Below are 57,671 nucleotides of genomic sequence, written 5' to 3'. Positions count from 1 at the left end.
GCCGCTCCACTAGTGCCAAGGAGCCGCGTGACGCGCATGGCATCGGAGCGTGCAATATTCGCGGTCCATTGCGCTTCATTAAGCACACGCTCGCGGGTCGTGCGATCAAGCTTGTTCCAATGAACTGCGCCAAAACGGATTCGCCAATAGGCGGAGTCACGCAGATACGGTGCGCTTTTGAGACTGGCCGCATAGGCATTTAGCGTGGCCGGATCATTGGGCCCATATTCAAGAAACAGGATATATGTCTTTACAACCCAAGCTTCCCCCCATGCTGGACGCGCATTGATGGCCCTCTCCACCAAAGCATTGGCAAGAGCCAGATGCGCGCGACGCGATGGATAATCCTGCTCCATCGTGGCCGCTTTCGCTTTGCTCAATGCAAGAACCAGACATAGGCGTGGCGACGCGGTCGCGAGCTTTGGCAAGGTGCCGAGTGTATCGGTACGCCACTGGCTACCCACCTGCCGCTCTACTGACGCCAGTTGGCCCTCCTGACGGGCAAGCTGAACGGCGACCAGTAATGCAATACCCATCAGTCCCAGCAGACAGAGGCGTACGCCAACGGTGAGTGCTGAATTGAGGGACATTGCCAGCGTATCTAGTCTTTCTGATAATAAGCAGAGTAGCGGTTTGAATAATACAGAGCGCCATTCACCTCAGCATTGGGATCAACCATTGTATAAATTGCTCCAACGGTTTTGGCGTGATCCTGTTCAAGAATGTCCCGCACGGCAACCACTGCAGATTTCGGCGTCTTGTCCCAGCGTACTGCAACTATGACCGCATCGGCGATCGCGGCTACCGCGCGCGCATCCGCGACGCCAAGAAGGGGCGGGGTGTCGAATATAATGCAGTCATAGCTGCTGCGAAGGGCAGTCAATAGGTCCCGCATGGGATCGCTGGTAAACAAGTCGTCAGGTACGAAAGACGGGGCTGAGACGGGCAAAATATCGAGTTTCTCTACCACATCGGGCTGGATGGCGCTCGTAAAGGGAATACCGTCTCGCAAGACCTCAACAAGCCCGGAGCTGCCTCCCATGTTCACGACCGCGCTCAAGCCGGCCCGCCGTGTATCCAAATCCACAACGACGGTTCGCTCACCCGACATGGCCATCATGCGCGCTAGCGAAAGCGAAGTTGTCGTTTTTCCTTCGCCTGGCATCGAAGAAACAAGCGCGATGACCTTGAGGGGCTTTTCGCTGCTTATCGTGAGCGTGCTCCTGATGGAGCGGAATGCTTCGGCATAGGCTGTAAAGGGGGCATCGACCAGCGCATCGGCGGGCGATCGCCTCGTGGCAACGGCTTTGCTCGCGAGCGGGATCGATGCGATCAGCGGCAACCCGATGGATTCCAGATCCTTTCGCGTCCGCAGCCCTGCCGACAGCAACTCTTGGATCGCTACAGTGCCCGTCCCCAGGAGCAGGGCAAATGCAAAGCTGGCGGCCAGCAGCATTTTCTTGTTTGGAGCCGAGGGTTCCGCCGGGATCGATGCCGATTCAATAATCTGTGCCTGAGCCATAGGGCTCGCCGCAATCTGATTGGTCTTTTGAACCAGTTCGGACGCCTGATTGTAGGCCGTTCTCGATGATTCTGCTGCCCGTTTATAGGTATCGGCTGTAGCCGAATATTGTGTCTCGGCAGCCTGGGCACCCTTTAGCTGGTTCAGATCCGATCGCAAGCTTGCCGCACGTGCCGTCGCAGCGCCGGCTTCGCTTTGCAAACTGCCGATGACACGGTTGGCTTCTTCCTGAATTTGCTGATCGATTGCCTGGAGTTGTTCCTTGATCCGGATACTCTCGGGATGGCGAGGCCCATAGCGTGTGACGATTTCGCTCGATTGTGTGACCAACGCCGCACGCTGCGCACGCAGGTTGGAAATTACCGTCGATCCCAGGACTGCTGATACTGCCGTGATGCCGCCCGAGCCGATCTGCGAACGCGCCGCCGCGAGCTTCGAGCGGGCAGCTGCCGCCTCTGACTCGGCAGTTGCAACCTGGCTGGCCAAAGGGCTTATCTGTTGATCGGTAACGGAAACAGATCCCTCGCCGACGATGCCGGTGGCGGCCCGATACTGGCCAAGGCGTGCTTCGGCCGACTGAGCCGATTGGCCAAGTTGCGCAAGGCGTTTTTCAAGCATGGCGGCCTGCCGGGCGGCTGTGCCCGTGCGCCGACTTACGCTGGATTCGATATAAATTTCCGCAAAGGCGTTGGCCAGTTTCGCGGCTTTGGCAGCATCGGGCGACTGAAACGATAGATCGACGACGTAGGTGGCCTTTTCGCGTTGTGCAGATACCCTGCTGGCAACAATATCTGCAACGTCATCGAGATACTGCTTTTTGGCGCCCGCGCTGGCATTTGCCGACAAGGGATCTAAGGTTTTGGTGAATTCGCGATCCTCTGCCAAATTGAGCTTGCGCACGACCTGAATAGCCAGATCGTGTGACCGCATCACGCTGGCTTCGGTTTCGACGATCGACTGATCGGGGAGACTGGATCCCGTGGTGGGCTGTCCGATAAGAGCGTTCTGCGAAGGTTCGATGCGCAGGCGCGCCGTAGCCTCATATTGTGGCGTAATCAGCATTATCGCAACTATCGACGATGCAACGACGAGGCAGACAATGGCTAGCAGCATCCGCCACCGGCGCCGCAGGGCATCGCCAATCCGCCTCAAACCACTAGCGAGGCCATCGGGTTCACTACCCGGTAGCGGGTATGAAGGGCGTGAAATATCGGCAGAAGGCGTTGTCACCTGGGTAGCTCCCGTGTTGGCATTTAGCGCTGGAATATCACGCCGATAGTGGCGCGCCGTTCCGAGATATCTGCACCGATGGTTGGCACACTACTGGTTCGCTTCGCGTATCTAACGTCGCCTGTCAGCGATATCATATTGTTCAGTGCAAATTTCGCTCCGCCGGTCGCGCGGAAGATTTTGACGCGGCCGGGCACTGCAAAATAGTTGTCGACCTCGTATTCACCAGCGATATTCACTATAAGGTTGCGCAACAGCTCGTGGTCCACGCGCACAGCGCCACTGTTTGCAAAATAGGCGCTGCTCCCAAAAACATTGGCGTCTTCGATCTCGCGTCGGGCTGCCAGGGTGACGGTTGTGAGTTCTGTAGGAAAATACTCGATCCGAGCAGCTGCCGAAACCCCCGATACCGTTTTATAGTCGATGGCATCGAAGGACCGCCGAACATAGCCGGCAGCAATGCTTCCGCGCACCAAAGCGCTCAAGTCAAAGCTGACGCCGCCCAGGGCATTCCATTCGTCGGAATCTCTATTTGGAATCACGGCAGTTAATGGAAGGTCATAGTTGGTCCGGGTGTATGACACTTCGGCCAACAAGCTGGTATCCGGGGTCAGACCATATTCATAGTGCAACGTGCCGCGATAGACATCGCGATCGCGATTATTCTGATCGAGCGTCCCGCCGCTGAAGAGATCTACTGACTTGTAGTCCAGCCGACTGTAGGTCGCGGCTGCCAAAATCTTGGATCGCGCCAAGATGAGTTTCCCCAAAATCCTGGCATTTGTCGACTGGAAGGGATTTGCCTGCCTCACGTCGGGATTGGCAACGCTTGAAAACCGCGTCTCAAACTGTCGGGCCGTGCGGGCACTGAGCGATACAGATGCGTCGCCGGAAATATCATAGGTACCGGCACCCCCAACATACCAGCCGTTTTCGTTGCGATCGCCTTCCTTGAAATATCGCAGCAGGCGTGCGCCGGCATCCAACCTCAAAGAGTGCACGGACCAGTTCGAACGAACCGTCGCACGCGGCGCAAGCGTGATGTAACCATCGCTGATTTCGCCGTTTTGGGTCTGATACACATTGTTGGTATGTCCTACACGCGCTTCAACCGCGGGCAAGAGGGTGAACCCACCCAAATTAATGCCTACAGGCTCATATTCGGGTCGTTGGCGGTCGATCACGCTAACGTTCCGGCCCCTGTCGTAGGTAAGTGGCAATGCTGTATCGAGCAGTTGCTCTCCGATCAGTTGCGCACGGGCAACTTGCGGCACTCCCGCCATTGCAGCAATGGCTGAACAGCCCAGTAACACATAACGCTTCACGTGATTTGCCCTTTTACTATTGCCGGTGTTCAATGGCACGCTTCTAGGGATTGATATAGTCCGAAGTTACGCCGCCTCCGCCAATATCCGGACCTGCTGTTAGCGAAAGATCGCCGGATGCCGCTCCGGTCCCCTGGCCACATAGCATCGTTTTACGCAATGCACGCAAATTTGTAATTGCAGCAACTTGATTTTTGGATAGCCCCTCAAGCGGAAAACCATCCAGGGCAGCGACCGTGGCCGATGGCGCACTGCGCGTTTGATCCAGCGCGAACAGCACGGCGCCCTGTATCTCTTTTGGTTGCGATGCGGGATGATGGGCAGCGATTGTCTGCGCGATTATACCGCGCAAATAGGTAACATTCTCTGTGTCGACGGCCTTGGCAGCGACGGTTCGTACGTGGCATTCCGATTGATCCAGGCGTTCGGCCAGCTTGTGCGTCGCCGGGGCTTTGCCTGGACCAATGGAAGGTGCAGAATGGCCTGGAGCTGCCATGAAAAATGCGAAAGATGCTACTAACTGTACATCAATTAGATATCGTCTCTTACCCATAAACAGCTCCCTTGTACCCGATCAGAAATAGCGTTCGCCAATCCGCACGGTATCTCCCGGATAAATCTTTAAATCGGGTGAAAGTGTCATCTTCTTTTCTTCCGATTCGCCGGCGCGCTTTATGAAAACTTTCTTTTTATTGGCGCGATACGTATACCCCTCTGCGCGGGCTACGGCGTTCATGACCGTAAGGCCATTGACAAACGGGTATTCGCCCGGCTTTTCAACTTCGCCCAGAATATAAAAGGGTCGGTACGTCAGCACATCCATGCTCACCTTTGGTTCTCTAAGATAACCATTGGCGAGCCGCGACTGGATGTCGGTGATTACATCGGCGGGGGTGCGCCCCAAGGCTTCGACGGTTCCTATCAGAGGCAGCGACAAGGTTCCGCTATCACTAACGGTAAATTCGCCGGACAAGGATTCTTCGTTGAAAACGATCACGCGAACCTTGTCGGCAACCCCCAAGCGATAGCCAGTGGCAACCCCCCCCGCACTGACGGGCGATTGTGCTGCCGCAGGACTGGGCGGCGTTTGCTGAGCTGTGGCTAGAGAGGGGAGGCCCAACACCAGCACGGTCAAAAGTATACGAAGAATTTTAATCACAATCACCTCGCGAGATTCCGAATGAATTGCATACTCCACGCTCGCGGTTGCAGCAATAGATCCCTATGACGTCCTTTGGCGGCAGTAGCTAAGATCATCCACCAAAATGTGATGGCCCGCCGCTTTTGGATCTACCGGTGCAATAGCCAATAAAGACTGAACAGCATTTGAACTATTTTCCGTTCGTCGCGAAACCATCGTCCGCGCTGCATTGTGCGATTTGCGCCCCTGTACCGTTCAAGGCAGCGATCTTGCGAGTCGCCCAAGATTAAAGTGCTGGCCGGGTGCGCATTGCGTACAGCGCCGAATGCTCCTGAGATGCCGGTTGCCTTCCATCGCTACAGTCTTTGCCGGCCGCGCATTTTAGGGCCGTCCCGGCGTGGTCCGTCGGCGCGCAACGCTTGGCCGCTTGGCAGGACATTGCAGGATGCTTGTCATCCTCGCGCGCTTACAGGGCCATGATGTATCTCTCCTCACTTTCGCTGCAGGCACTACACGGCACTGGGCAGAAAGGCCTTTCGTGCCCCGGGACTGGCCGGGCAAGCAGTCTAGGGCATGACATATGTCTCTCACAACGTGGATATCACGGCGCTGAAAAAATCTACGGATAGGTCAGGGCATGACGGGCTTTGCATTGCCCTCCACGCGTATGTGCGGCATTGTCCGGCAGGTTTGCATTGTTACCCTCTGCCTTCAGGCAGCCCATTGTCTTGCCGCAGTATCCGCTTTGTCTTGCTCATTCTCCCGAAGATGCCGGTCACTTTAAGGAATAGCTAAACCCTATGAGCTATAGCTGCGGCAGAACCTGGGGCCAAAGCACGTTGATTTTGCTGCAATGCAGCGTTAGGTCCGCATCATGGAAATGAAATAGGTGAGGCGCATGAAAGTAGCAGTTCTCGGTCTTGGCTATGTAGGTTGCACAGCCATTGCCTGCATAAGCTCTCAGGGCCACCATGTGGTCGGTATTGACATCAGCGAGGCGAAAGTCTCGACCATACGCTCAGGCAAGTCGCCTATCAAAGAGCCCAAGGTGGAGGAACTGCTTCATGCCGCGAAACAGGAAGGACGACTCGACGCCAGCACGTCTGTAGGAACGCATCTCGACGAATGTCATCTTGCGATTGTGTGCGTAGGGACGCCAAGCGGCGTCGATGGCTCGCATAACATGAGCTACATTGTGCAAGTCTCACGTCAAATAGCCAGCGCGATCGCGCGTGACCGAACCGAACCGCTCACTGTTGCCTACCGCTCTACAATGCGTCCTGGAACAATGGACCAGATGATTACGCCGATATTCAAGGCCGCTTTGGGCGATGCCTTCGAAACAGCTGTGGAACTGGTGTATAATCCCGAATTTTTGCGCGAGGCAACGGCGGTGGATGATTATTTCAATCCCCCCAAAATCGTGATCGGGACATCGAGCGGTGCGCCTTCGGAAAATATGCACGCATTGCATGATGGCATCGATGCGCCTGTGTTCGTCGTGCCTTTTCGAGAGGCCGAGATAACCAAATTCGTCGATAATAGCTGGCATGCCGTTAAGGTGTCCTTCGCCAACGAGGTGGGTCGGGTCTGCCAGTCGCTGGGTATCAGTGCCGCTCAAGTTCACGAAATTTTCGTGTCCGACACGAAACTCAACATATCCCCTTATTATATGCGACCGGGGGGCGCCTTTGGCGGATCCTGCCTTCCCAAGGATGTACGCGCCCTGCAATATATAGCGTCCGATCTGGGTGCCAATACGCCTTTGGTAGACTCGCTTATCCGCAGCAATGAAGCCCATAAAAATTACCAGTTCAAAGTGGCCACCGAAGGTCTCGAAGCTGGATCGCGCGTGTTGCTGGTAGGGCTGGCGTTCAAGGCCGATACCGATGACCTGCGTGAGAGTCCGGCGGTCGATATTGCACGAAAGCTGCTCGACGCTGGCTATAAGCTTGACATCTATGATCCAGGACTGACCCCGGACATGCTGGTAGGCCAGAATTTAGGCTATGCTTATGCGTATCTGCCGACAATCGACACCTTGCTGGTCAACCGCCAGACGGCAGAGTCCACCCCATATGCGTTGGTTATCTCTACGAACCGGCTGTCCAAATCGCTCACGATCGATGCTGACGCATTTGTCGACATCAGCGTCATTCCATAGGCTTCGAGCGCATGACATCGCCTTTTTCCAATTCGACGACACCCGTTGTCAGCCAGGATTTTCCGACGTTTATCGAGGGGCAGCCGCTCGCTAACAAGAAAATACTGATTATCGTCGAAAACCTGCCCCTGCCATTTGACCGCCGCGTTTGGCAGGAAGCGCGGACGTTAAAGGCGGCCGGTGCCACTGTGTCGATCATCTGTCCCATCGGCAAAGGGTATGAAAAACGCTATGAGCTGCTCGAGGGCGTTCACATTTACAGGCATCCGCTGCCTGTCGAAGCAAGTTCTGCTTTAGGCTATCTCTACGAATATGGAGCCGCGCTGTTTTGGGAAACGTGCCTGGCATGGAAAATATTCTTCACGCGCGGACTGGATGTCATTCATGGATGCAATCCACCAGATCTTATCTTTCTGGTAGCCTTGCCTTTCCGGTTGTTCGGCGTCCGTTTTCTTTTCGATCATCATGACATCAATCCAGAACTCTACGAAGCAAAATTCAATCGCCGGGGTTTCTTCTGGAAACTGATGGTCTTGTTCGAACGGATGACCTTTGCCACTGCATCCGTTTCTATCGCTACCAATCAAAGCTACAGGGCAATTGCTTTGGAACGGGGGCGCATGAAAGCTGACAAGGTTTTCGTCGTACGATCCGGCCCTGATCTGAGCCGTTTGCGCGTCGTCCCTCCCGTGGAGAGCTGGAAAAATGGGCGCGCGTATCTTGTAGGCTATGTTGGCGTCATGGGCGATCAGGAAGGTATAGATCTTCTGATCGACGCTGTAGACCATCTGGTGAAAATCTCCGCGCGGACTGACATCCAGTTTTGTTTGATAGGCGGCGGTCCCAGCTTGGCTAACCTGCAGACTTTGGTTGCCGAGCGCGGGCTCGATGACTTCATAACATTTACCGGGCGCGCGCCGGATCAAACCCTTTTTGAGGTCCTTTCTACAATGGACTTGGGGGTCAATCCCGATCGCGTGAACACGATGAACGACAAATCCACCATGAATAAAATCATGGAATATATGGCATTAGGCAAGCCTATGGTGCAGTTTGATGTTGCAGAAGGTCGTTTTAGCGCCATGGACGCTTCGCTCTATGCCAAAGCTAATGACCCGATAGATCTGGCGCAGAAGATCGTCGATCTTATCGACGATCCGGAGCGGCGGGCAAGAATGGGAGCCTATGGCCGTGACCGTGTCGAGAAGGAACTGAGCTGGCCGCACCAGATTGAACCTTTGCTAAGCGCCTATAAGAAAATACTGCGTCTCGATCGGTAACCATCGGCTTGATGCGGTGCATCAAGCGCTTCTCGCATCATGGACGGATCGCAGATATCCTCCACGGGGAAGGACGACATCCTCCTGTCGGGACTCGCGATTTGCCAACAGGCAAAGAGCAGGCGCGTGTGACTGTGCCAAACGGTTGCAATGCTGGCCACCTGCTTGTCCTACCCGCCAATGGGTTCCTATAGCCACGAAGATCGACAGCGGTTGCCATGCGCAGTGCTGCGTCCGGTGACCTCCTCGATGTCACAAAGGTGCAAACCACAGGCAAGGTCTGCCCCAGCCATAGCCGGCAGCAAGGCGTTCGCGATCGGCCGAGACATTGCAAGAACGGCTTTTTTCCTGTTCGCCCGCTGCGGCCATTGCATCACAGCGCGGGGTTGATCCACATTGGAACAGTTACGATCCTTGACATGCCGCCTTTCAAGGTCGACGTGTAACGAAGACGAAACTATGTTGAGAATCAGTGCGTTGGGCTGTTTCTTGCAACTCCATTTTCGGTAGAGTTGCAGACACTTAAGTGGATATCGAATGTGACGCTAAAAAACATCAATGCAAAGTTGGGAGCGGGTGCGGCATGCGCCTTTGCGGTGGCGGCCGCGGTCCTTTGGTCAACCGAGTATCCCGCGCGAGCGATCACTACTGCATTGACAGATCCCTTGTCGATATTGGACGGGCGTTCGCCGGGCACCAGGGCAAGCGGTGCCTTGTTCCAGACCAAGGAACGCTATGCTGCCCGGCCACGCTTTCCTGCGCGCGAGCGCCCTCCGGGTGTCGAAGAGCGCGTCCTCACTTTGGTGCGCAGCAGACCGCCGGGTGTGCCGCCCATGGCTGGCGTGCCGCCTTTTATGCCGCAGCAGCCGGGCTTTTTTCCTAGTCAGCCCTTTGACGGGTTTGATGCCGCGCCGGGGGTAAGGCCGCGCGCGAGCGAGCAGGAACTTGCTGCAGGTCCAGACAGCATTGGCGGCGGTGGGGTAAGTTCCGATTATACAGCGCCAGCTGCGGCGCCGTCTGCATAACGCCTTCTTTGCAAACGTTGCCCCGGTTGCGATGAAGATAGTGCGCTGGGTCTTTTTGGCAGCTCTTATCGCTGTATGCGCTGTGCTGCTTGCGCGATACACGCAGGCTCCGGTCGATAGGGCTGTGGTCGAGGAGAGGACGATCGGCAGCCGGATATGGTATCCAAAGGGTCATTATCCGTCGCTGACGCTGGCTGGCACGGAACGTCGCGTTGTCCGCAGTCTTCTGGCCCAGCGGCACGCCATGTATTTTGGCGACTTTATCTGGGAGGATGTTGCCAAAGCGGGCGAACCTGTGTGGATCCGCGTCGATCTGGGACGGCAGTTGATGTCTGTTTTCCGGGGGGCTGACGAAATTGGGTCGGCGGTGATTTTATACGGCACGGATGGCAAGCCAACGCCGACTGGACTGTTCACTGTGCTCGAGACGGCCAAGGAGCATCGGTCATCGCTTTATGACGCCGAAATGCCCTTTATGTTGCGTCTGACCAATGATGGCATTGCCATCCATGCAAGCGAAGTGGTCGAAGGATCTGCGACGCATGGATGTATAGGTCTTCCGGCCGAATTTGCCGAGCGGCTGTTCAATGTTATAAAGCGCGGCGATGTCGTTGCGATACTGCGATTTTCCCAATGAGGTCCTAAGCGACAGAACATTCCTAATCAGCGCTTAACCATTCCCTTGAAAGCGATGTTTACGGGCACGGCCGCATCCTTTCTCCAGCCCTGGAGAAAGGATGTAGTTCATGGCAGTCGGCCCGTTCAAAACCCTTTTCTCCAGCCTTCTCTTGCTGTGTGTAGCGCCTGTTCTTTGCGGCAGCCTCGGGCTTACCTCGAACATGGAAACGCGCATTCTCTTTGCGCATAATGCGGCACGCGCCAAGATGGGCGTGCCGCCTCTCAGTTGGGATCCGAATTTGGTAACATCGGCGCAACAATGGGCCGATCATCTGGCAGCAAAGCAGCTTTTCGAGCACGCGCCCGAACGCCTTCTTGGCGACGAAGGCGAGAATCTCTGGGCTGGCACTAGCGGGTATTTCCCAGTCGATGCCATGGTCGATGCGTGGGTACGAGAAAAGCGAAGCTTCAAGCCCGGACTATTTCCGGACAACAGCGTGACAGGTAAAGTTGCTGATGTTGGCCATTATACCCAGCTCATGTGGCGGCGATCCCGGCATGTCGGTTGTGCTATTGCGAAAGGCGCTGAAGAAGACGTGCTGGTATGCCGATACAGCGAAGCGGGCAATTACATCGGTGAAACCCCTTTTTGAGGTTCGTGGCCAGAATCTGCACTTGTGACCCTATACTCTGCAGGGCCCCGTAACAGCGCAGTGCCAGCGCGCTGCGTTCGATGGTGCCAACGCCAGGGAATGGAATTTTTGCCGCCCTATCGCAGTGACCGGGAGGGCCTTGCAAGGCGCCCCCTGCCAAACCTGCTGGCAATGACGGCACGCACCTAGCCCATAGGTCCCTGCAGAACAAAGGGGCGGGTTGTTCTGGTCGGCCGGCTCTCATGGGCACGCGCCTGCGCTTTTTGAATGCAGGCAGCGACTGGCTGCATGCATGGGGCTGGACATAGTTTGCCGTGTTGCAACGCTCCATGCTTTCGTGCGCCCCGGGGCGTCCCGATCACGCCTTGTTTTCTCGATGACGGCAGCGCGCATTTCGGGTGCCGTTCATACAACGGTAGACCTTTGCAACCTGCCAACTCCGGATCGCGCATTTCGCCTTTTGACGGCGTCCCGTGCTGCCTTGGCAATCGGTCCGGAACAGCCCTATCCCATGACCATTGACATTGCGCGGGAAAGGAGATCGCAAACAGTATCTGTGCGAAAAAAGCGCAAATAGCAATGCGCCAAAACTAACGAACTTACCGTTTTGATCCCCATGCGCGCTCGCTTCAGCGCAAATAGGGCTCATTCCAGCGTGAAATTACCGCCCACATCTGCGGATTAACTATAAACGGTCATAAATTGTGCGTACGCGAAGGCCTGAACTGGGGGGCACGCTGGCGTCAGATATTTGCAATCGTGCAACGCCAGCGCCTCAGCTTCGTCATTCTGAAGCTAGGGGTTTAATCTGTGCCACTTCCCATATCGTCGACGCCCATCCTCACTTTTACGGCCACGAGCGACGGCGCGACGCTCACCGGCACCGGGTTCGCAGATCGACTCATAGGATATGGAAAGCCAGGGTCGGGAAGCGGTACGCTGATCGGCGGTCTGGGTGACGACACCTATGTCGTTCATTCGCAAAAGCACCGGATCATCGAAACTGCAGGCGCGGGCATAGACACCGTCCTGTCGGACTGGGGCTACACTCTGGGCGATAATCTAGAAAATTTGACGCTCACCGGCACCTCGACCAACAGCGCCATTGGCAATGGGCTCGATAACATCATCATAGGCAATGCCAACAAGAACGTCATTGACGGGGGCCTAGGGAATGATGAACTGAGCGGCGGCGCGGGCAACGACCTGTTCTTCGTTGCGGGTCACGACACGATCACCGATTTCACGCATGGTGATCGGCTAAATCTTCAAGCCTATGGTCAGTTCACCAGCTTTGCGCAGGTTCAAGCGGCGTTGTCTAAAGTCGGTACGGACACGCTTCTGACGCTGAGTGCTACCGATAGTGTGCGCCTGACCGGGGTAAGCGCCAACACGCTGACGGCGGACAGCTTTGTGCTCAAGAATCAAATCTCTAGCTATAGACCGGCCTTTGCCGATAATTTCGATAGCTTCAAACTCAACCTCGGTACCGGGAGCACCGATAACTGGTATCCATTGTTCCCACGAACCGGCCTTGCGGGGCACACCACCGTCGATCACGGATCTGTGCAATATTTTACCTATCCTGAAGACACCGGAACTTATGGCAAACCCGTGGGCATCAACCCCTTTTCGCTCGACAAGGGTGTCCTGACTATCACCATGGATGTCGTGCCCGAAGCCGACCGCTCCAAGATATATGGCTACGCATACAGCTCGGGTAACTTGGCCAGCATCGGTAGCTTTCACCAGACCTATGGCTACTTCGAAATCCGCGCGCAGCTTGCCGCAGGCCAGGGGGTGCACGACGCGTTCTGGCTCTTGCCGATGGATGGCAGCTGGCCGCCCGAACTCGATATCGTCGAGCAGCGAGGCCTGGATCCCACGCATGTCATCAATGGTGTGCATGCTAACGATACCACGTCTTCAAGTACCTTTCTGGTCACAACGGCAACCACGCAGTTTCACACCTACGGCCTGGACTGGGAACCGGATTACCTTACCTGGTACATCGATGGCGTTGCGGTACGAACAATGCCTACGCCCGCGGGCCTGGACAAACCCATGTACATGCTGGCGAATCTGGGCGGCGGTAGCCCCTGGGCGGGGAAACCGGATGCCACGACCCCTTTTCCCGTGCACATGCAAATCGATTACATCAAGGCCTATGCAAGCGCCAATACGGTTGAGAAGGGCGTTCCGGTAGACAAGGTCGGGACCAGCGGAAACGATATACTTTACGGGACGAGCCTGGGCGATACCCTGAATGGCGGCGCCGGGAACGATAAGATCTACGCGGGCGCTGGGAACGACATCCTTTCAGGCGGGGGCGGGAATGACCTTCTGGACGGCGGCTTTGGCGATGATACCTATATCATAATATCGTCTTCAGACACCATTTCCGAAGGGGGCGAGAAGGGCAATGACGTTATCAAGACGGCGCTGGCCCAATATACCTTGCCCCTCAACACCGAGGTCCTGATCTACACCGGTACGGGAGTCTTCAACGGCGCAGGGAATATTGAAGACAATGTCATCCAGGGCGGTAACGCAGGCGGTACATTGTCGGGCGGCGATGGCAATGACGTACTCCAAGGGGGAGCAGGCGCGGACTTCCTGAACGGCGGCGAGGGCAATGATACAGCGCATGGCTACGGCGGCGCCGACAGTTTGCGGGGCAACGCAGGAGACGATGTCCTCTACGGTGAGGCAGGGGCTGACCTCCTCAAGGGTGACGATGGCAATGATGTCATCGACGGTGGCGATGGCGACGACAACCTGCAGGGTGGATTGGGACTTGATAGGCTAAGCGGTGGCGCAGGCAACGACAAGCTGGACGGCGGAGCCGAGGCCGACCTGATGTCAGGTGGCGCGGGCGATGACACCTATACGGTCGATGACGCTGGCGACGTTGTGACAGAACAGCTGAACGAAGGCGTCGATCTCGTGCGCACGACACTGGCCAACTTCCTGCTGACGGCCAATGTCGAAAATCTGGTTTACACGGGCACGGGATCCTTCGCCGGAACGGGCAATGCATTGGCCAACCGCATATCTGGCGGAGCGCTGAGCGATACGCTCGACGGCGGCGCAGGCGCAGACATTCTCACGGGCAGCGGTGGCGACGACATATTTGTCTTCAAGGCTGGCGAAGCCAATGGCGACCGGGTGGTCGACTTTACCGGCGCAGGCGTTGCAGGCGGCGATGTTCTCAAGTTCGTTGGCTATGCCGCCGACGCCTCGATCGCGCCGGGCGCAATTGGCGGCGAGTATCGGATTACCTCAAATGGCGTCACCGAGACGATCAAACTCGATGGCGTAAAGCTCCTTTCGCCGAGCGATTTCTCGTTCGTCTCGAGCCCGCAGCAATCGACCATCTATACCGATCAGCTCAGCTACAAACTGCCCGATGGTGCGTTGAACCTTGTGTTCGTTGGAACGGGGAATTTCTCCGGCACCGGTAACGCCCTTGCCAATATGCTAACCGGCGACAAAGGCGCTGATCGGCTTGATGGGCTAGGCGGTGCCGACGTGCTGAAGGGCGGTGCTGGGAACGATACCTATATCGTCGACAATGCGGCCGACATGGTTGTCGAAACCAGCGCCGGGGGCAATGATCGCATCCTTTCGAAGGTCAGCTATACGTTAGGCGATAATGTGGAGACGCTCCAGCTTACTTCGTCCCGGGCTTTGAACGCGACAGGCAACGAACTTGGCAATCGGATCGTTGGCAATAATGGGATCAATATCCTGGATGGCAGGGGCGGAGCGGACGTCCTCACCGGTGGCGGGGGAGCGGATGTGTTTCTCTTTCGGCGCGGAGAGGCTGCGGGTGACAAGGTCACCGATTTCAGCGGAGCCGGCGCGGTTGGCGGCGATATATTGACGTTCACCGGCTTCGGCAGCGACGCTTTCCTCTCTCATGTGGACAGCAGCGACATGTATGTCATTCACGCTGGTGCAGCTTATGGTGGGATCACCGAAACAATACAGATCGCCGGTGTCACAACATTGTCCGACCTGGATTATATCTTTGCCTGAGAGGCCTGGCTTTCCGGCATAAGAACGATCCCCACCTGTCTTGGCGGCTGTATTCCCGCGAGAGACCGCAATAAACGTGATTGGCACACAGCGCCCATCGACATAAGCGGGTCTGGATGCAACCCGATCGTTAGCCAGGTTGCGTCACTGCGCATGGAACTGCCGATAGGCGCCCGTGCAAACTTCCAGGATCAGGACCGGGCCCATCGGCCTTGCGCATGTTTGTGTCGTGACGATCCTATAGCCACGGTGCGCGATGCCGACCCGCCCGGACAGCACCGTTCCGTATCGCGGATATAATGGGCTTCCCATGCGTAACAGACCTACGATTTGTACGCAGGGAGAAGCGGCACCATGGCCAATCGCATTGTCACAGTTGCCGCTGGCGCGAGCGAGAGCGACATTCAAGCGGCGCTGATATCTGCCAAGGATGGCGACACCGTCCGCTTGGCGCCCAATCAGATTGTCGATGTCAGCAGGGGACTGATTCTTGATGTCAGTCAGCGCGCGATAACGCTCGACCTCAACGGTGCCACCTTGCGTCAGGCCGCCAATGTAGTCGTCGTGAGCATCAAGGGGGACCATGCTGCCCCGACATCGGCTAGCCTGGGACGTCTGGAAGGGGCGGTTACGGTCAGCTACGCGGGCGCAGACCCGGTAAGGCCGGGGGATTGGGTGAAGATTTTTTCGGACGACATTTTGCCCAACGATCAGGGGGCTGCAACCCGGCTCGGTCAGGCAATGAAGGTCAGTGCGGTCCATGGCTCCACGCTGACGCTGGAGGGGCCGCTGCTGTACGAAAACGCCTATGCGACAAATGTCCGCGCCGCGTTGTTCGAAAGCAAGACGGGAAGCGTCGCCAACGGCACGATAACCGGCGACCGGTCGCATCCAAGTTGGACGGCAGACCTGCTTCAGGTTCGGTCTGCCGTTAACGCGCGGATCGATCATATCCTGGTGAGGGACGGAAATTCGACAGGTATCAACGTCATCGACGGCGTTAATACGCAGGTCACACAGTCGGCGGCCTTCAATCTGTCCGACAATGTCGCGCAAGGGGAACGCGGCTACGGCGTGCATTCAGCCAGTTCGGTCGGCACAGTAGTCGACGGCTTTTATGCTCAGTCTGTGCGCCATGGCGTCGACAACAATGCCGTGGGACTTTCGGCCACCAACAGCAATCCGTCCAAATATGGTGCCGACATTGGGTTGGAAGTGAGAAACGCAATTGTCAATGGCGCAAGCGCTACGGCCTTTTCCTGGCATAGTGAAGGCAGGCAGAGCACAATACATGATTCGATAGCCATCAATTCCTGGGGGGTGCTTGGCGCACGGGGTGTCGGCAATAGCATGTACGATGTTGCCGCCGCCAATACCGAACGTGGCATACAATTCTATGAATATGGTGACGGCGATGGCAGCCACATAACGATCAGCCAGGTCCGTATGACCGATCTATCGGTATATGCCTTTACCAATGTGCGCGCGGTGCATGATAATGTCATACAAGACAGCGTTTTCGAAGTCTCCTCTGTCGACCGCTTCAGCTTCGAGGGAATAACGGCATCCAACAGTATCGTGCGTGGCGGCAGTGGCGTCCAGCAGATGGCCATCGGGGGCGCAGGCACCGATCGCCTTCTTGGCACCGGCGCCAACGACATGCTTTTGGCAGGTGCCGGCAACGACTATATCTGGGGCGGTCCGGGTGCCGATCGGCTGACCGGCGGACCCGGGATTGACCGATTTGCTTATTATGGTCTGGACGAAGCGGGAGATGTAATCTTCGATTTTTCGACAGGCAATGGCGGGGATGTCCTTGATCTTAGCGTAATTGCGTTGCGACTGGGCTGGGGCGCCGACCCGGTCGCAAAGGGACAATTGTCCGTCGAACAAATGGGCGCGGATGCGGTGGTCCATGTCCTTTCCGGCGGAGAACGCGCGACGCTAGCGACGGTCTTGAACGCCGACGCTGCTGCCCTTGAAGCGCACGTCTCCACCCAAATAGTCGTTACTGATCCTGACGGTACAAAATCGTTCGGCCCGGAGGCTAATCCTTGGGCCAGTTCGCAACCGCTTGCGCTCGGCGGGTCTGGCAACGACCAGATATTCGGCGACGCCAGCGGGCGACGGCTAATCGGGGCAGAGGGCGACGACTCGCTGTACGACCTAGGCAGCAGTCCTGCCTTCCTTGGTGGCTCGGGGCTTGATTTGGTGAGTTATCGCTATGCCCAGGACGCAGTGGTAGCAGACCTTCTCACGCCTTCCAACAATCGCGGCTGGGCGGAAGGCGACAAGTATAGCCAGATCGAGTCGCTTGAAGGGTCGGATCATGCCGACGTTTTAGGGGGCAATGTGGGCGTCAATCGTTTGTTCGGTCGCGCCGGCGACGATAGGCTTCATGGACTTGGTGGCACGGATTATCTCGATGGAGGGGAAGGCAACGACTTTCTCTATGGCGGCGATCGCAATGACGAGTTGCGCGGACGGCAGGGGGAAGACCATCTTGATGGCGGAGACGGAAATGATTTTCTCGATGGCGGCGCCGGCAATGACATCGTGTTGGGCGGAACGGGAAATGACAGGTTCCAGGATTATGGCGGATCGGACATTTTTACAGGCGGCGCTGGCAAGGACATGTTCGTCTTTACAGACCCTTCGAGCGGTACCGACCGCATCACCGACTTTGAGCATGGACTAGATCATATTCAGATTTACACGGAGTTTCTGGGGCTGGAGGCTGAGACCGAGCTTCCGCTTTTCTTCTCGCAACAGGACGCGCGGGACGATGGGGCCTTTCTTCTTTACGACACAATGTCGGGAGACCTTGATTTCTACGCCGCTCCCGATGCGCAGGCCGCGAATGTCATGCACCTCTATGGCGCGCCGTCCCTTACGCTGGGCGACATCTACTTCAGTTAGCCCCTATCTAAACGGAAAACAGATGCCGCAGATGGAAAGGCTTCCGCATCTGGATGGTGCTTCGCGGGGGGCGGCCAGCAACGCGCCGCAGGCACTGGCTCGGGTCCTGGTCGGGTCAACAGGCGAAGATACGTCTGAGACTGCAAATTTGAATAGTTGGTCTAATTGTTGTTGTTACTGCCTCCCGTAAGTGATTCGCACCTCAAAACGCCATCGCAATGAAATCAGCCAAGCCAAAGCAAGATTAACCAAGTCTTTACACGATTATTCAGATCTGTTTTTGCTCGTCGCGCGCTGCATCCATGCGGCCGATCTCCCCAGTTCTTGGGGTGTTCCACGCACTATTCTTTTTGTCGGCAACTTTGCATCAGCGCGCGTGACAAGAATTGCAATTTAGTTTAACGATTTGTTAAATATCCGTTTTTGGGAGAGTATGTCATGGCCTTACCGCGCTCGGGTGATCCAGTTAACTTCATCAACGCCACGGCAATGGGCGAGACGCTTACGGGCACAAGCGGTAACGACCAGTTGAAGACCTTCTTTGGCAAGGTCGGCTCCAGCGAGAGTTTTATGTATGGGGGGGCGGGCGATGACACTTATATCACGCTCTCTTCGCGCGATCGCATTTTCGAGGACGTCGATGGCGGCACGGACACTGTCAAAACCGATTGGTTCTATGCGCTTTCGGCCAATGTGGAGAACCTGATCCTCACAGGCACTTTGTCGGTGGCTGCGACAGGCAATGATGGCAACAATGTCATTATCGGAAACGCAGGCAAGAATATCATCGACGGCGGGCTGGGCGACGATGAGCTCTCGGGTGGTGCGGGGGACGACATGTTTGTCCTTTCCGGTTTTGACACGATACTGGACTATGCTGCAGGGGATTCCTTCGACTTGCGGGCTTTCTCGGGGATTACCAGCTTCAGCCAGATTGCGGCGGGATTGCAGCAACAGGGCGCGGACGCCGTCCTGACGCTCGGGGCGAATGACGTGGTTACCATCAAGAACGCCACTGTCGGCCAATTCACGGCCGACGATTTCGTGCTTAGCTCGGCAAAGGCCGGGTATACGCTGACCTTTGCCGAAGAGTTTGACACGCTGAGCCTGCATACCGAGCACGGGGACGACGGTATCTGGTATCCCTTATATCCCCGGACGGGCGTGGCTGCGCATGGTACGCCTGCCAAGGGTTCAGTCCAATATTTCACCTATGAAGGTGACACCGGAAGTGTCGGAGAACTCGTCGGTATAGACCCGTTCTCGGTAAAGGATGGCGTGGTGACGCTTACCATGGCGCCTATTCCACAGAACCAGCAATATAAGGCTTATGGTCTGGATTATAGTGCGGGAATGCTGAATACCATAAGTTCGTTCAGTCAGACCTACGGCTATTTTGAGGCGCGTGTTAAGTTCGCAGCCGGACAAGGCATTCACGACGCTTTCTGGATGCTGCCGATCGACGGCAGCGGACAGTATGAGATCGATGTCGCCGAGCAACGCGGGAGCGAGCCAGGGAACGTCCTCACTGTGGCCCACGCAGTTGATGGCGGCAAGGACATCTCGCATTCCAAGGGCATTACCGTTCCGACCGCAACGACCGAGTTCCACACCTACGGCGTCGATTGGGAACCCGATTTCATAACCTACTATATCGATGGCGTTGCGGTCCGTAGCCAGCCCACCTTTCCTGGTCTCGACAAGCCCATGTACATGCTGGCCAGCATCGGCGGCGGCGGCCTTTATTCGGGCGCACCGGACAGCACGACGCCATTTCCGGCAAATATGGAAGTGGATTATATCCGCGCTTATGCCAGCCAGCATACGGTGGAAAAGGGCATAGCGGTCGACAAGACCGGCACTGACTCTGCCGACATACTTTATGGCACCAGCCTTGGCGACACGCTCAATGGCGGACTGGGCGACGATAAGATCTACGGCGGTGCGGGCGACGATATATTGACAGGCGGTGGGGGCAACACCGACTTGCTGGATGGCGGCTTTGGTGACGATACTTATCTGGTGTACGCCGCTTCCGACAAGCCGCAGGAGGGCGGGGGTACCGAAAAGGGGATTGATACCGTCAAGACCACGCTGTCCCAATATACGCTGGGTCAGAATGTCGAGAATCTTGTCTATATCGGTTCAGGAACATTTTCAGGAACCGGAAACACCGAAGACAATGTGATGATGCTCGGCGCTGCGGGCGGCAGTCTTTCGGGTCAGGATGGCAATGATATCCTGCAAGGCGCGGCTGGCGCAGACTCTCTGTCCGGCGGTGACGGCGATGACATTGCGCGCGGCGGCGATGGCAAGGACACGCTGCGCGGCAATAATGGCAACGATACCCTGTTCGGCGATTTGGGGGACGACCTTATCAAGGGCGACGATGGCAACGATGTCCTCAACGGTGGTAGCGGATTCGACAAGCTTTACGGCGGTGCGGGAAACGACATTCTCGACGGCGGCGACGGCAAGGACCAGATGTACGGGGGAACCGGAGACGACATATATTATGTCGATCTGGCGAGCGATACCGTCGTCGAATATGGCGGCGAGGGGATCGATACCGTATACACCGGCTTGGCCAATCATGTCCTGTCCGATTATGTCGAGCGCATTATCTTCACAGGCACGGGAAGCTTCACTGTCACAGGAAATGCGTCTAACAACTATTTTGGCGGATCGGCGAACGGCGACAGCATGACCGGCCTGGGTGGCGATGATACCTATGTCGTCAACCATGTAAGCGATACTGTGGTCGAGGCTGCCGATGGTGGAAGCGATCTCATCGAGACCACGCTGGCTACCTATACACTTGGCGCAAATATCGAAAATGTGACCTACACCGGGCCACTGACGGGAAGCAAAGGCTTTACGGGCAATGGCAATGCGCTTGCTAACATCATCACCGGTGGCTCAGGGGCTGATCGGCTTGATGGGAAGGCGGGGGCCGACACGCTTGTCGGCGGCGGTGGAAACGATACCTTCGTTGTGGAAAACGCAGGCGATCTCGTAATCGAGCTCGCGGGCCAGGGCCGGGATCGTGTTCTCTCACAGATCAATTACACGTTGACCGATAACGTTGAAACCTTGCAGCTTTCGACAAGCAAGGGCCTGAGCGGGACTGGAAATGCGCTCGATAACACGCTCATCGGGAACGCTGGCGCAAATGTCCTGGACGGTCGAGGCGGTGCCGACACGCTTACCGGTGGCGCTGGCAATGACGTCTTCATATTCCAGCATAATGAAGCCGCGGGCGACCTGGTTACCGATTTTGCTGGGGCAGGCGCAAATGGCGGCGATGTACTGCGCTTTACCGGTTTCGGAGTGGGCGCCTATCTCACGCAGGTGGCCGGGAGCGATCAGTATCTGATCCATGGCGGCGCCGACTTTAATGGTGCGACCGAAATGATCCGACTTGCCGGTGTGACAAATCTGAACTCTGGAGATTATGTGTTCCTGTAAGGGAGACGCCCCGTGGTCGCCGGATGGCAGGCTGGCAGGTTGGGCGTGCTGCACAGTTCAGGCTGGTGTCAGCACCCCTTTTGCACTGTTGCCGCCTCCTGCGGTGGGCATCATTGTCTTGAGCGCACGGTGGCATCCGCGATGCAGATCGTAGGGCACGGCGTGAAACATGGCCCGGCCGGCTGCCACCCAAATTCCTCGGCAGTCGATCCGCCATCGCCGTTGCGAAAAGGGCCTTTGCCGTCGTCTCGTCGGGTAACGTGCGGCGGTCCGAGCGGCTTTGGTTCCGCCTATCGAGCGTTAATTCTGGAACCGGTCGTGCAAAAAAATGTCTATCCCGCTTGCGAAGATATGCATGACAGTCGGCTCTCTGCGCGGTTTGCTCGAGCGGTCTCCAGCCTATTGTGGTATGTCCGTCAGCTGTCTTGGCATCGGCGCATATGGAGCCGGGCTTTGCCCGCATGCCTGGCTTTGCTCCTGGCTATGGCAGCCAGCGCGGCCGAACAGCCAAGTCGCGACGATTTGGTGCCATCCCTTGCCGGCATTCCCAATGTTAGTCTCGAATATTATCCTGTGTCGGGGCGTACGGCGGCGGACGTTAGTAGCGCGATCTATGCCAAGGGCCTCGTAGGGGAGGACGGGAAGCGCGTCGACTCGCTTTCTCGTACTGACATCCGGTGGCGTTGGAAAGAAAGTGGCGGCGACCATTGTGTCCCTCTCGACCCCATGGTGGAGTTGCACGCAACGATTATTCTGCCACGCCTGGTCGAGGAGGCCCGACTCCCCGCTGAGACCAGGGTCCGTTGGTATCGGTATGTCGAAGCGCTGGGAAGGCACGAGGCCGGACATGTTCGATCGTCGTACATGCTGGTGGATGCTGTGCGGGAGGCAATAGCACACAGTAGTTGCGCGAAGGCCGATGCGGCGGCTGCGGCAGTCGCGGCCGCATTTCAAGAACGGGACGCCGAATATGACCGGGCCACCGATCACGGGCGCAATCAGGGCGCTATCTTCCCCTAGCACATCAGAGAGAAGCGCACCCTTCGAAGGTACGGAATGTCGGGCCCTGCTTGGCGGCTATGCTCGTCGAGGTCACTGTTGTGTTGCCGCGCAAACGGACCAAGCACCTGTCCGATCCAGAGCCTTCCGCAGCGGGAAAGCCGATCGTACAGCGTTCAATGAAAAGACGAATTTGCCAAGTCAGACTTCTGCTATGCTGAGTAAGATACCCCTTTTCCCCTGTCTGTAGAAGTCGGTAAATGCAGTGGAGAGAAGGAAATTCCTTTACCCTGTAACGCTGCGCGTCTGTAAATTCTTAACATGGATCAGTTGCACCAGGTGGCTGTAAATACTAAAAAATTTCTACCATTAATATTTACCAAAGCTTAACAGTTGTAGAGCTTTGGAAACCAATGTGTATTGTTTTGGGACACTAAAAAATAACTAATGAATTGGTAAACCCTGTTTCTATTTCTATCCCTTTCGTTGCATATGGCGGTTGACGAGATCGGAACCTTTCTGGGCCTTCTAGAGTGACATTTTGGCCGGAAGTTCGGCTGCCAAACGTCATTTGTAGGCCATGATTGGAGCGATATACACCAGGATAGACCTACGATGGCGCTCACTCAATCTGCTGAACCCACCAATAGCTTCGCTGCGACCACGACGGGCCAGTCTCTCACGGGCACCTCCGGGAACGACAAGCTGGTGGCGCCCGGGCAGGCGGGCGCGAGCGGCAGTACATTATATGGCGGGCTTGGGGACGACAGCTACTATGTGCACTCAACCAAGGACATCATCGTAGAAAAATCCGGAGAAGGCACAGATACGGCCTACTCGGATTATGTCTATTCGCTGCCTGCTTATGTGGAAAATCTCGTCCTGACCGGCAACCTGCCCGTAATGGCGACGGGTACCTCGGGCAACAATATCATCAAGGGGAATATCGCTGGCAATCTGATCGATGGCGCGGCGGGGAACGACGAACTGACTGGCGGTGGCGGCCATGATATATTCAATATCGCCGGGAACGACATCATCATGGACTTTGGTGTCGACGACCATGTCAACCTCGGCACTTTTTCAAGCTATACATCGATTGACCAGATCAAGGCCGCGATGACGCAAAAGGGTGCCGATGTGGTACTCAAGTTGACCGCGAATGACTCGGTGACATTCAAGAATTTCGACACCTCCTCCTTCTCATCTTCACATTTTCTCCTTCGCAATCAGGTCTCGAGCTATACGCAGAGCTTCAGCGACGAATTTGATACGCTGAGCCAGAACCTGGGAACCGGCAGCACCGGTACATGGTACCCGCTATATCCACGCGCCGACATTGCCGGGCACAGCACAGTCGACCATGGATCGATCCAGTATTTTACCTTCAAGGGTGACATCGATGCCTTTGGCAACCCGGTTACCGTTGACCCCTTTTCGGTGCAGGACGGCGTCCTTAAAATCACCATGGACAGCGTCGCGCCCGAAGATCAGGCGAAATATTCTGGCTTCCAATATACCTCTGGCATGATCAATACGATCGGTAGCTTCAGCCAGACCTATGGATATTTCGAGATCAGGGCGAAGCTGGCGGCGGGGCAGGGCGTTCATGACGCATTCTGGATGTTGCCGATTGACGGCTCCTGGCCGCCCGAACTCGATATCGTCGAGCAGCGCGGTAGCGATCCGACCCAGGTGATCGGCGTTGCCCATGCAACAATGGACGATGGGCGGGACCTGACCTATTCCAAGCAGCTGACCGTCGCGACCGCTACCACCGAATTTCATACCTACGGCCTCGACTGGGAGCCCGATTTTCTAACCTGGTACATAGATGGCGTGCCGGTCCGGACCATGCCGACCTGGCCCGGCATGGACAAACCCATGTACATGATTGCCAATCTGGGCGGCGGCGGGGCCTGGTCTGGAAACCCCAATTCTACAACGCCGCTGCCTGCGACGATGGAAATCGATTATATCCGCGCTTATGCGAGTGCAAACACGGTCGAGAAGGGGGTGCCGTTCGATACGGTCGGTACCGACGGCAAAGACATTCTGTTTGGCACCGCATTAAATGACATTCTCAACGGCGGGCTGGGCGATGACCAGCTTTTCGGCGGTGCGGGCAACGACACACTGACTGGCGGCGGCGGTATGTTCGACCTGCTTGAGGGCGGATTTGGCGATGACACCTATTTGGTGCTCACCGAAGCCGACAAGCCGCAGGAAGGTGCCAATAAAGGCATCGATACGGTCAGGACGACCTTGTCGAGCTATACCCTGCCAGTCAATCTTGAGAACATCGTCTACATTGGCAGCGGCAGCGTCACGCTGACCGGTAACCAGGATGACAACGTCATGCAGGGCGGCGATGGTGGTGCGACCCTGTCGGGTAGCGCAGGCAACGATCTCCTCCTAGGCGGTTTGGGCAACGACTGGTTGTCAGGGGGTGATGGCGATGATGCGGCCTATGGGGGGGCGGGTTCCGACACATTGCGCGGCAACAGCGGCAATGACCGGCTGTACGGCGAGGACGGCGACGATCTGCTCAAGGGCGACGAGGGCAATGACATTCTCGACGGCGGCATGGGAAATGACAACCTGCAGGGTGGGTCAGGTGAGGATACGCTCTACGCTGGCGGCGGAAGCGACTCGCTCGACGGTGGCGCGGGAAATGACCTGATGGTCGGTGGCGATGGTAACGACACCTATTTCGTCGATACTGCAGGCGATAGTGTGGTCGAGACGCCGGATGGGGGGATCGATCTGGTTAAGGCCCGGGTAGATGCTTATGTCCTGACGGACGAAGTCGAAAATCTGACCTATATCGGCAGCGGCAACTTCAGAGGAACCGGGAACGCCATTGCCAACAAAATCGTCGGTGGCGCCGGCGCCGACATCCTCGACGGTGGAGCCAGCGCTGACACTCTGACCGGCGGAGCAGGCGATGATATTTTCCTTTTTCGGGTCGGCGAAGGCGACGGGGATCGCGTGATCGATTTTAGCGGTGGCGGGGCGCCAGGCGGCGATCGGCTGGTTTTTGCAGGCTATGGCGCAGACGCGACCCTCACCCAGGTTGGATCGTCCGATTTTTACACGATCACGACGGACGCATCGGCGGGCGGGATTTTCGAAACGGTCCAGATTGTCGGGGTGACCAATCTGGATGCCAGCGATTATGTCCTGTTGGCAAATGGCAATTCTGCGCCGACGGACATTCTGCTGCAAAGCGCAACGGTGGCCGAGGGCGCTGCTTTCGAGACGATCATTGGCACGGTTGAGAGCGTCGACTTCGACAGGACGGAGGCCAATATCTTCGCGCTGCTGGATGATGCAGGCGGGCGGTTTAAAATTGCTGGTGACACGATCTTGCTGGTTGGCGGCTTGGACTATGAAAGCAGCACATCCCATCAAATTACCGTTCAAGTCACGGACTCGGCGGGTCACATTTTATCGAAGCAGTTTGAGATTTCGGTAGGGGATGTGAACGACACGGCGCCTGTGCTGACTTTGGGATCGTCGCTGATCGTTGATGAAAACCAGCGGGTTGTTGGGGATCTTACAGCGAGCGACGCGGACCAGACCGGTGAGACTGTCAGCTTCTCGATTGTCGAGGGTGCGGGCGATGGCGCCTTGTTCACGATCGAGGGCACGCAGCTCCTGTTCAGGACGGCGCCGGATTACGAGAGCGGTGCGGGTCCGTACCAGGTGACGGTGGAAACGTCCGATGGCGTCAACAGCCGCCAGCAAGTGGTTACTGTCATGGTCGGTGACGTGAAGACAGGCGATGTGATCCTGGGGACGTCGGGCGATGACATGTTCACCTATGCGTCGACGCTGGGTTATGACCATGTCGATGGTGGCGCAGGCTCGGACATGATTGCCGTGGCAACGGGCGCAGCCGGGCGCATCGGCGCGGATTCTGGATCCTTGCTGATCGATGCGGATGGCGATGGTACGACCGACCTGTTTGCGTCGAATGTCGAGCATCTCGAGCTTAGCGGCAGCGATGTGGTGCTTGGTGCAGGCTTGGCGGCAACGGGCCTGGTTGAAGCAAAGCTGGCTGGCACAAGCGGCGCGGACCGGTTCGACGGCGCGCTTGGCGATGTGGCGCTCATGCTGTCGGGTCTTGGCGGCAACGATGTTCTGCTGGGTGGCAGCGGCGCGGATCTGCTCGATGGCGGGACCGGCGACGATCGCATGGTTGGCGGGCTTGGCGACGATATCTATGTTGTCGACACGACGGGCGATAGTGTTGAGGAAGCCGCCGACGGCGGTAGCGATACGGTCCAGACGAGCCTTGCCAGCTATGTGCTGGGTGCCAATGTCGAGGCTCTGAGCTATTTGGGCACCAGGAATTTTACCGGTACGGGCAATGTTCTGGACAATATGTTGACCGGTGGCAGCGGCGCAGACCGGCTTGACGGTCTGGGCGGCGCGGACGTGATGAAGGGTGGCGCAGGCAACGACACCTATGTCGTGGACAATGCCGGCGACGTGGTGATCGAGCTGGCCGGGCAGGGCACCGACCGCGTGCTGTCGCAGATCAGCTATACGCTGTCCGACAATATCGAGACCTTGCAGCTTTCGACGAGCAAGGCGCTCAACGGTACGGGCAATGATCTGGGCAACACGATCATCGGCAATGCCGGGGTCAACATCCTGGACGGTCGCGGCGGCGCGGACATGCTGACCGGCGGCGCTGGCGACGATGTCTTCGTCTTCCAGCGGGGGGAAGGCCATGGGGACGTTGTGACCGACTTTGCCGGCGCAGGCGTTGCCGGTGGCGATAGCCTCAGATTTATCGGCTATGGAGCAGACGCTTATCTCACCCAGGTGGGCACAAGCGACGTTTATACCATCCATGCCGGCAGCGCCTATGGCGATGCCCTTGAAACGATCCGCCTCGCCGGGGTCACGCAACTGACGGGCGCGGACTATAGCTTCGATGGCGCAGCTACTGCGCCGCCGCAGCCTGATCCAGGCCCTGGCCCAGATACCGGACCCGGTACGGGTGCAGGCGGGTCGAACGTCTTTACCGGTAGCGACGGCGACGACCAGCTTGACGGCTCTACCTATACCGCTGATCTCACGCTGTCGGGTCTTGGCGGCAACGATGTTCTGCTGGGCGGCAGCGGCGCGGATCTGCTCGATGGCGGGGCTGGCGACGATCGCATGGTCGGCGGGCTTGGCGACGATATCTATGTTGTCGACACGACGGGCGATGTTGTTGAGGAAGCTGTTGGCGGCGGAACCGATACGGTCCAGACGAGCCTTGCCAGCTATGTGCTGGGTGCCAATGTCGAGGCTCTGAGCTATTTGGGCACCCGGAATTTTACCGCTACGGGCAATGCCCTGGACAATGTGCTGACCGGTGGCAGCGGCGCAGACCGGCTTGACGGTCTGGGCGGCGCGGACATGATGAAGGGTGGCGCAGGCAATGACACCTATGTCGTGGATAATGTTGGCGACGTCGTAATCGAGCTGGCCGGGCAGGGCACCGACCGCGTGCTGTCGCAGATCAGCTATACGCTGTCCGACAATGTCGAGACCTTGCAGCTTTCGACGAGCAAGGCGCTCAACGGTACGGGCAATGATCTGGGCAACACGATCATCGGCAATGCCGGGGTCAACATCCTGGACGGTCGCGGCGGCGCGGACATGCTGACCGGCGGCGCTGGCGACGATGTCTTCGTCTTCCAGCGGGGGGAAGGCCATGGGGACGTTGTGACCGACTTTACCGGTGCAGGCGTTGCCGGTGGCGACAGCCTCAGATTTATCGGTTATGGTGCAGACGCTTATCTCACCCAGGTGGGCACAAGTGACGTCTATACCATCCATGCCGGCAGCGCCTATGGCGATGCCCTCGACACTATCCGCCTCGCCGGGGTCACGCAACTGACCACGGCCGACTATCTCTTCGCCTGATCGCCGGAGCTGCTATGAGCCAAGTAATTTACCTCAGCGACGGTGCCAATGAGAGCGATATCGCCTCTGCTTTGGCTTTGATCGGGAACGAGGGAGGGACGCTGGTCCTGCCCAAGAACGCTGAGATTACCATTTCCGACGGGCTTAAGATCGACGTTACAAATCGCGATATCACTATTGACCTCAATGGCAGCACATTGCGTCAGGGCAATGACGTCACCGTTATTTCTGCTAACGGTATGATGGGTACTACCAAAGCCGTAGCTATCGACACGACGGGCACCAATGCAAAGATTACCTATGATGCTGTGCCTGGGGATGTTCAGGTGGGCAGCTGGATCAAGATCGCGTCGGACGATATTCTTCCCAATGACAACCGGAATACCGAGCTGCCAACGCGTCTAGGGCAGGCCATGCAGGTCGTATCGATCAACGGCAATGTCGTGGAACTTGCCGGCGAGCCCCTGTACGCCGACCAATATGCCACCAACGTACGCGCCGCGCAGATCGTCAGTGGAACCTTGAAGATCACCAACGGGACGGTGCAAGGCGATCAGACGGATCCGACTTGGCTGAGTACCCTAGTTAATATTCGCGACGCCATTGGCGTTGAGATTGATCATCTGACCGTCAAGGACGGTAATTCCATGGGGATCAATCTTGTCAACAACGTCAATTCGACAGTGCGCGAGAGCGTTGCGATGAACCTGCGCGATGACACCACCATCGGTTGGTATGGCTATGGGGTGCATTCTGCAGGATCGCTCAATACAACGGTGATCGGCCTCTATGCCGAGCAGGTCCGCCATGCGACCGACGATAATGGTGTGGGCGTTGCCGCGGGCGATCCGAGCATCTCCAAATATGGCGCAGACATCGGCATGGTGGTTCGCGATTCGGTGTCCTACCGTGCGTCGGCCTTTTCCTATTCCTTCCACTCGGAGGGGCGCAACGGGCTGCTCGACAATGTAGCGTCCTTTGAGTCACATGGCTTTGTGGGGATCCGGGGCGTCGGAAACTCGGTTACAAACTCGATCAGCGTAGGCGATGAACGCGCCTTTCAATATTTCGAATATGGATATGGCGACGCCAAAGACTCGGTCATCGACAACGTCATTGTTCGAGAGGCGGGCGTCTATGTCCATAATGTCCAAGGCGACCCGACCAACAACATCATCAAGAACAGTTATCTGGAATATGATTACCGGACGGGCAATCCGGGGTCCACGGTCCTTGTCGACACAACCGTCGTCAAGACCGATGGGGTAGATGATGACGTCATCTCAGGCACAGATGCAGCGGACCGGCTGCTGGGCGGCCGCGGCATCGACATATTGTCGGGTGGCAATGGCAATGACTATATCTGGGGCGGTCAGGAGAACGATACATTAACAGGCGGCGCAGGTTCCGACCGTTTCGTTCTTGACCGTACCGATTCGGTCGACACGGTTACGGACTTCCAATCCGGGGAAGGCGGCGACATTCTCGATGTGTCCATTCTGGGCGCACGCTATGGCTGGCGCGGCGACTATCTGGCAAATGGCTATGTCGTCTTCGAGCAAAGCGGCAACGATACCCTCGTCAAGGTGAATGCCGATCCCGCCAATATGGCCGTCACAATCGCCATTCTGCAAAATGTCTCGGCCGACACGTTGACTGTCAGCAACCTCCAGATGACGATTTCAGGGAATGCGTCGACCTATGTCACACCGCCTTTGCCGACCACCGTGCTCGATCCAGGCTCTATCGGTTATGCCAAGGGCGTCACCATCACCGGCACTACCGGCGCCGACTATATCGATGGCTCGCATTCGGTTCCCGGTCAGCCTCTGCCGACGCTGTCTGCAGACTCGATCGCCACCGGGTCTGGCGATGACTATATCGACGGTCTTGGCGGGGCAGATAACATCAACACCGGGGCAGGAAACGACACTGTCGTTTATTATTCCGGAATCAAGGCGACGCTCCAGGGAGGATCGGGGCGCGATACGCTGTTGCTCAACAGTTCCGACGTGATCGACTTGTCGAGTTCGGATCAGTCCGAAGGCCTGGCGGTCGTGTCCGGCTTCGATGATGTCGATGGCCGCAGTGCAGGTGTCGGCCTCTCGATCTTTGGTAACGCCAATAATAATAATTTATGGGGTGGCGCTGGCGACGATCGGTTCAGAAGCAATGGCGGCAACGATCGGATAGATGGCGGCGCTGGCGACGACATCATCCTGTTTGACGGGAATCGTGACGATTATTCTTTCATCCGCATATCTGCCGATACATGGCGGGCGCAGGACCTTCGTATACCTACATCGCCCTATCGGACCTATCTGACGAGCGTCGAGCGTGTCTCGTTTAATGATCAGCTTGCGCAGATCGAGACATTGAACCGCCCGCCCAGCGATCTGGTTATCGACAATTCGTCGGTCGCCGAGAACGCGCCGGGCGGCACCATTGTGGGTCACGTTCAAAGCATTGACCTGGATGTTTCGGAAATCAACACGTTCACCTTGCTCGACGATGATGGGGGGCGCTTTGCGATCAGCGGAAACCTTATCGTTGCCACTGGCCCGCTCGATGCCGAAGATGGTTTAACCCATAGCATCATCGTCCAGGTCAGTGATTCCGACGGACATCTTTTATCGAAGCAGTTTGAGATTTCGGTAGGGGATGTGAACGACACGGCGCCTGTGCTGACTTTGGGGTCTTCTCTGATCGTTGATGAAAACCAGCGGGTCGTGGGCGATCTTACAGCGAGCGACGCGGACCAGACCGGTGAGACTGTCAGCTTCTCGATTGTCGAGGGTGCGGGCGATGGCGCCTTGTTCACGATCGAGGGGACGCAACTCCTGTTCAGGACGGCGCCGGATTACGAGAGCGGTGCGGGTCCGTACCAGGTGACGGTGGAAACGTCCGATGGCGTCAACAGCCGCCAGCAAGTGGTTACGGTCATGGTCGGTGACGTGAAGACAGGCGATGTGATGCTGGGGACGTCGGGCGATGACATGTTCACCTATGCGTCGACGCTGGGTTATGACCATGTCGATGGCGCAGCGGGCTCGGACACGGTTGTCGTTGCGACAGGCGCAGCCGGGCGCATCGGCGCGGCTTCCGGATCCTTGCTGATCGATGCGGATGGCGATGGTACGACCGACCTGTTTGCGTCGAATGTCGAGCATCTCGAGCTTAGCGGCAGCGATGTGGTGCTTGGTGCAGGCTTGGCGGCAACGGGCCTGGTTGAAGCAAAGCTGGCTGGCACAAGCGGCGCGGACCGGTTCGACGGCGCGCTTGGCGATGTGGCGCTCATGCTGTCGGGTCTTGGCGGCAACGATGTTCTGCTGGGTGGCAGCGGCGCGGATCTGCTCGATGGCGGGACCGGCGACGATCGCATGGTTGGCGGGCTTGGCGACGATATCTATGTTGTCGACACGACGGGCGATAGTGTTGAGGAAGCCGCCGACGGCGGTAGCGATACGGTCCAGACGAGCCTTGCCAGCTATGTGCTGGGTGCCAATGTCGAGGCTCTGAGCTATTTAGGCACAAGGGCTTTTACCGGTACGGGCAATGTTCTGGACAATGTGCTGACCGGGGGCAGCGGCGCGGACCGGCTCGACGGTCTGGGCGGGGCGGACGTGATGAAGGGTGGCGCAGGCAATGACACCTATGTCGTGGACAATGCCGGCGACGTGGTGATCGAGCTGGCCGGGCAGGGCACCGACCGCGTGCTGTCGCAGATCAGCTATACGCTGTCCGACAATATAGAGACCTTGCAGCTTTCGACGAGCAAGGCGCTCAACGGTACGGGCAATGATCTGGGCAACACGATCATCGGCAATGCCGGGGTCAACATCCTGGACGGTCGCGGCGGCGCGGACATGCTGACCGGCGGCGCTGGCGACGATGTCTTCGTCTTCCAGCGGGGGGAAGGCCATGGGGACGTTGTGACCGACTTTGCCGGCGCAGGCGTTGCCGGTGGCGATAGCCTCAGATTTATCGGCTATGGTGCAGACGCTTATCTCACCCAGGTGGGCACAAGTGACGTTTATACCATCCATGCCGGCAGCGCCTATGGCGATGCCCTTGAAACGATCCGCCTCGCCGGGGTCACGCAACTGACGGGCGCGGACTATAGCTTCGATGGCGCAGCTACTGCGCCGCCGCAGCCTGATCCAGGCCCTGGCCCAGATACCGGACCCGGTACGGGTACAGGCGGGTCGAACGTCTTTACCGGTAGCGACGGCGACGACCAGCTTGACGGCTCTACCTATACCGCTGATCTCACGCTGTCGGGTCTTGGCGGCAACGATGTTCTGCTGGGCGGCAGCGGCGCGGATCTGCTCGATGGCGGGACCGGCGACGATCGCATGGTCGGCGGGCTTGGCGACGATCTCTATGTCGTCGACACGACAGGCGATCTCGTTGAGGAAGCCGCTGGCGGCGGTACCGATACGGTCCAGACGAGCCTTTCCAGCTATGTGCTGGGTGCCAATGTCGAGGCTCTGAGCTATTTGGGCACCAGGGCTTTTACCGGTACGGGCAATGTTCTGGACAATATGCTGACCGGTGGCAGCGGCGCAGACCGGCTTGACGGTCTGGGCGGCGCGGACATGATGAAGGGTGGCGCAGGCAATGACACCTATGTCGTGGATAATGTTGGCGACGTGGTGATCGAGCTGGCCGGGCAGGGCACCGACCGCGTGCTGTCGCAGATCAGCTATACGCTGTCCGACAATATCGAGACCTTGCAGCTTTCGACGAGCAAGGCGCTCAACGGTACGGGCAATGATCTGGGCAACACGATCATCGGCAATGCCGGGGTCAACATCCTGGACGGTCGCGGCGGCGCGGACATGCTGACCGGCGGCGCTGGCGACGATGTCTTCGTCTTCCAGCGGGGGGAAGGCCATGGGGACGTTGTGACCGACTTTGCCGGCGCAGGCGTTGCCGGTGGCGATAGCCTCAGATTTATCGGTTATGGTGCAGACGCTTATCTCACCCAGGTGGGCACAAGTGACGTCTATACCATCCATGCCGGCAGCGCCTATGGCGATGCCCTCGACACTATCCGCCTCGCCGGGGTCACGCAACTGACCACGGCCGACTATCTCTTCGCCTGATCGCCGGAGCCTGTCGCCATTACCCCCATGCGGTGCAATGGTGATAGGACCGCGTGGCGATTGTCGTGCCCAAAATGAACGTCTCGACAGCGCAGCTACCGGAAGCGTGACGAGACGCAGCCCGATTGCGCCTTCCATCGACCTGCCGGCGGTATTGCCAAAGACGATCAAACCCTGCGAGACGTGCTGAGGCGCGACTGCACCGGCCATGCCAACGCGGTTCGCGCCGACGGTCGCACCGGGCAGGATAACGGCAAGGGGACAGAGAGTTGCGCGCGAACGCATAGTCCTGGCGTCTCCCTTGCTTGTGCGCGGGTCATGGACAAGAAGGATTGCCCGACCCTGGGTCACGCCATGGGCTTCGATATGAATATCTTGGGGCCATATGCGATGCATCCGCACAAAAAGCGCGATCGCGTTGGCCGGACAAATGTCTGTCTGCGATATCCTGACCTGAACCAGCCAACGCAGCTTTGCTAGAAATCATGCCGTGTTCGGCATGATCTGGAATTTGTCGGCCTAAGAGGAGTCCTCTGTGCTTTTCTTCGATTATAGCATGGCTATGATCATGCCTCCCAAGAGATCCGGCGGCGCGCCGCGGGCTTTCATCCACCCATAGATCCCCGAATGGCTGTGAATGCGACAGGGGGTGTTGGCGCACCCCAGCGCCTCGATCTCCTTTTCAATACGCATCATGAGGGAAACAGGGGAAGGCAAAACACTCGAGGCCTGCCTGCATATTTCTAAAGGCGCGTTTATCGCTTCAGCCGATACCCGCACAGCTGGGACATATCCTGTGGAGATAGGATGGCGCAGCGCAACCGGGTTCTGCAGCGGAATTTTTGCCCGTGGCATATGGCTGCGTACGCACATTCTGCACAGGCCAGATTCTGTTTGCAGGATCGATCCGCTTTTAGCTGCGTCGCGCCGGAGTGCAGTGCGTCGATAGGAGCAAGCTTTCCCGGCAGGCGGGGGAGCGCCGCTACCCCAATCGATACTCAACCAATGTTCCTGGAGCAGCTTGGTCAAGTTTTTCAAACGGTTAACGCGCAGGAAACTATGTGGCGCAATCGCGCGATAAGACAGATCGCCTATTTATAAATCCACGGCAGATGGTTCCAATCATCTTTCTTAACACAGAAAATATCGGTCAGATTAAAATTGGGAAATAGCCCGTTAATCAGATCCATTGATGGTTCTCGTGCTTATCTGCGATAATAATCGTCATACTAAATTGAAGTGTAAGAGAAAAAATATTTCAATTTAAAGGTTCAAAGTACATTTTTTCAGGGGTGGTATAATGGTTGGTACCGTAATTACATTAAATGCGGGCGTAACGGAAGCCGATATACAAGCGGCGCTCAATAGCCTGCCCTCTGGAGGTACACTCGTACTTCCTAAAAATGCGACGATCCTCATTAGCAAAGGGCTTTCGCTCAACGTCGAAAATCGCTCGATAACTCTCGACCTGAATGGGTCTACCCTCCAGCAGGCAGCGGATACATCCGTCATCACCGTGGACGGTCGCATGGCGGCCAGCGGCGCGGCGCAGCTGGGCCATGATGGTTCAGGTGCGCTGACGGTGTCCTACAGCGGCGCTGCGAAGGTCTCCGTAGGCGATTATGTCAAGATCTATTCAGACGACGTTCTGTCCAACGATCAGGGGGCGGCGACCCGCCTTGGCCAGGCCATGAAAGTCGTGGGCGTCAACGGTTCGACATTGGTGCTTGAGGGCGATCTGCTCTATGAAGATCAGTACAAGACCAATGTCCGGGCCTCGGAATTCCAGAGCGGGACCGCCGTTGTCACCAACGGCACCGTCCGTGGCGACCAGTCTCATCCCAGCTGGAATGACGCGTTGGTATCGGCGCGGTCGACGATAGGCACTCAATTTGATCATCTCACCGTGCGCGACGGCAATTCGATGGGCATCAATTTCGTCAATAGCGTCAATGGCCTCGTTACGCAGTCCTCGGCAATCAATCTGACCGATGATACAGCCAATGGCCATTATGGCTACGGCGTTCACTCAGCCAGTTCGGTGGGCACCACCGTCAATGGTTTCTATGCGCAGGCTGTCCGCCACGGCGTTGACGACAATGCCGTCGGGCTTTCAGCGACCCACGTCGATCCATCCAAATATGGCGCTGATATCGGCCTTACGGCCACCAATGTCGTTGCGAACGGTACGACGTCTTTTGCCTTCTCCTGGCATTCGGAGGGCCGTTTTTCGACCTATTCCGACTCTGTCGTCTTCAATAGCTTCGGCGTGCTCGGGGGGCGCGGCACCGATAACAGTTTCCAGGATATTTCCGGATCGGGCAATAACAAGGGTATCTTGTTTTTCGAATATGGCGATGGCGATGGTCGCCGGATCACCGTCGACAATGTGAACCTGAAGGAAAACAGCGGGTACGCCTATTTCAATCAGAATGCACCGACCGAAAACACGCTTTCCAACAGCGTGTTTGAAATCCTGACCAACAAGGTCACCATCAAGCCCGACAGCACCGGCGTCACCATGACCAACAACAGCCTGAAGGTGGGCGCTTTTGCGACGGATGAGACCATCACCGGCGGCGACGCAGCCGATCGCCTCCTGGGAGGCCTCGGCGTCGACACCATTCGTGGCGGAAACGGCAATGACTATATCTGGGGCGGTGCCGGTGCGGATCTGCTGACGGGCGGCGCTGGACAGGATCGCTTTGCCTTCCATGCGCTTAGTGAAGCAGGCGACATCCTCACCGACTTCAAGGCAGGGACAAGCGGCGATGTGATCGACCTTTCGGTCATGGCACGGCAACTGGGCTGGAGCGGCGACCTTCTTGCAAAGGGCTATGTCCGCTTCACAAAGTCGGGGACCGACACGCTCCTTCAGGTCGATTCAGACGGCGGCGCCAACAGTCTCACGACTCTGGCCACTCTTAAGAACGTTAGCCCAACAGCGCTGACATCCCACAATCTCTCGACAGACATCGTGGTGACGGATTATTCTCAGTTGCCCGACAGCACCTCCGATGGGCCTTCTGTGGGCACTGACCCTTCGGGCGGGGCGGTGTCGATCCCTGCACCTGTACCTGCCGCTCCTGCGCCAGTAACGACTGAAGTCACTGCGAAAATAGAAATGGGCGGAACTGCCTTTTCGTCTCTTACCGGCTTCAACAAAGTTTACGGAACCACCGGTGTGGATACGCTTGTCGGAACGGTTAAGGCTGATCTCATCATTGGCGGAGCGGGGGCCGACAAATTGATCGGCGGGGATGGCGACGATATCCTCTCCGGCGGATCGGGCGCTGACTTCCTGCAGGGCGGCGGCGGCAAGGATACCGCAAGCTATGCCGATGCCGCATCGGGTGTGGTTGCGAATATCGCCAGTGCATCGCTCAACATGGGAGATGCCGCTGGCGACAAATACAGCCAGATCGAAAATCTGACGGGCAGCAGCTTTGCCGACACGCTGACTGGCAATAATTCCATGAATATACTGATCGGCGGGGCAGGGGACGACAGGCTCTTCGGTATGGATGGCGTCGATAGCTTGACAGGTGGCGTTGGCAATGACTGGCTTGATGGCGGGCTGAAGAATGACATATTGGATGGCGGCCTCAACAACGATCGCCTGATCGGTGGAGACGGTTTTGACACCCTGACTGGCGGGGCGGGGGCAGATATTTTCGTCCTCGACCCCAGCTTCAAGCGAAGCTTCGATACCGTTACGGACTTTGCTGCCGGCACCGACAAGATTGGACTTGCTCATCTTGGCCTTGCCAAAATGTCGAGCGTGGCCTTTGAGGTTACCTCCAAGCTCGTAGCAAGCAGCGCTGCACCGACGCTTCTCTACAGCGACCAAACCGGTGCTCTTCTATGGGACGCCGACGGCAGCGGAAGTGGCGCGGCTGTGCAGATTGCCCAGTTCCAGAACAATCCAACCTTGCATCTTTCAGACTTTTTTATCGTCTGACCCTAACACAGAGCTTTCTGTCCAAGGGTGCGCCGCGGCCTCTAACGGGTCGCGGCGCGCGCCGTTAAAGCGATCGACCGCGCGCCTGTCGCTGCCTTCGCCTGCTATCATGCCGCTATGCAATGCATGGGGCGCTGCTTTGCAAAACGGGAGAGCGGCCCATCACCGCAGCGGTTACGGGCTTCAAACACCGGCGAACGCATAAAGAGCGTTCGGCATTCGGCCTTTGTATCATGACGAGCAGGCCGACGGTCTTCGCACGCACAACGCATTATCGCTGGCATTCCAAGAGTGTGACAGGCACTGGCTTGCGGCATGCACGGCAATCGATCTACGATGGAAAGAAGCGAGATTGTGCAGGCCGGGGAAACACAATATTTATCGCATAACCGTTGGCATCCTAGCGTTGCTCTGGATAAGATGGTTTCGGTCATTATCGAATTGGCAAGGTCAGGAACGGCCTCTGGGCTATGGAAGAACGGGAACCAATGTCGATAGGAGCGAATATCTTGGCTTGCCGAACCCAAATAGTCCTGTTGACGACGGCCAATGTTCTGGCGGACCGCGACGACGATCTTCGTCGCTTGGTTCAGTCGGTGGACGCATTCCGCCAGAATTATCCCGATGTGACAGTAGAACACCGGATGCTGTTGCAATGCTGCCATGACATTGCCGCAGCCTGCATTCGCTTCGGGTTCCCCCGCGACATGATAGTAACGGCCAGCCCCACACAAGTGCCGCTCTCTGTTGCGCGCAACATGATGCTCGACGCCTTGCTGGCCACCGATAGCCTAGCGCTCGCCAACGCTTTGGTGGCGTTCCCCGACGACGACGCCTGGTTCCCGCCCGGCGTTCTTGAATATATTTATGACAGGTTCCAGACCGATAGCCGTCTGGACTTCTGGTTCTGTCGCTACGGATCTGCCGCCGGCATGCCATCGACGATCGATGAGAGGCCCAGTAGCCTGCAGGATGCGATATCGAGAGCCTCTTCAAACACGATTTTCCTACGTGGGCGTATTTTGAAGACGATAGGCGGGTTCGATGAGTCTCTCGGTTTGGGGACAACGGCAAAGAGCGGAGAGGACACGGAATTTGCGATGCGTGCATATTTTGCATCGCAGGAGGTTCGTCATGCACCCTATCGCATGATCGGACATCGCGACTTTGACCCATCCATTCGTGCCAAATATTTCCCAGGAACAGTGGTCGCCCTGGGACGATATGCGTGGACGTCCCCGCAGGCGTGTTTTGCCTTCGCGCGCAAGATCCTGGTAGGCTGCGCCTTGATGATCAAGCGCGAATTGTCGCCCTTCGATTTCCTGCGCGCAGGGCAAATGTACTTTACCAACAAAGCTGCGCCGAATTCTGCTGAGGCCTTGGGCCGCCCAAGCGGAGTGCAGCGTCCTCGACGATCCAACCTTAAGGATAAGCGCCGCTATGCGTAGTCTGAACCAGCTCCAGTGGTTGCAGAGGTTGCTGCATAAGATCCGTATCGGCTTTTATAACAGGTTCTGGGGTATGGACCTTGACCCTACGGCTAAGATTTCACTGACCGCCAAGCTCGATCGGACATATCCCAAGGGTGTTCACATCGGACGGCATAGCTATGTGACCTTCGGTGCGACGATCCTCACGCATGACCGGACGCGCGGCATGTACGCTGACACGAGGGTGGAAGAGAACTGTTTCATAGGCGCTAGGGCGCTTGTCATGCCTGGCGTTACGATTGGTCGCAACTCGATTGTCGCGGCTGGCGCAATCGTGACGAAGGACGTGCCGCCATATTCTATCGTGGCGGGAAACCCTGCCAAGATCGTAAGGACGGATATCAAGGTCGGTCGCTATGGGCGCTTTTTAAGTGCTGACGCGCCTTCGGGCTATAGCAAAGAAGAGCACGCCGAAATACACGCCGGCTGAGCAACCGAACAGCGAGTGGAAGCATTGTGATGGAACTTCGTGGCGGCTACCGTAACTGGCTTTTTATACTCGCCTTTCTTGTTCTTTTTGTATCGACGACATCGTTTCGCGTTCGCGACTATGCTGACAAATCGCTCGACCTTCAGACGGGCTTCAAGCTGGCGGGGATTGCCGTCACGCTTCTGCTGCCGTTGAGTGCAATCCTGGCGGGGCGGCTTCGAATGTCGACCGGCTTGCTGCTTGCCTGGCTGGCCTTCTTGCTTTCCCTCGTCGCTTGCTCGGTGAACTCGCCTCAGATTTCGGTATCCATGACGGACAGCCTGGCCTTCCTGGGGTGTTTTCTTTTCTGCATCTGGATGGCAGAGCGATTTGGCGAGACAAATACCGTCTCGTTGCTGATCGTGACAGTGGGCCTGATTTCCGTCATGTCGCTCGTGACTTATTATGTAAGCCCCGACCTTGGCCGAATGCACGCATGGTTGGGGAGCGAATTTGGTACCAACAATCGGATAAAGGGCATCGTGGGGTCGCCCAACGGACTTGGTTCCATGACGTCGATCGCACTGATTTTTACAATTCTCTATTACAACGCAATGGGGCCGACCGCGCGCATGCTGGCCCTGCTATCGGCGCCCTTTGCTCTTGTCTGCCTCATTATGAGCGACAACCGGATGAGCATGCTGACGCTCCTGATCTGCGTCACGATCTGGCTTGCTGCCAAGGGCAACAAAGCGGTCAATGTCTTGGTTTTGGGCTTAGCAGGCCTGTCGTTGCTGCTGGTTTTTCTGTCTGCTCCCGACATGATCCTGAGCGGCCTGTCGCGCTCGGGCGACGTGGAGGAGATCGCTACGGGTACGGGACGTTCGCAGATCTGGGCGGTCGTGCTGGAAATGATAGGGCAAAAGCCACTGTTCGGGCATGGCTATGCGTCGTCGACCTTCATTCTGCCCACAGATCCTCGCCTCTTTACGGTCGCGGCGCACGCCCACAATATGTATCTTGAGATCCTTTTCTCCGGCGGGATCGTGGCGTTTGGCTTGTTTCTAGCCGCCCTGGCGGCCACATTGTATCAAGGCATACGCTTTCGTTGTTTTGAACCGTTGATCCTCCTTTTCTTCTTCCTTTTGCGCGGAATGACAGAGCCTACACCCTTTAGCGGGCTGCCCTCTATCGGCGGCTATGTCTTTTTTCTGTGCGTTGCGTTTATCGCGTTGCGAAGCCGTGCGGCGCATAGCGTGGAACACACAGCTGCGCAGACAGAAGCGGCGATGCGCCTGGCCCGCTACCGCGCTAATCTGAAGCCAACCCGCTAGCCGCAAGCAGATCGCTTCTCCTGCGTCTCACCGTTTGGGTGAGGGGCGATAGCGCAATCCTGCCGAGCCGGCGGGAACAAAGTCACCTTGCGGCGGCACGCCTATATGCATCTCACCCTTGATAGGTAAGGCGGGAAAGGTGATCACGCTGTCGGAACGCGAGAGCTTCGAGGCGCATTTGGATTTGGTACTGGGCGTCGGCCAAGCGACCTGATCGGCGCGGCGCTCCTGCCGGGGAGACAGGTAGACCTGGTCCAGGCTAACCTGCGCTGTCAATGTGCAGTCTGCCCAGAACAGGTAGCCCCCATTGCCGCCATTAGCGCCCGATGACCAGATCTGAGGGTCTGTCGAGCGCAAGTTTACGCGCCGCAGGCTTATATCCTTAATCTGACCCTTGAGACTGGAGAGCTGAATGCCCTGATAGCCAGTGATCCCGGTCAGCCCATTGATGCGCAAGGATCGGACCCCGCCCCAAGGCTGGAGAATGTCAGCATGCCAGCTGTTTTGAAAGCCGCGCAGTCCTTCGACGCGGATGTTTTGTAGTTGGACTGTGGCATCAGGCGCAGCGACGACTATGGCATCGAACTCGGTGTTCTGCGGATTGTCGACAAGAACCCCCTCCACATGCACCGTTCCTGTGGCGCCCTTGATGAACAGTGCGCGACGTGTCTTGTCATCGGATGGGACGGAAATCTGTCCGCCCATTATGACGACATTATGCCCCCCCATAAGGACCGTTGCGCCCATTTTGCGTTCGGGCGGGAACTGGATGATGTAGTCCCGCGCCGGATCCATTTTCGTCACGGTGCGCCCGCTACCAAGACGGATCGTCTCAGGCTTGGACAGCGCGGGAGGCTCAAGATTGCCACCCGGGTGCGGAGGGGGGGACGCACCCATGGAGGACCACACAGCCGCGGCCATTGCCAGAAGAAACAGCATAAGTATCAAAGCTCCAACAAGGGGCATTCTGGACCCGGTGGGGTTCTGCAGAGCCATCGGCTACGTCCTGGCAGCGAAGGCATTTAGGCGCGCGCTGGCTTGCTTCTGCAGCCCCTCCCATTGGCCTGCGGCAGATGACAGACTGGTGACGATATTCATTGCTTGTAAAATCCAAACCTGATGGAAGAGGAAATTCGCAGACAGGGATTGCATGTCAGGAGGACGCTATCGTCCAACCCAGGACTCCTCCCAAACGGGCAGGGCTGCATCCAGCGCTTTTGTGTACGGCCGACACGATAGTCCAGTCTTCTTCCGGGTGGCGCTGTCATGAGGCTTTCAAGGCTCTCCTGTCGAGCGTGCGCGCGACGCGCTAAGGTGTCAACAGGGGTTGGGGACCCTAAACGACAAGGCGTGCACATAAAGTGGTAAGCACTGGATATGGGATTGAGGGGGGCGTGGTCTGCAATCTGCGTCCCATTGCAAGACTGACTCGCAAACGCTGCAGAGACTACAGTTCTACAATGGTCATCGGTTCCCACTGTTGCTCTGTGTTGCTCGCAGACCGAAAGCCTCGCCGAGATGAACGGCGAGGCCCTTCGTAATTTCAGACAATCAGCAAATCGCCCATCGTCAACACGCCACCGCCAACGACGTTCACCTGAATTAGGAAATCAGTCTTGAAGTCGTTGTTGACGTCGATCTTCACAAGATTATGCCCGGATGTGTGTGAGAGGCTGATACCAGAACCTTCGAAGGCTATCAGATCGATCTTGTCTCGTCCAAGTTCGAAGTCTGTAATCTTATCGCGGCTGGCATAGTTGAACCCCAACTCGCCCTTCGCGAAGCGGAACACATCGTCCCCGCTTCCCCCGATCATAATTGCTGCGCCGCGCGCAGAGATAATGTCGTTTCCGGCTCCGCCCGACGCAAAACTGCCTCCGATGACGATGTCATCTCCGTCGTCGCCGTAAGCGCTTGATCCATTAACTGAATCGTTACCAGCACCACCTTTGGCAACCGTGCCGCTAAAAACCGTGTCATTGCCATTGCCTCCTGATGCTTCGCCAAAAGCAGAAGACACTATGTCATCACCATCCTCCCCTTTGGCAAAGCCAGAAAACGACGCAACGGTGTCACTGCCCGCTCCACCGTAAGCGTTTGTTTCCGAATAAACATCGTCATCGCCCTCACCGCCGAAAACATCGCCGGAAGAGGATAGTATGTCGTTGCCTGCATCACCGTGAACTGCGCTCAGCATGTAACCGTTGATGAAATCGTCTCCCGCGCCGCCGTGCAAGACGCCACTGCGCCCTTGGTTACTAACGGTTTCGAGATAGAAGCTGTCATTTCCGGCTCCGAGCGAGAAGGTCTCTATAAAGTCCCGGAACGTGAATATGCTGATGTTATCATCGCCATCGCCACTCAAAGCAGCAATAGTTGGAGGAAGATAGTCGGGGCCCTTCTCAAAAATCGAGATATCATAGCGTCCGTCGACGAGGTGGGTATTGTTGCTGTAAGTCAGAGTGCCAAACTGGTAGATTTCAGTGTTCGTGATGACCGTCATACATCCTCCATGCGCGCTTTAGGCAATTCCCAATGGTCACGATAGTGGTAGGCCACTCAAATAAAAGTCTTTTTTGGGCGGATGTGGCGATGGCGTGGGCGCCCAGCTGGTAATTCGCGAACGCCTCGCCAAGGTTTGGCGTCCCCCCGGGTTTTTTGAACTTTTCTGCGACCTTGATTTGCTCGGCTGCCGCGCTGCTCTGCGGCAGCAGGATTCACCGCCAACAAGCATGAACCGCCAAAGAACCGGTAAATTCACTGCCGCTCAGTTGTGAAGTCGAATGCGGTGCAGGAAACGCCTCCAGGTCATTTGCAGTAAAATGTTGACAAAACAGAGGTTTAGCACTTCTATATGGATGCCCGAAACGGGGGCGTTCGTGGTCGATAATTGTTGTGGAAGATGACGTACTGCTTGGCAAAATATTATGTGAATGTGTGGAAGATTTGGGGTTTGAAGTTGCGCAAGCTGGAACAGACGATGCTGCATTCATGATGATCCAAGCTGGTCAGAAAATCGATCTGCTTGTGACAGATGTGTAGATGCCTGCAAGTATCGATGGTATCGTTGGCTTGCCAAGTGGCTACAGCGCAACCGCGTGCGCAGATTATAATCATGCCGGGCCATTTTCGATACCGAGACACGGCCAGTCATGAGTTCCCCGGCTTTCTTCCAAAGCCATTCACAGGCAACCGCCTTATGACGATGATCGAGAGCGTAATGCCCGATCGTTTGTTACCCCAGCGCATCGCTTCCGGCATTCCAGATCAACCAAATCTGTCGGAACACCAAGCGAGTCGCTCACGGAACGAGAACACACCGACTTTGCCACAAGACCCAGAGTGGTCCAGGACGGAGAACTAGGCAGTGGCAAGCGAAGTAATGGTGATCGAAGACAACCTGCTTCATAGAAAGCTTTATGGGGCGGTGCTGCGTGCTCATGGGTATGATCCAGTCGAAGTTGCCGATGAACGAACCGCGGTGGACGCTGCTGCGAACGCACGACCAATTGCAATCATTGTTGACGTCTTCCTTCCATCAGTCGATGGCAGAATCATAATTGCCCAGCTGCGGCGGGACGTTCGCACATGCAGTATACCCATAGTGGCTGTGTCTGCGGCTGCCATTGGGAGCATCGCGCAAGGCTGTTATTCTGCCGGGGCTGACCGCTTCCACGCAAAGCCTGTACCTATGTTGGCCATTGTTAATGACATCGTTGAGTTATCCGGATTCAAACCCTCCGACCGCAGGACATGAGGTGTAGCCTAGATCAACTTGCAGCCGCTTTGCGTACCAGAGATTTTCGATAGAACACGGACTAATTCGGTGTGCTGCTCCGTTTGGGTCGGCTGCGGGTGTATGGCGGTAGGGCGAGCAAGATGGCAGCCGAAACCTAAATATCGTTGGCGATTGCCAGGTTGATTCCAATGCCTTCGCAATCATGGGGTAAGAGGCTCACCCCTCTTGCCGCACCACGGCCATTAAGGGCTTATTGTCTCGGCAAAACCACGAAATACCGGCTTTCTGTCGTCTCCACGGTACATGGGGATGGAGCAAAGTGGGAATGTCGCTGGTTGGAAAATACCTCTGAATGGGAAATGCCAAACGCGCATGAAACAAGCGCGTACGTTCTAAGGACCGCGCGACTTCACGCTTCGAAGAAAGAACTAGCCGCAACCCTGTCAGGTGCGACGGCGTGTATCGCGCAATGGCCCACCCGGTTTGGATTATCGCGTGGGCCATTGCACCATCTTCTACTTTACGCTCCCGACTAGAACAGGACGATGTCCGATAGTGTAAGTTGCGGCGCATTGGTCAATTGCGCCACCTGTACCGGGGCATGCCATCCTTTGCCGTCGTCATCCCACCACAGGCTTCCGCTCGCCGAGTTGTAAAGCAGGGTCGGATCACCCGAAGTTGCTGCAGGCTTGCTGCTGCTGACAAATGCCATGTCCGAAAGGCTCGCTATGCCGAAGCCAGAGCTAAGGCCAATCTTGTCGACGCCGTGCTGGAAATCGGTGATGGTATCGACGCCATCTTTGGGGCTGTTGAGGATGAATTTATCGGCATCTGTTCCGCCGGTAAGCTTATCATAGCCGCTGCCACCGATGAGCAGGTCTGCGCCAGTGCCACCGGAGAGTGTGTCGTTCTGCGTGCCGCCCTCCAGACGGTCAGCGCCGCCGCCGCCCAATAGAGTGTCGACACCGGCCAAGCCGTAAAGGACGTCATTGCCCTCAAGACCGCTTAGAAGATTGACGCTTGCGCTACCCGTGATCTTATCGCCAAATCCACTGCCTGTGAGATTTTCGATCTGCCCGAAACTGTCGCCGGCGGCATCGCCTGTGTTGAGCGACGGTGTGCCGAGATTGACCGTCACCGCTGCCGCCGCGTCGGCATAACTCACAGTATCGCGGCCCGAGCCGCCCATCAGAATGTCCGCCCCACTACCGCCTGCGAGCACATCATCCCCTTCCATCCCGCTTATCCAGTCCTTGCCGCCAGCCCCTACCAAGAGGTCCGCCGCGCTGGTGCCAAGCAAGGTGTCGTTGTCGTCAGAGCCCTGCTGGTAGGCCAAGCCGCTCTGATCACTAAAAGCGGGTGGCAATGCACCAGGCCCCTGCGGCTTGGAGATTACATTACCCACATAATTTGCACCATTGTTGGTGACGATGATGTCGGTCGATGTGTTGGCTGCGGTAAGCGCGGAAGCGGTGACGCCTTCAAGCGTAGCGATCGTCGTATAGCTGTCCCCGCCACCGTTGGCATCGATTTGAAGCAGTGTGTTCGTGCCCGACTGGACATAGCGCACATGCCCGCTAAGGTCGTCCCAGTTGAGTGATCGGGAGATGACCGACAGGTCTATGACGTCGCCTGACGCGCCGGCCTGAAAGTCCTTGATCACATCGCCAGCCTCTGCCACCCCCTGATAAGCGAAGCGGTCGACTCCGCTGCCGCCTGTCAGAATATCGGCGCCAAGGCCGCCCCAGATATAGTCATTTCCTGCCTTGCCATCGATGGTATCAGTGCCTTTTGCACCAAGGATCTGATCGGCGTTACCGGTCCCTGTAATGACCTCGTCCGTTGCGAACGCGCCGATTTTCAGCACCGTGTCGGTTATCGATGTGCTCGGATCGGTCGGGGCGATCGTGACCTTGTTGGTCAGAATCTCGAAGACGCTGTGTGAGATGCTGTTATCGATGGCGTTGTTCTGCCGATAATAGGCATAACCGCTATTTTCTTTGAGATTAACGCTGGAGACATCGATCCGTCGCCCGTCTCCATCGCCATATTCGAAGAACACGATGCCGCGACCGTTGCTGGCGCCTGAAACGTTCGAGAAGCTGTTGTCCAGTCCGCGACCGCCAAGCACACCGTAGCTGTTAAACACAAGGCTGTCGGTCACGCTGTTGAATCGGCCTTCGGAATGCCAGGAAAATGCATAGGCTGTGGTGCCGTTTGCAATGACGTCCGAGACCTTCATGCCGAAGTCAGCGCCATATTTGGAAGGATCGACATGCGTGGCGGTCAAGCCGACGGCGTTGTCGTCCGTCGCATGGCGGACTTTCTCGGCATAAAAGCCTTCAACGGTGGTGCCAACAGAACTGGCAGAGTGAACGCCGTAGCCATAATGGCCGTTTGCCGTGTCGTCGGTAAGATTGATGGCAGATGATTGCGTAACGCGACCGTCTACCGCGTCGACAAAGTTGAAACCCATCGAGTTGCCGTCTCGCACCGCAACATGGTCGATCTGCGTGCCGATGGTCGAGCGCACCTCCACCAGAGCCTTCGTCCAGGTTGGATGGGACTGGTCACCGACGATCTCGCCATTCTTGATGACAGCCGTCCCGCTTTCATAGGCTGAAGCTCTCACATTGGTCTTGTAGAGACTTGCATAGTGTAAGTCGCCGTCCAGCGTCAGCGTTGTGCCGTTGACAGCGGTGACTTTCATTGCCTGACCGAGCCGCGTGGCAGCGCCCTGATCGTTGGGCAACACATCGTCGGAATAGACTTTGACATAGTCACCTACCGAAACACTGCCTGCATCTGCGTATTTCACGGTAACTGCGCCCGAGGCATTTTTGCCAAGCACCGCAGAAGCACTGGCTGCGTGACTGCCATCGACGGAGAGGACCGTGATATCGCCCGCCTGCTTGAGCGTTGAGCCGTTCAAGTCGATCGTGACCGACCGGTTGGTCACATTTACGTCGAGACCTGTCGAGAGAAGGAATGTCTTTCCCTTTGGAAATACAAGAGTATCTCCATCATTTAAGGACGAAATTGCCGATTGTATCCCTCCAGCCGTGATGCTGGAAGACAGGTATATTGTATTTGCCATTATATTCCCACCCGAATGCACCCTTGGTGCTTAAAACGACGATGGAGACGCGACCTCCATCCTAATCCATATTCGGTATAGTTCCCGCTGTATATCGTCATTGGTCGCGTAAGCGACCCGGCCTGCCGTGTTCTTCGAGGAATATTTGGAACACGTATGATCTTGAGCCAGATCTTATTCAGTGACCGTAATAACTTCTTTGTTATATTGCTGAAGCCATTTGGGAGGGCTCTTGGATGCGGCCAATGCAGCCGAAGCCGATCGTCTCGCCGGTGCCATCGGACGAGTCCGGTTCCTCTTTCTGCCGACTGTCCCTCATAAGACGGACAGGGTGGTCATTGCCTTAGGGTTGACATATCGGGTGCGAAATCCCTCAGCAGCAGAGGACGGATCCGGACGGCTAGACAGATGACGGTTGGCCAGAACAAGGTGTTGATTATATCGCTCGTCGTGTCGGGCCAGCGCCATGATCCAAAGTGCAGGCGGTCCATGACTTCGTTTCCCAGTTCGGAGAACGCAACGCAGCTAAGAGGCACGAAAGTGCCAAGCGAGCGCCGGGAAATAACGCGCGCGAGCAGCAGAACGGCCATGCCGGCATGAATGTGAAGGATCGTGTCGGACATGCCGGTTCCGTCTCCGATCCATTCGATCAGGCGATGATACATGTCTGGGATGCGCATCTGGGTCTTCTACCGGCTGACTATGGAAATACAATGAAGGTGAACATGGCTTTACCACGCCTTGTAGCAATTCTTGCCGTCCCATGATCCCGCGCGCCAAGAAGGCGGCAAGCCGATTAGGGACGGGTGGGCTGCCTGATAATAGTAAATGGTCGGGCAACGGTTGGGCATTACGGCATCGGGGCAGGCAGCACGAGTGATGCGCCGCCGGGAGCTACCCAAAATGTGCGTTGTCGTGGGCTGTCCCGGTACAGCTATGGTGTGAGATGCGGGCGAGTGTGCAGGACCGGCTTTTGCGTTCCTGCGTCTTAGCTTCTGCAGAGCGTTATGCGCTTTCTCTGGGATTACCCATATCAGGTTTCGAACGGGGTGCGCCAACTTATGGGTCGAAGTGTGCTTTGCCATTCATGGGGGGAGGGTTCCTGCATGGGCGCTGACGGTGTGCGCACTTGGCACCAAAAAAAGCCCGGCGTTTCGGCCGGGCTTATTTTGCAGTACTACCGTGTTCCAGGTTGTGATCAGACGGGGCTGATGGGATCCTGGTTGGTTATGCGATAGAGGAGCGATCCGAGGGTCTTGCTGTTCTGCTTTGCACAGGTTGCAGCGTCTGCGGCTGAACAGCTGACCGAGCGGTTGAGGATCTCGGTGAGCTGGCGTGCGGTGGCGCGCTGGTTAGCGGGCGTGAGCTCTGGGTTGGCCGTTGAAGTCGCGATGCGGAACTGTGCGGCTTTGAGCGTCTTGTCTGCGGTTTTGAGGCAGGCGGCATCACCGGCGCATGCAGCGACCTGGCTCTTGTAGGTCGCAGCGGCCTTTTCCGTGGCGCGATAGATGGCAGAATAGTTCACCGAGGTTGTAACGGCGCCTGCCAAGGAGGGCATAACAACCAGAGATGCTGCGGCGCATGCCGCGAGGTAGCGTGACAGCTTCATAATCGTATCCCCTGTTTTAGGTAAATCGCTGTTAACCCGAATCGAGGGTCTGTTGCAAGTGCGTAATATGCAATCATCCCTTATGACATAAAGGATTATTGTATCAGTACTGGACAGGCTGGAGTATTGGCTGACGGATCGTTGCAGTACCGTACAGGAAGTGATCGTTTTTAAAATAGAGTTCCCTTCTGCACTGCAATATGGCTTATACGGCGCGAGTGGTCTGTGACCGGCTGGTTTTACAGGCGCAAAGTCGAGCGGGATGTGTTCTATGAGTAAGAGGGGCTTGGGAATGCGTCTGTCGGTTGGCGCGCTCATGCTGTGCTGTGCAGCAGTGCTGGCCGGATGCGCAACCTCTGACGTTTTGCCGCGTGGCGAACCGGCTTACGCCCTGATCGGCGACCCTGAGAAGGGCCCGCTCCCCGTAACCGACTACAGGATCAGCCCTTCGGACACGATCTCCATTACGGTATTCCAGGAGCCTGACCTCAGCCTCAAGGAAGCGGTTGTCGAAGCGTCGGGGCATATATCTATGCCGCTGATCGGATCTGTCCAAGCGGCAGGCCTGACGACAGCCCAGCTTGCCAGCGATCTTGAGCAGCGCCTGGGCGCCCGATATCTGGAAAAACCGCAGGTCTCGGTGATCGTCAATGTTGCGGTGTCGCAGCAGGTCACGGTCGAAGGCAATGTCATGCAGCCCGGCAGCTATCCTGTAGGAGGGCGCATGACGCTGCTGCGGGCGCTGGCGCTGGCGCACGGCCCCACGCGTGTCGCGGCCCTCGATGAGGTCGTGGTGTTCCGCATGGTCGGGGGCAAGCGCATGGGCGGCCTGTTCGACGTCAATGCCATCCGCAAGGGGCAGGCATCGGACCCGCAGATCGAAGGAAATGACATGGTCGTTGTCGGGTTCAATGCCGTTAAGGGCGCCTATCGCGACTTCCTGCAAACGGCGCCTTTCCTCAACGTGTTCAGGAACTTCTGACATGGTCGACATGGCAAACCCACCGCGGTCGGCAATCGACCAGCGTCAATCTGGTGAGCGCTATTATGACGAGGCGGATGCCGGTCGCGGGATGACCTTTGCCGATCTCTACCAGCGCTTTGTCTGGATCGCGGGCGCTGCCTATCGCAGCCGTTGGATCGTGCTCTCGATCCTTGTTGCAGCACTGGTACTGGGCGCTGTCGGCACGTTGCTGATGACGCCGCTTTATACTGCGAGTGCTACGGTACAGATCGACCAGCAGACCGAACGTGTGCTGGGCACTGAAGACCAGGATGCAGGCGCCGCCTATCAGGATGCCGATCGCTTTTTGGAAACCAACATCCAGGTTCTCAAAAGCCGGGCGACGGCGGTACGGGTCGCACAAAGCCTCAATCTTTTTGCCGGCACTGACTTCATCGAGATGATGGGCGCTAAACTGCGTGTGCCAGCAGGTGCCAATCCCGAGCAGCTTCGCCGGGAAACCGTGCTGGACCTTCTCGACAAGAACCTCAATGTCGACCTGCCACGAAACTCGCGGGTGGCGAGTATCGCGTTCAAAAGCCCGGATCCAAAGCTGTCCTCGCGTATCGCCAATGCGTTTGCGGAGAACTTCATTACCGGCAATCTGCAACGCAAGTTCAACAGCACCTCCTATGCGCGCTCGTTCCTGCAGAAGCAGCTGGTTCCGGCGCGCGAACGCCTCGAAGCATCGGAACGCCAGCTGGTCGTCTATGCGCGGCAGGCAGGCCTCATAGACACCCAGCAAGGCAGCGATGAGAAAGGGGAGGGGCAACCCAACTCGGTAACGGTGTCCAGCCTGGTTGCGCTGAACTCCGCTTACGCTAGCGCCACGGCCAACAGGATCGCAGCGGAGCAACGCTGGCGGGTGGCGCAGAAGACCCCGGTGGGCGCCTTGCCGGAATCCTATAGCAACAAAGCCATCCAGGATCTTTATCAGGCCAAGGCGGAGAGGACCGCTGTTCTCCAGGATGAGCTGAAACGCCACAAGGCCGATTATCCGACCGTCATACAAGCCAAAGCTGTTATCGCCGAGCTTGACCGGCAGCTTAATGCCATGAACGGTGCCATCCGCCGCTCGATCGTCGATCAATATGACACCGCCCGCCAGCAGGAGGAGGCGCTCGCTGATGCGGTCGAGGACATGAAGAAGGCGACGCTTGAGGAGCAGAGCCAGTCCATCCAGTATAATATATTGCGCAGGGACGTGGACTCCAATCGGTCGATGTACGAAGCGCTGCTGCAGCGCTTCAAGGAGGTCAGTGCCGCTTCGGGTATTGCCGCTAATAATATCTCGATCATCGATCGTGCCGATCCCCCGCTGAAGCCGACCTCGCCACGGCTTGGCATCAACTTGGCCATCGCCGTGCTGCTGGGCCTGATCGTCGCGGCCGCGGCGATCATCATACGCGAACTCTTCGATGACCGGGTGCAGACAGGGCCGGACGCCGAACGCAAGTTCGGTCTGCCGACCCTGGGGGTCATCCCGCAGTTCAAAAATGGCGGGGCGATAGATCTGGAACTGGAATCCCCGCGTTCAGCGACCAGCGAAGCCTATCATTCGGCCGCCATAGCCGTGCTATTGAGCAGTGCGGGTAAAGTGCCGCATGTCATCATGATCACAAGCGCCCAGCCAGGCGAAGGCAAATCCTCCAGTACCATCGGTCTGGCTAATGCGCTTGCCCGACTCAACAAGCGTACCTTGCTGGTGGAATGCGATCTGCGGCGACCCTCGCTCAGAAAACGCCTTGCCGAGATCCAGGCCAGGGCGCCGGTCCCGGGCCTTACCGAATATCTCACCCAACAGATAGAGCAGCCGCCTATCACGACCCATTCCAAGCTCCGGTTCGACTATATGCTCGCCGGGTCCATCCCGCCCAATCCGACCGACCTTCTTGGCTCAGGCGCATTTGCAGCGATGCTGCACGACCTCACCAGCCGCTACGATCACATCGTCCTCGACGGCCCACCGATCCTGGGGCTCGCCGACGCACCGCTGCTCGCTTCGCGCAGTGACGTCGTCCTGTTCGTCGTCGAAGCCAATCGCAGCCACCGCGGTCGCGCAAAAGCTGCCCTCAATCGCATCCGCAGGTTCGATACACCCGTCTCAGGTACCATCCTCACAAAGGTCGATATCAGCAACCGTATGGGACTGGGATACGACCTCGAATATTATAGCTACTGACTATGACGGCCCAAACCCCATCCGCAGTACCCCATACCGTAATTAAGATCGGTATTACAGTTATCGCGGCTCTCTGGATCGCTGGGGCGGGGCGCTACTATTGGGATGATCGGATCGCGCAAGATCCGCAATGTGCCTCCCTCGCACATACGCTGCTGTACCGCAGTGAAACTTTGGCAAAACGTGCCAACCAATGCGTGGGCGATCTCAAACTGCGCGAAGCAACAGTGCTCGCGGAAGCGGCGCTTAAGCGTCAGCCCTTTAATCAACTGGCACTTGCTGCCTTGGGTTCGGTTGCCGACCTTGAGGGGGATCAAAAAGGCGCCGACGCTTGGATGCGTGCTGCTTCGCTGCTCGGTCACCGAGATTACAGCGTGGAGACATATTGGCTCGAGCGTGCGTCTTTCTCGCAAGATCCTTTTCAGCAGGCTCAACGCTTAGACGCTCTGTTCAGAGCGGGTTGGGCCAATGATGTTCTTGCCGAGGAGGTTCGTACACTTGAAGCATCGTCGGCAGGCCGTCGAGCGTTGCTTCCATTGGTCAGCAAAACGTCTCCGTGGACCAAGGCATTTTTGACAAACGTGGGCCAGCTCTCCGATCAACAATTGATGAGTCGCCGTGCTCTGTTTCTTGATGCGATGCATGCAAAACAAGGATCAGGTGGCGCGCAGGTACTGGATCTTGCGACCGCTTCCCCTGCGATATCTGAACTTCAACGACGGGGTTTGAGCGATGAAGCTTTGCTCCTTCGCGGGGCGTTCAAACCTTTCAGTCGTAAATCCTTCGTAAATGACAGTCAGTTTGCTCTGGCAGATAAGAACAACGGCCCCTTTGACTGGAAGTTGATTGCCAGTCCCGGCCTTGAGGCATCGCTCCTGAAAAACGGTTCTCGCTCAGCGGGGCTGCACGTAAGAACCGATGCACCCGGCCGATACGAGATTGCGCAACAGGTGATACAGTTACCGGCAGGATCGTACAGGGTTCAAGCGACGGGTCGCGCCAACATGGGGGAGAGCGCGGCGGGCGCAAAACTTGTGGTAAATCTTGTCTCGTCGACGGACAAAAGTCATTTGGAGACGCTGGCGCTGCCAGTGCCTGTGGCCAATCGCCTGAGCTCGGTTTCCTTCGATGTGCCCAGCGCCAAGCGATATTATTTGCTGGTGCTGTCCCTCGACACGCTTGATAGCGCCCAAGCTGTGGACATCGATCTTACCTCTGTCATGATCGCACGCGATGGAGGTGCCCAATGAAGACTTTTGGGCTTGATTTTTACCTCGCCAGCGGACTGGTAGCTGCCTGCTTTATCTTGGGCGGCAGTGCGAGCCGACCCGACTTCGAGATGGGGCTTAGCATTCTGGCCATATTCTGCTTAGTCGCTTCCATTTGGGTTGGAGAGGGGCGTGGCCTAAGAGATTTTTCGGTAGGTTGGGTAATCGGTCCGATAATCGTGCTCTACATTCTTCAATTGCTGCCTCTGCCAAGCGGCTTTTCGTCAGCGCTGGGACAGCTTTCTGGCAGCTACCCGCAGGCGAGCTTTTCGTGGCGGCCGGTGACGCTTTCCCCAGATGCAACTCTATACTCCCTCCTATCTCTGGCACCTGCGCTTGTGCTTATGTGGCTCACAGCTGCGTTAAATCGCGATGAACGCGCTTTGCTCATCAACACCGTGCTAGTGCTTGCAGCCTTCGTTGCATTCGTCGGCATTGCCCAAGCTGTCGGCGTCATACCGTTCAATCTTTATGAGTTTTATCATCCTCGCGTGGCTGTGGGCCTCTTTGCCAGCCGCAATCATTTTGGCGATCTATTTTTGTTGGTTACGCCGCTCCTCTTTGCCAACAAAGCCCGCTGGATCGAGCGATATGGCTTGTACCGTGCCCAAATCCTTTTGCAATCGCTGCTTCTCCTCTATCTTGCCGCCGTCGTTGCATCGGCATCACGCGCCAGCATAGTGCTGTTTCTCATTATAACCCTTGGAAGCTATGGTACGGCACTGCGCAGCGATGTGCGATGGCGCGTTTTGGCCATTGGCGTTCTGGCATCGTTGGGCGGTTGGTTGCTGCTTGCATGGTTACCGGCCACGGGTGTGGTGAAAGTTGCAGCGGACCGTTTCCAGGTCGCGGATGAGGCACGGTGGGACATTTGGCAAAACAGCCTCCGGGCGGCGAATGCAGTTTGGCCGGCGGGGGCTGGTTTAGGCAATTTTCGGATCGCTTATGAGGCTGTCGAACCCGTTAGCGCGATCACACCCTCCTATATCAACGCAGCACATAACGAGTATCTTCAGTTTTTCGTGGAGGGCGGCCTGTTCGGGATCGTGACCGCCCTATTCATTGTGCTCTTTCTTTTGGCAGCAACGATAAAAAGACGAAGAGAGGGGCTGGCCACCTTCGCGCTTTTCGGCTTGATCGGGACGCTGGCGCATTCAACGGTCGATTACCCTTTCCGGGTAATAGGGTTAAATGCTCTGATCGGCTTCCTGTGCGCTCTGTGCGTTACAGTGCCTCGAAGAAGCGCAAAGCGCCAGCGACGCAGAGAAGCCATTCACTAAAGCAGCGCGCCGGATTTTGCAGAGGAGATGGTTCTGAAGGCTTTGAGCCGTATAGCGCTGAGGACGCCTACCGGATGTCTTCGATTCCTACACCCGATATACTTCTAACCGTCGTCAGAATGCGGCATTTTGTTGGATCGCAGTGTCTGCCAGTCCAAGCAGATCCGCTTCGAAGCGGGTCAGGATCGCCGACTTGCTCCACCGGTCCTTGGCTCTTTGGCGCGCGGCCTCTCCATAGCGCCGCCGGTCGATTGGGGAGTCGAGCAAGCTGGTAATAGCATTCGCGAACGCAATGGCATCGCCAGGCGGGACAACCACGCCACAGTCTTCCACTTCATCGGCCAAGCCAGTGCCATGCGCTGCAGTGGCAACGACTGCTCGTCCGGAGGCAAGCATATTGGTAAGCTTGGAGGGAAGCACGAGATCGGCGGCGTCAGCGACCTGCGGTAAGAGATGCACCGAAGCAATGCTCAGCAGTTCGCCAAGGCGTTCCTTAGGCTGCAGTCCATAGAAACGGATATTCGAAATGCCTTCCGCGCGTTTGACAAGAGCTTCGCGATTGGCGCCGTCCCCGCAAACAATAAACAGCAGATCCTCCCGATGCTGCAAGAGCCGCGCTGCCTCCCCGATAATCTCAATTCCCTGCTTGTTTGCAAGATTGCCCGAGTAGAGGGCGACATGCCTGTCGCCCAAGTCCCATTCCTTACGGTAGGAAGAGGCAGCAGCGCTCGCGCCGATGTCCTCCACATTCGCCCAATTGCGAAATTCCACGACGGGCGTTGCCGTTTTCGCGCGAATCTTGTCCCGCATTTGCGGGGAGATCGTGCTCACCATATCGGCGAGGCGCAACGCGCCCGCTTCGACATAGCGGGCGAGGCTGCCCAGCTTGCTTCCTTCTTGCATCAGTCCCATCGCGAAGGCCGCTTCAACTTCGAGGTCCTGAATATGAAGCCACATTTTCGCGCCTCCAACCCATGCCGCGAGCCGCGCAACGGGCGCGGAGAGCAGGGACGGCGCGACAGCAAGTACGATGTCCGCCTTCATCCGCCGAGCCTGCAGACATGCTGGTACCAATGCGGAGACGGCAAAGCTTAGGTGATGCAAGATGCGCTTAATGCCTGAAGGAAGGGCAGGTACATATATGGGACATCTGGTAATCCCTACCTCATTCTCTCGGGTGCGCTTCCACCCTGCTGCGGTATAATCTGCGTCCGTTTTCCAATAGGGGTAATAGGGCTTTCCGGCGACAACATGCACATCGTGTCCATTTGCCACCAGTGCCTCCGCCATTCCCGTCGTATAGGGGCCGATGCCCACCGGCTCAGGCGCGTAGTTTAGCCCAACGATCAGGATTTTCACGCGCCCAGCCTAGCTTCCTGTTCGATGAAACGTCCATAAACGTCGGCTATGCCTTCGCGCAGACCGATTGTTGGGGTCCAGCCCATGGACTGAAGCTTGTCTCCTGACATCAATTTCCGAGGCGTTCCATCAGGCTTCGAAAGATCCTGGGAGATTTCGCCCTTAAACCCGACAACGTCGCACACAAGCTTGACGAGTTCGATGATCGGAATGTCGTCTCCTGAACCCACATTGACATGTTCGTCCTGCGAGTAGCGCCTCATCAGGAATATACAGGCATCGGCAAGATCATCGACGTGAAGAAATTCGCGGCGAGGGGTGCCTGTTCCCCATATTTCCATCGTCGGTGACTCGCTGGTCTTTGCCTCGTGGGCCTTGCGGATAAGCGCGGGCAAAACATGGCTCGAGGCAAGATCGAAATTGTCGCCAGGTCCATAGAGGTTGGTAGGCATGGCGGAGATAAAGTCGCAGCCATGCTGGCGACGATATGCCTGGCATAGCTTGATACCTGCAATCTTTGCGACGGCGTACCATTCATTAGTCGGTTCGAGCGCACCTGTCAGTAGTGACGCCTCCACAATTGGCTGGGGTGCCAACTTTGGATAAATGCAGCTCGAGCCCAAAAACATCAATTTCTCGACGCCGCTGCGATAGGCGGCCTCGACAACGTTGGCTTCAATCATCAAATTATCGTAGAGGAAATCGGCAGGATAACTATCATTGGCGAGAATGCCGCCAACCTTTGCGGCTGCAAGAAATACAACATCGGGCGTTTCGCGGGCGAACCAGGTCCGGACTGAGGCTTGATCCTTGAGATCCAGTTCAGCGCGGCTCGCGGTAACAATCGTGCAGTTTTCGGCCGCAAGACGGCGAACAAGAGCTGAGCCCACCATGCCGCGGTGGCCTGCGACATAGACCCTTTTGCCTTCCAGCGCGAAAATGACTTCCCCAGTCATTGCTAAATACCTTTGGCTATGGGAGCCGTCTCCATAACGATCAGATCGGCTTCAACCATTTCCCGGGCCAGCTGACGGATGGAGGTTTCATGCTCCCATCCAAGCTTCGTTTTTGCCTTTGTCGGATCGCCTAGCAGCAGGTCCACTTCCGTAGGACGGAAATAGCGGGGGTCCACTTCAATCAGGCACCGCCCTGTTGCCTCGCAATAGCCTTTTTCTTCAGCGCCTTCACCTTCCCAGCGCAACGCTATGCCGACATCTTCAAAAGCCCATTCGACAAAGGTTCGCACCTTGGTCGTTTCGCCGGTGGCGAGGACATAATCATCCGGCTCGTCATTCTGCAGCATCATCCACATGCCACGGACATATTCGCGGGCATGGCCCCAGTCGCGCTTGGCATCAAGGTTACCAAGCCACAGCTTTTCCTGCCGACCCAGCTTGATAGCCGCAGCCGCGCGCGTGATCTTGCGCGTAACAAAGGTTTCGCCTCGCAGCGGGCTTTCATGATTGAAGAGGATACCGTTGGAGGCATGCATTCCATAGGCTTCGCGGTAGTTCACCAC

The 57,671-nt window shown here is 57.0% G+C and carries 34 protein-coding genes (1 of these 34 running past the window's edge); 21 read left to right on the top strand and 13 right to left on the bottom strand.

What is annotated here, in order from left to right; translation table 11 throughout:
* The 5 genes in view from LQ220_RS20420 to LQ220_RS20400 are tightly spaced (at most 43 nt apart) and all read right to left on the bottom strand, a layout consistent with a single transcriptional unit that may run on beyond the window.
* Positions 1–590, bottom strand: the 5' portion of a protein-coding gene (locus LQ220_RS20420) for a hypothetical protein (RefSeq protein WP_230189959.1). The gene continues 49 nt to the left of window position 1, outside the view; the window shows 590 of its 639 coding nt (coding positions 1–590); it begins with the start codon at positions 588–590; its stop codon lies beyond the left edge, outside the window.
* Between the two features lie 11 nt (positions 591–601).
* The gene (locus tag LQ220_RS20415) at positions 602–2,752 is read right to left on the bottom strand and encodes a polysaccharide biosynthesis tyrosine autokinase (RefSeq protein WP_230189958.1); all 2,151 of its coding nucleotides are present in this window, start codon (positions 2,750–2,752) and stop codon (positions 602–604) included.
* Between the two features lie 23 nt (positions 2,753–2,775).
* The gene (locus LQ220_RS20410) at positions 2,776–4,077 is read right to left on the bottom strand and encodes an outer membrane beta-barrel protein (RefSeq protein ID WP_230189957.1); all 1,302 of its coding nucleotides are present in this window, start codon (positions 4,075–4,077) and stop codon (positions 2,776–2,778) included.
* A gap of 43 nt (positions 4,078–4,120) precedes the next feature.
* Entirely contained in the window at positions 4,121–4,630 is a 510-nt protein-coding gene (locus LQ220_RS20405) for a hypothetical protein (RefSeq protein WP_230189956.1), read from the bottom strand.
* Between the two features lie 21 nt (positions 4,631–4,651).
* Complete coding sequence (locus tag LQ220_RS20400; protein WP_230189955.1) at positions 4,652–5,275, bottom strand: polysaccharide biosynthesis/export family protein; 624 nt, start codon at positions 5,273–5,275, stop codon at positions 4,652–4,654.
* A gap of 841 nt (positions 5,276–6,116) precedes the next feature.
* Between LQ220_RS20400 and LQ220_RS20395 the strand changes: the two genes are divergently transcribed.
* From LQ220_RS20395 to LQ220_RS20305, 15 genes are all read left to right on the top strand, one after another.
* On the top strand, positions 6,117–7,382 hold the full coding sequence (locus LQ220_RS20395; RefSeq protein WP_230189954.1) for a nucleotide sugar dehydrogenase: 1,266 nt from the start codon (positions 6,117–6,119) through the stop codon (positions 7,380–7,382).
* Positions 7,383–7,393: 11 nt separating this feature from the next.
* On the top strand, positions 7,394–8,662 hold the full coding sequence (locus tag LQ220_RS20390) for a glycosyltransferase family 4 protein (protein WP_230189953.1): 1,269 nt from the start codon (positions 7,394–7,396) through the stop codon (positions 8,660–8,662).
* 539 nt (positions 8,663–9,201) lie between these two features.
* The gene (locus tag LQ220_RS20385; RefSeq protein ID WP_230189952.1) at positions 9,202–9,687 is read left to right on the top strand and encodes a hypothetical protein; all 486 of its coding nucleotides are present in this window, start codon (positions 9,202–9,204) and stop codon (positions 9,685–9,687) included.
* A 55-nt stretch (positions 9,688–9,742) separates the two neighbouring features.
* The gene (locus LQ220_RS20380; protein ID WP_230189951.1) at positions 9,743–10,324 is read left to right on the top strand and encodes a L,D-transpeptidase family protein; all 582 of its coding nucleotides are present in this window, start codon (positions 9,743–9,745) and stop codon (positions 10,322–10,324) included.
* Between the two features lie 109 nt (positions 10,325–10,433).
* Positions 10,434–10,958 (top strand): CAP domain-containing protein, encoded by a 525-nt coding sequence (locus LQ220_RS20375; RefSeq protein ID WP_230189950.1) that lies wholly within the window; start codon positions 10,434–10,436, stop codon positions 10,956–10,958.
* A gap of 810 nt (positions 10,959–11,768) precedes the next feature.
* The gene (locus LQ220_RS20370) at positions 11,769–14,999 is read left to right on the top strand and encodes a family 16 glycosylhydrolase (RefSeq protein WP_230189949.1); all 3,231 of its coding nucleotides are present in this window, start codon (positions 11,769–11,771) and stop codon (positions 14,997–14,999) included.
* Positions 15,000–15,353: 354 nt separating this feature from the next.
* Complete coding sequence (locus tag LQ220_RS20365) at positions 15,354–17,918, top strand: calcium-binding protein (protein ID WP_230189948.1); 2,565 nt, start codon at positions 15,354–15,356, stop codon at positions 17,916–17,918.
* 438 nt (positions 17,919–18,356) lie between these two features.
* Positions 18,357–21,386: a family 16 glycosylhydrolase gene (locus LQ220_RS20360; protein WP_230189947.1), complete on the top strand. Its 3,030-nt coding sequence runs from the start codon at positions 18,357–18,359 to the stop codon at positions 21,384–21,386.
* 453 nt (positions 21,387–21,839) lie between these two features.
* A complete protein-coding gene (locus tag LQ220_RS20355; RefSeq protein ID WP_230189946.1) occupies positions 21,840–22,406 on the top strand; it encodes a DUF922 domain-containing protein in 567 nt (188 codons plus the stop codon).
* 594 nt (positions 22,407–23,000) lie between these two features.
* Complete coding sequence (locus LQ220_RS24955; RefSeq protein WP_290369072.1) at positions 23,001–28,313, top strand: family 16 glycosylhydrolase; 5,313 nt, start codon at positions 23,001–23,003, stop codon at positions 28,311–28,313.
* A 14-nt stretch (positions 28,314–28,327) separates the two neighbouring features.
* Positions 28,328–33,421 (top strand): hypothetical protein, encoded by a 5,094-nt coding sequence (locus tag LQ220_RS20335; protein WP_230189945.1) that lies wholly within the window; start codon positions 28,328–28,330, stop codon positions 33,419–33,421.
* 1,300 nt (positions 33,422–34,721) lie between these two features.
* On the top strand, positions 34,722–37,382 hold the full coding sequence (locus tag LQ220_RS24950) for a calcium-binding protein (protein ID WP_290369071.1): 2,661 nt from the start codon (positions 34,722–34,724) through the stop codon (positions 37,380–37,382).
* Positions 37,383–37,891: 509 nt separating this feature from the next.
* Positions 37,892–38,830, top strand: a complete 939-nt coding sequence (locus LQ220_RS20315) for a glycosyltransferase family 2 protein (protein WP_230189944.1) — start codon at positions 37,892–37,894, stop codon at positions 38,828–38,830.
* Entirely contained in the window at positions 38,823–39,302 is a 480-nt protein-coding gene (locus LQ220_RS20310) for an acyltransferase (RefSeq protein WP_230189943.1), read from the top strand. Before LQ220_RS20315 ends, LQ220_RS20310 begins: the two co-directional genes overlap by 8 nt.
* Before the next feature lie 29 nt (positions 39,303–39,331).
* On the top strand, positions 39,332–40,615 hold the full coding sequence (locus LQ220_RS20305; protein WP_230189942.1) for an O-antigen ligase family protein: 1,284 nt from the start codon (positions 39,332–39,334) through the stop codon (positions 40,613–40,615).
* A gap of 27 nt (positions 40,616–40,642) precedes the next feature.
* On the opposite strand, the gene LQ220_RS20300 is transcribed toward LQ220_RS20305, so the two are convergent.
* Positions 40,643–41,554, bottom strand: a complete 912-nt coding sequence (locus LQ220_RS20300) for a hypothetical protein (RefSeq protein WP_230189941.1) — start codon at positions 41,552–41,554, stop codon at positions 40,643–40,645.
* A 604-nt stretch (positions 41,555–42,158) separates the two neighbouring features.
* Positions 42,159–43,118, bottom strand: a complete 960-nt coding sequence (locus LQ220_RS20295) for a hypothetical protein (protein ID WP_230189972.1) — start codon at positions 43,116–43,118, stop codon at positions 42,159–42,161.
* A 392-nt stretch (positions 43,119–43,510) separates the two neighbouring features.
* Here LQ220_RS20295 and LQ220_RS20290 point away from each other — a divergent pair, with 392 nt between their 5' ends.
* Positions 43,511–43,657, top strand: coding sequence for a hypothetical protein (locus LQ220_RS20290; RefSeq protein ID WP_230189940.1), 147 nt, complete (start codon positions 43,511–43,513; stop codon positions 43,655–43,657).
* A gap of 340 nt (positions 43,658–43,997) precedes the next feature.
* Complete coding sequence (locus LQ220_RS25095) at positions 43,998–44,372, top strand: response regulator (protein WP_354958297.1); 375 nt, start codon at positions 43,998–44,000, stop codon at positions 44,370–44,372.
* Between the two features lie 514 nt (positions 44,373–44,886).
* Here LQ220_RS25095 and LQ220_RS20285 read toward each other — a convergent pair.
* The 3 genes from LQ220_RS20285 to LQ220_RS20275 all read right to left on the bottom strand — a co-directional run bounded on the left by LQ220_RS20285 (position 44,887) and on the right by LQ220_RS20275 (position 49,060).
* Positions 44,887–47,451 (bottom strand): calcium-binding protein, encoded by a 2,565-nt coding sequence (locus LQ220_RS20285; protein WP_230189939.1) that lies wholly within the window; start codon positions 47,449–47,451, stop codon positions 44,887–44,889.
* 335 nt (positions 47,452–47,786) lie between these two features.
* Positions 47,787–48,131 (bottom strand): hypothetical protein, encoded by a 345-nt coding sequence (locus tag LQ220_RS20280; protein WP_230189938.1) that lies wholly within the window; start codon positions 48,129–48,131, stop codon positions 47,787–47,789.
* Positions 48,132–48,649: 518 nt separating this feature from the next.
* Entirely contained in the window at positions 48,650–49,060 is a 411-nt protein-coding gene (locus LQ220_RS20275; protein ID WP_230189937.1) for a hypothetical protein, read from the bottom strand.
* Positions 49,061–49,331: 271 nt separating this feature from the next.
* Here LQ220_RS20275 and LQ220_RS20270 point away from each other — a divergent pair, with 271 nt between their 5' ends.
* The 4 genes from LQ220_RS20270 to LQ220_RS20255 are packed head-to-tail and all read left to right on the top strand — an operon-like array spanning position 49,332 to position 54,793.
* Positions 49,332–50,042 carry a polysaccharide biosynthesis/export family protein gene (locus tag LQ220_RS20270; protein ID WP_230189936.1) on the top strand — a complete coding sequence of 237 codons (711 nt, stop codon included), beginning with the start codon at positions 49,332–49,334 and terminating at the stop codon, positions 50,040–50,042.
* 1 nt (position 50,043) lies between these two features.
* On the top strand, positions 50,044–52,245 hold the full coding sequence (locus LQ220_RS20265) for a polysaccharide biosynthesis tyrosine autokinase (protein ID WP_230189935.1): 2,202 nt from the start codon (positions 50,044–50,046) through the stop codon (positions 52,243–52,245).
* Positions 52,246–52,247: 2 nt separating this feature from the next.
* Positions 52,248–53,495: a hypothetical protein gene (locus LQ220_RS20260; RefSeq protein WP_230189934.1), complete on the top strand. Its 1,248-nt coding sequence runs from the start codon at positions 52,248–52,250 to the stop codon at positions 53,493–53,495.
* Complete coding sequence (locus LQ220_RS20255) at positions 53,492–54,793, top strand: O-antigen ligase family protein (protein WP_230189933.1); 1,302 nt, start codon at positions 53,492–53,494, stop codon at positions 54,791–54,793. The genes LQ220_RS20260 and LQ220_RS20255 overlap by 4 nt, the downstream gene beginning before the upstream one ends.
* Before the next feature lie 114 nt (positions 54,794–54,907).
* Here LQ220_RS20255 and LQ220_RS20250 read toward each other — a convergent pair whose 3' ends face one another.
* The 3 genes from LQ220_RS20250 to LQ220_RS20240 form a co-directional block, all read right to left on the bottom strand.
* Positions 54,908–56,152 (bottom strand): WcaI family glycosyltransferase, encoded by a 1,245-nt coding sequence (locus LQ220_RS20250; RefSeq protein ID WP_230189932.1) that lies wholly within the window; start codon positions 56,150–56,152, stop codon positions 54,908–54,910.
* On the bottom strand, positions 56,149–57,108 hold the full coding sequence (locus LQ220_RS20245; RefSeq protein WP_290369070.1) for a GDP-L-fucose synthase: 960 nt from the start codon (positions 57,106–57,108) through the stop codon (positions 56,149–56,151). Before LQ220_RS20245 ends, LQ220_RS20250 begins: the two co-directional genes overlap by 4 nt.
* A gap of 2 nt (positions 57,109–57,110) precedes the next feature.
* Positions 57,111–57,671: GDP-mannose 4,6-dehydratase (locus LQ220_RS20240; RefSeq protein WP_230189931.1), on the bottom strand; the 561-nt coding region annotated here is incomplete at its 5' end.

It is taken from the genome of Sphingobium sp. CECT 9361, assembly GCF_918741285.1.
Classification (GTDB): domain Bacteria; phylum Pseudomonadota; class Alphaproteobacteria; order Sphingomonadales; family Sphingomonadaceae; genus Sphingobium.
Note: the sequence above shows the minus strand (reverse complement) of the source record. Positions and strands in the feature narration are given on the sequence as shown.

What these genes read in the sequence shown, in the direction of transcription:
- LQ220_RS24955 (WP_290369072.1), top strand. Translation starts at nt 23,001, where the DNA reads ATGGCGCTCACTCAATCTGCTGAACCCACCAATAGCTTCGCTGCGACC.
- LQ220_RS20270 (WP_230189936.1), top strand. Translation starts at nt 49,332, where the DNA reads ATGAGTAAGAGGGGCTTGGGAATGCGTCTGTCGGTTGGCGCGCTCATG.
- LQ220_RS20405 (WP_230189956.1), bottom strand. Translation starts at nt 4,630, where the DNA reads ATGGGTAAGAGACGATATCTAATTGATGTACAGTTAGTAGCATCTTTC.
- LQ220_RS20390 (WP_230189953.1), top strand. Translation starts at nt 7,394, where the DNA reads ATGACATCGCCTTTTTCCAATTCGACGACACCCGTTGTCAGCCAGGAT.
- LQ220_RS20310 (WP_230189943.1), top strand. Translation starts at nt 38,823, where the DNA reads ATGCGTAGTCTGAACCAGCTCCAGTGGTTGCAGAGGTTGCTGCATAAG.
- LQ220_RS20245 (WP_290369070.1), bottom strand. Translation starts at nt 57,108, where the DNA reads ATGACTGGGGAAGTCATTTTCGCGCTGGAAGGCAAAAGGGTCTATGTC.
- LQ220_RS20295 (WP_230189972.1), bottom strand. Translation starts at nt 43,118, where the DNA reads ATGACGGTCATCACGAACACTGAAATCTACCAGTTTGGCACTCTGACT.
- LQ220_RS20305 (WP_230189942.1), top strand. Translation starts at nt 39,332, where the DNA reads ATGGAACTTCGTGGCGGCTACCGTAACTGGCTTTTTATACTCGCCTTT.
- LQ220_RS20280 (WP_230189938.1), bottom strand. Translation starts at nt 48,131, where the DNA reads ATGCGCATCCCAGACATGTATCATCGCCTGATCGAATGGATCGGAGAC.
- LQ220_RS20335 (WP_230189945.1), top strand. Translation starts at nt 28,328, where the DNA reads ATGAGCCAAGTAATTTACCTCAGCGACGGTGCCAATGAGAGCGATATC.
- LQ220_RS25095 (WP_354958297.1), top strand. Translation starts at nt 43,998, where the DNA reads ATGGTGATCGAAGACAACCTGCTTCATAGAAAGCTTTATGGGGCGGTG.
- LQ220_RS24950 (WP_290369071.1), top strand. Translation starts at nt 34,722, where the DNA reads ATGGTTGGTACCGTAATTACATTAAATGCGGGCGTAACGGAAGCCGAT.
- LQ220_RS20255 (WP_230189933.1), top strand. Translation starts at nt 53,492, where the DNA reads ATGAAGACTTTTGGGCTTGATTTTTACCTCGCCAGCGGACTGGTAGCT.
- LQ220_RS20265 (WP_230189935.1), top strand. Translation starts at nt 50,044, where the DNA reads ATGGTCGACATGGCAAACCCACCGCGGTCGGCAATCGACCAGCGTCAA.
- LQ220_RS20375 (WP_230189950.1), top strand. Translation starts at nt 10,434, where the DNA reads ATGGCAGTCGGCCCGTTCAAAACCCTTTTCTCCAGCCTTCTCTTGCTG.
- LQ220_RS20360 (WP_230189947.1), top strand. Translation starts at nt 18,357, where the DNA reads ATGGCCTTACCGCGCTCGGGTGATCCAGTTAACTTCATCAACGCCACG.
- LQ220_RS20275 (WP_230189937.1), bottom strand. Translation starts at nt 49,060, where the DNA reads ATGAAGCTGTCACGCTACCTCGCGGCATGCGCCGCAGCATCTCTGGTT.
- LQ220_RS20285 (WP_230189939.1), bottom strand. Translation starts at nt 47,451, where the DNA reads ATGGCAAATACAATATACCTGTCTTCCAGCATCACGGCTGGAGGGATA.
- LQ220_RS20260 (WP_230189934.1), top strand. Translation starts at nt 52,248, where the DNA reads ATGACGGCCCAAACCCCATCCGCAGTACCCCATACCGTAATTAAGATC.
- LQ220_RS20300 (WP_230189941.1), bottom strand. Translation starts at nt 41,554, where the DNA reads ATGCTGTTTCTTCTGGCAATGGCCGCGGCTGTGTGGTCCTCCATGGGT.
- LQ220_RS20365 (WP_230189948.1), top strand. Translation starts at nt 15,354, where the DNA reads ATGGCCAATCGCATTGTCACAGTTGCCGCTGGCGCGAGCGAGAGCGAC.
- LQ220_RS20395 (WP_230189954.1), top strand. Translation starts at nt 6,117, where the DNA reads ATGAAAGTAGCAGTTCTCGGTCTTGGCTATGTAGGTTGCACAGCCATT.